Genomic DNA, 57671 nt, shown 5'->3' with positions numbered 1-57671 from the left:
GGTTAAGCTCGCTACTGAATGTAAGTCGTTGACCCATTATACAAAAGGTACGCAGTCACGGATTACTCCGCTCCCACTGTTTGTATGCATCAGGTTTCAGGTTCTATTTCACTCCCCTCCCGGGGTTCTTTTCGCCTTTCCCTCACGGTACTGGTTCACTATCGGTCGATGATGAGTATTTAGCCTTGGAGGATGGTCCCCCCATCTTCAGACAGGATTTCGCGTGTCCCGCCCTACTTTGCGTATACTTAGTACCACCTCTGAAATTTCGAATACGGGGCTTTCACCCTCTTTGGCCAAGCTTCCCAGCTTGTTCTTCTATCTCAGTGGCTATCATATACAGGCTCTTACGCGTTCGCTCGCCACTACTTGCGCAATCTCGGTTGATTTCTTTTCCTCTGGGTACTTAGATGGTTCAGTTCTCCAGGTTCGCTTCTCTGCACCTATGGATTCAGTGCAGGATACCATGCTTATACATGGTGGGTTTCCCCATTCGGACATCGCGGGATCACAGCTCTATTGCCAGCTCCCCCACGCTTTTCGCAGGCTTACACGTCCTTCTTCGCCTATCATCGCCAAGGCATCCACCTGATGCACTTATTCACTTGACTCTATCATTTCAAGAACCTCTTGACTTCGCCATCTCCACCGTTGACTAGTGAATATGACTAAGGCCTTTACTCTCATAAAGCTTACTGCTTTGGTTGTCTGAACAACGCCTTTTGTTTTCGTTGTTCAGCGATACAATCATCACCCAATTCTTTCAGCACTTTCTTCTTCATCTGTTTCCAGATTCCGATTCCTGTGCCTCAATCTTTGTTTGTTGATTTCGGCTTTCCAATTTGTTAAAGATCGATGCGTTACTTCGCAAATTAAAGCTAGCTTCTGCTTCGTCTGTACTCAGACTAAACTACCTTTAATTTCCAAAGTATCCTGATTTAACTTCCCTCTTCCTACAGAGTCGTGGTGGAGGCAAACGGGATCGAACCGATGACCCCCTGCTTGCAAAGCAGGTGCTCTACCAACTGAGCTATGCCCCCGCGTCCTTAAATATGTGGTGGGTCTGGGAGGACTTGAACCTCCGACCCCACGCTTATCAAGCGTGTGCTCTAACCAGCTGAGCTACAAACCCAGTTTATTCAGTCTCTTCTCGCATCTTTTCAGTTTACCGATAAGTGTGAATGCGAATCAGCCTCTTCTTTTCTCTAGAAAGGAGGTGATCCAGCCGCAGGTTCCCCTACGGCTACCTTGTTACGACTTCACCCCAGTCATGAAGCATACCGTGTTAAGCGACCTCCTTACGGTTAGTCTACCCAATTCTGGTATCCCCCACTCCCATGGTGTGACGGGCGGTGTGTACAAGACCCGGGAACGTATTCACCGCAGTATGCTGACCTGCGATTACTAGCGATTCCGACTTCATGCACTCGAGTTGCAGAGTGCAATCCGGACTACGATCGGCTTTCTGAGATTGGCTTCACCTCGCGGCTTCGCTACCCTCTGTACCGACCATTGTATGACGTGTGAAGCCCTGGTCATAAGGGCCATGAGGACTTGACGTCATCCCCACCTTCCTCCGGTTTGTCACCGGCAGTCTCATTAGAGTGCCCAACTTAATGATGGCAACTAATGACAAGGGTTGCGCTCGTTGCGGGACTTAACCCAACATCTCACGACACGAGCTGACGACAGCCATGCAGCACCTGTGTTACGGTTCCCGAAGGCACTCTCCTATCTCTAAGAGATTCCGTACATGTCAAGACCAGGTAAGGTTCTTCGCGTTGCATCGAATTAATCCACATCATCCACCGCTTGTGCGGGTCCCCGTCAATTCCTTTGAGTTTTAATCTTGCGACCGTACTCCCCAGGCGGACAATTTCACGCGTTAGCTTCGCTACTAAGGCATCTAGTACCCCAACAGCTAATTGTCATCGTTTAGGGCGTGGACTACCAGGGTATCTAATCCTGTTTGCTACCCACGCTTTCGAGCATGAACGTCAGTGTTATCCCAGGAGGCTGCCTTCGCCATCGGTATTCCTCCACATCTCTACGCATTTCACTGCTACACGTGGAATTCTACCTCCCTCTGACACACTCTAGTCACACAGTTTCAAATGCACGTCCCAAGTTGAGCTCGGGGATTTCACATCTGACTTATTTAACCGTCTGCGCTCGCTTTACGCCCAGTAATTCCGATTAACGCTCGCACCCTACGTATTACCGCGGCTGCTGGCACGTAGTTAGCCGGTGCTTATTCTTTAGGTACCGTCAGCACTAGATGGTATTAGCACCCAGCTTTTCTTCCCTAACAAAAGTCCTTTACAACCCGAAGGCCTTCTTCAGACACGCGGCATGGCTGGATCAGGGTTCCCCCCATTGTCCAAAATTCCCCACTGCTGCCTCCCGTAGGAGTTTGGGCCGTGTCTCAGTCCCAATGTGGCGGATCATCCTCTCAGACCCGCTATGGATCGTCGCCTTGGTAGGCCTTTACCCCACCAACTAGCTAATCCAACATCGGCCGCTCAAATAACGCGAGGTCATAAGATCCCCCGCTTTCCCCCTCAGGGCGTATGCGGTATTAGCCATCCTTTCGGACAGTTATCCCCCATTACTCGGTACGTTCCGATGCATTACTCACCCGTTCGCCACTCGCCACCAGAGAGCAAGCTCTCCGTGCTGCCGTTCGACTTGCATGTGTAAAGCATGCCGCCAGCGTTCAATCTGAGCCAGGATCAAACTCTTATGTTTAATCTTAGCTTGTTGCAATCTCGAAGTCCCCTCCGAAATCACTGGTCTGCTTCAAAGTTATTGACAAGTATATGTCTATATATCTCGTCTCTCTGAATCAGTGTGAGGCTCATCCGCACTCACACTTATCGGTAATCTGTTCTGTTAAAGAGCGTTGCTTTCGACTGCGTTCTACTTTAAACTGTTTAGTTCGTTTCGTGTCGCGTCATCAGCGAAGAAAGCGAACTATACGCCTCACTCAAAATCATGTCAACTACTTCCCCCTTTTATTTTTCATTATTTCATCATATGACTGTTTTTTAAGATTTTATTTTTAGCACTTTTTACCCCCTTTGCCTTTTATCTTCGCGCTTTTTCTTTCGCCACAGTCATTACCGGCTGCTTTTGACTCCATTTAGTATCGGTTTTTCGGCTTTTCTGTATCAGTCGCACTTTAAATAAAGAAATAAAGTTTTATTTGGTATTGTCGTTTCTGCAATGAGTGGTTTCTATATTGGGCTGCTTTGGGAAATGGGGATATTAGCTGCCCTAATTTGTATTTGTATCGTTATCTTTATGGTTATAAATAATTTTTAAGTGCAAATTCAATTTTATATTATTTCCCTTGATTCAATACTTTCTTTTGACTGTAATTATGGTTCTGAATAAGACTACGTGTACTGATAAATTAAATAATTAAAAAGCACGCTTTCACGCGTGCTTTTTAGGTTGCTGAGTCGTGAATGTTATTTATAGCCACCTTTTACTAATGTTCCACTTTCATCATGTTGCCAGGTAATGGCACCTGGACAGGCCTGTGAACCGCCGGATAGGGTGGAAATAGTACCTTTGATGGTGTCGTTGTTGGCGGTAGGTGGCAAAAATTTAATTTCATAGTAAGGCCAACCTTTTTTGTCGCAAGTCAGATGGAATGATGGATTATTCATTTTGTAATTTTCAATCCACGATATTTGTTTATTAGCCAGATTGCCGGCAGATGGGCTAACTTCCCATTGCCCAATGATATCTCGACGGCCGGTAGTCTTATTAGTAACGGTGCCCATCAATAGATTGCCATCTTTTTGTACTCTAAAAGTAAAGGTGTCGCCCAGCTCTCCTGGTATATATTTGCGACAGGTTGCACCACTTCTGGCTCCATCTGCACCACCTTTGCAATTAGGGTGTCTGGCAATGGTGTCTTTACGAAAGCTGCTGAATAAAACCATGAATTGACGTGAACCATCTCTGGCATTAGTAGTAGGCTGGATACCGGTATAGCCTATTCCTCCGCCTCCGGTAAAGCCAAATTGATTGGCAAAATAAAATTCATCTACGGGTGCCGCCTGATTGATGGTAATAGCAAAGGTGATATTTTGTATCACGCTGGAAGTTGGAATACTCCAATTTAATGTAGGTGTTGCTGCCAATGCCTGAGCAGCAGCAAAAGCTGTCATGATTGCCATGATTTGTTTTTTCATGTGTCTCTCCTGTTATTCATAATTAATTATTTATCCAAACAATGTTATTGGTGTTGAATATGCAATAGCTGCGCCTTATAACTTTAGCAATATAATTTATATTTATCAAATATCTAATTTTTTAATAACTGAGAATTCAAACATAGTCAGGCGATGGAATATGCTTGAATATGGCTTTGCTATGTATAAGTTAGATTCAAAATCTAGTTTACTTAAGCTTTAATAAGTTTGTAAATTGTTTAGTTTGGCCCAGTTAGGGCGGTCTTAAGATTTTAGTATTTAGTTATATTGCAAATAATAATGGTTTCTATTATCATGGCAAAAATATGGAAAACCAACGTAAAGTCAATTTTTTAATTGTTGTTCTCGTACTGGGAATGCATGCTGTTCTATTTTGGGCAATAATGGCTGTTCATGCACAACAAGAAATTGATATTAATCTGCAAACACTTAATTTTGTTGATTTGGGCATGAGTTCAAATCAGGCAGTCGATGATGCTCCCTCCAAGCCACAATCGCAGCAATCTGTTGTGCATAAGCAATCGGTGAAAGCACCGGCTAAAAAAATGATGCCCGAGAAATCACTGATCAAGCCTGTGGTTGCGCCCAAGACAGAAAGTCAATTTAAGGTTATTCCACCGAAAGCGGATGAATCAAGATTAACGCCAGCAGTAGAAAAAACTGCTCCAATAGCGCCTGTACCTGTAAATAATGTCTCGAGCCCAACGTCTGCAAATACTAGTGAAAAATCTGAAGCTACATCTGCAAATGGTAAAAGTAGCGGGGATCAGGCTGGCGGCAGTTTGGTAGTACCAAAAGAATATCAGGGTGGTTTTCTGGCAGCATTAAAACCGGTTTATCCTGCTGATTCAAAGAGTAATGGGGAAGAAGGCGTTGTAGGGTTAACTGTTTCGGTATCAGCAGATGGTCAAGCACAGGATGTAGTGATAAGTAAAAGCAGTGGTTATAGCCGTCTTGACCGCTCAGCTAAGCAGGCGGTATTGAGGTATCGTTTCAAGCCTGCTACCCGTGGCGGGATGCCGATTCCATACAAATATCATTTTGATGTGGTTTTTAGAATATCTAATTGATAGCAATAATGGTAATGTAATTTTGTATTTTGAAATGATTTAATTAAATCATTGTTAACTTTGAAGGTAATTATTCTTATGGACGGTAATATTGCTTCAATTTATGCCCAGAGTGGCTGGATTTTGCTGACGGTTTTAGCCATTCTTGTCTTGATGAGCATTATGACCTGGATTATTGCGTTAGTGCGCTGCTGGAGTTTATGGTGCGCTAAACGTGATAATCGCGCTGCATTAAGTTGTTTTGCCACTGCTGAGAATCTGGCTCAGTTGCAGCATGAGCTGGCAGATAACCAGTCGCCAGTAGCTTTATTGACACGTGATGCTTTGCATGCCAGTAAGCTTTATCATGATAAAGCTAATCATTCATTGGCCGCAGCGATGCCTTTCAATCAGTATCTCACAAGCCAGATTCGCAATAGTATGGAACAGGTTATGCGCCGCTATGAAAGCGGATTGACTGTACTGGCTTCAATCAGTTCGAGTGCGCCATTTATTGGTCTGTTTGGTACTGTGTGGGGTATTTATCATGCTTTAATTAATATTGGCCATAGTGGGCAGATGAGTATTGCTGCAGTTGCTGGCCCAATTGGTGAGGCATTGGTTTCCACAGCCATTGGTTTATTTGCTGCTATTCCGGCATTGTTGTTTTATAACGGTTTGGTACGCAGTAAGAAAAATTTAAGTCGCGATCTTGATGGCTTTGCTCATGATTTACATGCACAGTTATTGAATAATAGGGATTAAATGATGGCATTTGGTCATTTCAGTGATGATGAGGTTCATGAATCAGCAGATATTAATGTGACGCCGCTGGTTGATGTAATGCTGGTATTGTTGATTGTGTTTATGATTACGATGCCGGTATTAACTCACTCTATTCCATTAACTTTGCCTACTACTGCCAATCCTGCACAACAGGCGGAACCTAAATCGCCATTACGTTTATCTATCGGGGCTGACGGGCAATATAAATTAGGTGATCAGACTCTTTCGCTGGCACAATTGCAGAATGATTTACATCTGAAAGCACAGGCTGATCCAGATGTGGTACTGGCCATTGCTGCTGATAAACACGTTGCTTATGATTATGTTGCGCAGGTTTTGGCAGCGGCCCGGAATGCTGGCCTGGTGAAAGTGGGCTTTGTTACGCAAGATAAGTGAGAAGAGCTAATTGATGATTTAGACTGTTAAAGTTTACTTTGCCTCTATACTTTCTAGCGTGACTATATTAATGGGCTTTCTTAAGGAGAAAGTCCGTTTTTCAAATCAGTTTGATAAAAGATGATATTTTGTGTACCCCATTTATTATTCAGATGGGCGCTAAATTACATTAATATGCTGATTTGAGTTACTTGGATAGGATGACTTCAGATTAAGTTAAATATACAAATGTAATTTTGAGAGTTGCTCTTGTCTGCTTAAATCTATATTTAACAGTCAAACCATTTTTCACTTTTAAAATATAAATATATACTTACGCTAAAATATATTAATAATATGCAGAGTACTGTTTTTAGTTGAGCATGGAAGAAGTAAGTTAATATTATATAAATAATGACACCTATGCCTGCTATTAGTGTCGGAATAATCCAATAGTATATGATGTGGTTATAAACATCTTTCTCTATGGGCTGTTGTGGAAGTTGTTTTTCTTCCCTGTATTTTCTCAGTAAAAATATTGAAAGGATTATATCCAGTATTTCCTCAAGTATATTTGCTATGAATTGAAGCATTCATTTTTCCTTTGTTATTAACATTTTACCATTTAATTATACTGTGCAGGATTGATATGGTGCAACTGGATACTGTAGATGTTATTTATATGGTGATACTTGTTGGGACAAACCACGCTGTAATTACTTTTAAATTTTCAGAGGCACGTTTAGTTTCAATAGATTTTACTATAATAAAATAATAGAAATATTCTGCCGAGAAAATGATCTGGATATATGATTTTGAATATAAATTATTGTTTCAGATATACCTATATAAATAATAGGATGTTTTTGCGCTCAGTTTTGAACTTGATTTGATACTGAAGAATATATTTGTCTGATTGAAGTCTGGTTGTATAGATAAAACAGATAGATTAACTTCTGGCCAATCTACCTGTTTTATTTGGCCTGTTCTAGCGGATTACGCCACGTGTAGAGTGGGTAAAAAATTCTTTGAACACGTGTAATTCGGGGGCTGAATCTGCTTCTGCAATAATTCTGGCTTTGGCATCAGCATAACTTAATCCCTGCCGATAAAGTATTTTATACAGGCGTTTGATGTTGGCAATTTGTTCTGCTGTAAAGTTATGGCGGCGTAAGCCTTCGGTATTAAGCCCGGCAGGTTCGGCGCGATAACCGGCGGCCATTACATAAGGCGGAACATCTTTGTGTACGCCAGCAGCGAATGCGGTCATGGCATAGTCGCCAATATTACAAAATTGGTGTACCAGTGAGAAACCGCCCAGTATTACATAATCACCAACGACAACATGTCCGGCAAGGGATGCATTGTTGGCAAAGACTGTATGGTTGCCAACAACACAATCATGAGCCAGATGAACGTAAGCCATGATCCAGTTATTGTTACCTACACGGGTTTCACCAATACCGGTAACGGTACCGGTATTGAAGGTGGTAAATTCTCGGATGGTGTTGTTGTTACCAATAATCAGTCTGGTAGGTTCGCCACGGTATTTTTTGTCCTGTGGAATTGCCCCCAGTGAAGCAAACTGAAAAATCCGGTTGCCTGTTCCAATAGTGGTATGCCCATCTATAACAACATGCGATCCGATATCGGTATCGGCACCAATCTGCACATTGGCACCAATTACGGTATAAGCACCCACAGATACGCTACTATCGAGTTCGGCTTTGGGATCAATAATGGCTGTGGGGTGAATCTGCGTCATGTATATTTCCTACAGTCGTGGTTTAACGACCAGTTTAATCATATGTGATTAATATTTCAGTTGTGCACTTATGCACTTATGCACTTATGCACTTAATCTATTGTATTGTGTGGCTATGGGTAGCCTTTACTTGTCTACCTTGCGTTTGGCACACATGATTTCGGCCTCAGCTGCAATCTGATTTTCTACCCATGCAGTAGCTTTGAATTTGCCGATATCGCGTTTGTTTGCCAATAATTTTACTTCAAATCTAAGCTGATCACCTGGTATAACCTGACGTTTGAAACGGGCGTTATCAATACCCACGAAGAAATAAATTTCATCATCGTCACGGCCACCATGGCTAAGAATGGCCAGTGTGCCACAAGCCTGTGCCATGGCTTCGATAATCAGAACGCCGGGCATAACTGGAAAATCGGGAAAATGCCCCAGAAAAAAGGGTTCATTAGTGGTTACATTTTTGATTGCACTCAGCGTCATGGCTTCGCTATCGTAAGCGGTAACACGGTCAATCAGTAAAAATGGATAGCGGTGAGGCAATAATTTTTGTAAGGTACGAACGTCTAGAGGTAAAGACCAATCCATTGCTTTAATCCTGTTGGTTTGATGAATTGCCGTTCAACTCGGCTAATTTGTGTTCCAATGCTTTTATTTTCTGGTGCATTTCGTGTAAATGACGAATATGTGCCGCATTCTTTACCCAGTCACTGTGTTTTTGTAATGGGAATATAGAAGCGTAATGGCCACTTTCCTTGATACTGTGACTCACGGCAGTAGCAGCGCCGATGGTTGTTTTTGGCGGTATGTTTAAATGACCGCCAATCATCGCTGCGCCACCAATAACGGAATAAGCGCCCACTTCTGTGCTACCGGCAATGCCGGTGCAGGCCACAATAGCTACATGAGCACCGATTTTGCCGTTATGTCCAATCATCACCTGATTATCAATTTTGGCATCGTTTTCAATAACGGTGTTTTCAATAGCACCGCGGTCAATTGTGGTATTGGCTCCGATTTCAACATCATCGCCCAGAACTACGCAGCCGGTCTGAACAATTTTAAACCACTCGTTTTTCTGTTTGTCCCAGGCAAAACCAAACCCATCGGCACCAATAACACAACCGGAATGTAGCTCTACCCGGTTACCCAGCTGGCAGCCATGATAAATGGTTACGTTGGCATGAATAATACAATCATTGCCTAATGTACAGTTTTCTTCAATGACTGTACCAGCCAGAATACGCGTGTTTTCACCAATGACACAGTGCTCTCCAATAACTACATGGGCACCAATTTCACAACTGGCTGCAATTTGTGCTGTTGGAGCAATAACTGCACTGGGATGGATACTTGCTTTGGACTGCGGGCGTGGATGAAACAGACGCGCAACACGCGCAAAGTAAAGATAGGGATCGTCGGTGATAATTAGGGAACGGCCAGCTAAAACTTCAGCAGATTTTTCGGTAACAATTAATACACCAGCATGGCTGGCAATGGCTTCAGCACGCAGGCGAGGATTACTCAGGAAGCTGATATCATGCGCCTGCGCCTGTTGCAATGAGGTTATGCTGGTAATAATGACATCATCACCACGCAATTGTCCGCCCAGTTGTTCAACCAGAGCTGTGGCGGTTATCTGATTCACTGCCATGATTCTGCCTTACTGTTTTTGTGCATTTAATGCTTTGATAACGGCATCAGTGATGTCAAATTTGCTGTTGACAAATATGGCATCCTGAATGATAAGGTCATAACCCTCTTTCCGTGCCATATCGATAATGACTTTATTGGCATTTTGCTGGAGTGAGGCAAATTCTTCATTGCGGCGCAGGTTGTAATCTTCTGCCAGTTCAGCCGCCGCTTCTTTATACTGCTGATCCATTTGCAACATCTGTTTGATTTTTACTTCCCGTTCTGTCACAGGAATTTTGCCGGACTCAATTGCTTCTTTGAGTTTCAGGCCTTCAGTTTGCATGGCTTGCAGTTTTTTCTGCCGTGGTGCAAATTCTTTATCCAAATCTTTCTGGATGGACTGCGCCTGAATAGATTGCTGATAAACCCGGCTGGTATCAATAAAGCCAAGTTTTTGTATGCTTTCTGCCCATGCCAGAGTACAGGAAAGCAGGGTAGCAGCAAATGTTAAGACAATTTTTTTAAGCATGAATTTGTCCTTATCTGACTACGATTAGAACGTGGTTCCTAACTGGAACTGGAAGCGTTGCAACTGGTCTTCCGGTTTTTTGTGAATCGGATAGGCATAACTGAATTTCAGAGGTCCCATCGGCGATAACCAGGTAACAGCCAAACCTGCGGAGTAACGCACTTCGTTACCAAAGCTGGATTTGTGTGCTTTGGAGCCACCATAGGGATCCTTTTCATTTTGGTAGTTGTAGGTTTTGTTATCCCATACGCTACCGGCATCAGCAAACATACTTAGACGGACGGTATGCTGGTCTTTAATTCCCGGAAACGGAAATAACAGCTCCGCAGTTGCATTAGCAGTGTAATTACCACCATAACTGCTGGAATCACTGCTGTAAGAACCATCACTGTAGCGATTGAAATATTTGGGACCGAGTGTACCGGATTCATAACCACGGACTGAACCTAAACCACCACCACTAAAGGCATACATAAATGGTAAATCTTTGGTTTTACCATAGCCGTCTGCATAACCGAGCTGGCCATATAGCATGATGGTGAAGTTTTTACTTAATGGGAAATACCAGCGTTGATCGTGGTTGATTCTGTAATATAGTAAATCACCGCCAGGTAAACCGCTGTCTATATTAGCATTCATTATGTAGCCGCGAGTAGGCCATAATGCACTGTCAGTGGTATTGCGCCCCCAGCCTACGGTACCTTTGAATATCCAGTTATCTTTACCATATTTCTGCACAAACTCAGCATAACGTTGCGGTGCGTAATCACCATACAGGTTTACGGCCAGATGCTCGGCGCCAAGGCTGAAATTCACCCGATCGTATTCAGTAATTGGCACACCCATAGTCATGGCTGCACCGATGGTGGTGGTTTTGTAATCCATGGAGTTACTATCGGATTTACTGGGGTTGTAACCACGATAGTACATGTTGTAACCCAGACTTACACCATCGGGGGTAAAATACGGATCGGTAAATGACAAGGCGGCAACCTGATTAACCTTGGAACGGGATAATTGCAGGCTGGCAGATTTACCGGTACCAAACAGGTTATCCTGTGAAATACCTGCTGACAGCAGCAAACCATCATCTTGTGCCCAGCCTGCACCGACATTGATGGAACCGGTTGAACGTTCTTTGACGCTCATATCCAGATCTACCTGATCGGGTGTACCTGCCACGGGCTTAACATCTACCTCAGCATTATCAAAGTAGCCCAGTTGTTGAATGCGCTCTTTGGAACGGTTAATTTTAGATACATCATACGGAGCGCGCTCCATTTGCCGCAACTCACGCCGCAATACTTCATCGCGGGTTTTGTTGTTACCGGTGATATTGATCTGATTAACGTATACTTTCCGATCTGGTACTACGTTCAGGACGAAATCGACAACATGGGTGTTTTCATCAGGCACCGGACGAACATTAACCTGGCAGAAGGCATAGCCTGAACTGCCCATTTTTTCCTGAATTGCCTTGATGACATCAATCAACTGTGCGCGGTTATACCATTTGCCCTGTTTGATTTTAACCAGCTTCTGTAATGATTCTGCCGGTACTTCGCGAGTATCGCCGCCAATGGTTACTTTACCCCAGCGGTAACGGGCGCCCTCATCCACCGTGATATTAATCATCCGCTGCGCTTTGTCTTCGCTATTGTTCATTTTGACATCAGCAATGCGAAAATTCAGATAGCCATGATCTTGATAATAATTATTGATTTTATCCAGGTCCTGCTGTAACTGGGTATCGGAATAACGGTCATCTCTGGTTAGCCAGCTTGTCCAGCTTTTCTGGCTCAGTGACATCTGTTTGCGCAAGGTATGTGCTGAGAACTGTTTGTTACCACTAAAATTGATGGATTTGATGGTTGTGGTTGAACCTTCGTCAATGTTCAGTTCGAGCGCAACACGATTACGTTCCAGCCGGGTAACTTTAGGTGTAATTTTCACGGCATTCTTACCGCGCTGACGATATGCATCCTGCAAACCGAGTATGGCCTGCTCCAGTGTCGCCGGATTAAACACGCGTGATTGCCCTAAACCAAAGCTACTCAGATTTTTCTTGATGTCGTTGTTGTTGATTGACTTGCCACCGGTAACATCGAAATTGCTGATAATCGGCCGTTCAACTACGGTTAACAAAACCTGATTGCCCATAGTCTCAACCCGGACATCATCAAAGAAGCCTGTGGCATATAATCTTTTAATAATGTCTTCACCTTCGACATCGGTGAAAGTATCACCAATTTTAACTGGCAGGTAACTGAAAACGGTTGTCGGTGCGGTGCGCTGCAAACCCTCTACCCGAATGTCTTTTATGGTAAACGGTTCGACTGCCAACGCCAGTGAAGACAGGCCCAGAGCCATTAAACTGACAGTAATCTGCTTTAATTTCATCATTCATCCAAACAAGCGGGTAATATCATTGAAGAAAGCCACCAGCATCAACATTAACATGGCAGCGATACCAAAACGTAGTCCTATTTCTTGTATACGTAAACTCAGAGGCTTACCGCGAATCCATTCGATCGCATAATACAGTAAATGCCCCCCGTCTAACACGGGAATGGGTAATAAATTCAGTACACCAAGGCTCACGCTAACGAGTGCCAGAAATTCTGTATAGCTCTGCCAGCCCATGGCTGCGGTTTTGCCAGCTACATCAGCGATAGTTAAAGGACCGGAAAGATAATGCAGCGATGCCTGACCGGTGAGTAATTTGGCAAACATGGAAAGGGTTAGTGTAATGTAATCCCAAGTACGCTGCATAGCCAGTTGTACTGATTGAAAAAAGCCGGGCTGATAATGCTGGCGAATCTGGGTATCCCATGCTTTATCGCGCATGGCACCTACGCCAACCTGTCCGATAATAGTACCATTTTCCACTACTGAGGCGGGTCGCAAACTGGTTTGCAGGGTCTGCCCGTTGCGCTGATAAGTAATATCCAGTTTAGCACCGGCACTGGCACGGATGCTATCCACCCAGTCCTGCCAGCCTGTGAGTTTGCGGCCGTTAATGGTTAACAGGATATCACCGGGACGCAAGCCAGCTTTTGCTGCAACGCTATCGGGTACAACCATGCCTATCTGGTTGATAACTTTAAATGGCATGATACCCAGATAACCGGTTTTGGCAACATTATCTGCGGCATCTGTACCGGCGATATTTAGCTGCCGCTGTCCGGAATGTCCTGCAGCAGTAATGACGTCAACCTGAACTTTACCACCATCCAGATTCAGCATGATTTTTGCCTGGGCATCTGTCCAGTCGGTTACGGCCTGTCCATTCACCTTAACGATGCGGTCATCCGGTTGAAAGCCGGCTTCTGCCGCTACGCTTGCCGGTTCAACCATGCCAATCCATGGCCGAATCTGAGTAATACCGCCTACACTGAAACTGGCAGCATATAGCAATACGGCCAGCATCAGATTGGTTAGTGGACCAGCAACGACGATTGCAATACGTTTCAGCGGGTGTTGCCGGTCAAAAGCGTAAGGCAAATCGGCCTCACTGACCTCACCTTCACGGGTATCAACCATTTTGACATAGCCACCGAGTGGGATTGGTGCCAGACACCATTCGATATTGGCACGTTTGACGCAAAAAAATGGCTTACCAAAACCTATGCTAAAGCGCAGTACTTTAACACCACACCAGCGTGCTACAACCAGATGGCCTAATTCATGCAAACTTACCAGCAGTAAAATCGCTACGATAAAAGCAACTATGGTTAATAACATGGTTTATCCTGTTCTTATCTGGCAGCTCGGCTAGCTACCCATGTTGTTGCTGCACTACGCACTTGCCCATCCAATTGCAGGAGCTCCTCAATAGATGAGGCGGGCTGCCCACTAAAGTGCTGTAGACAGTTGTCTACTACTGATGCCAGTTCGGTAAAGCGAATAAGCCCGTCCAAAAAGGCAGCCACTGCAATTTCATTGGCGGCGTTCAGTATACAGGAGCTGGCAGCGTGGCTGCTGTGCAATACATCATAGGCCAGTTTCAGACATGGGAAGCGTACAAAATCTGGTGCTAGAAAGTTTAAGCCACTTAAACGGGTGAAATCTAGCTGTTTCACCCCTGAATCAATTCTGTCTGGCAATCCCAGGCAATGTGCAATCGGAATACGCATATCCGGCTCACCCATTTGTGCCAGCACTGAGCCATCTATGTAGCGTACCATACTGTGTATCACACTTTGCGGATGGAGGACTACTTCCAGCCGTTCGGCAGCGGCATTAAATAGCCAGCGTGCCTCAATCAACTCCAGCCCCTTGTTCATCATGCTGGCTGAATCAACGGAAATTTTGCGCCCCATTTGCCAATTGGGATGCTGTATTGCGGCTTCTGGAGTAATGGCAGCAAAATCTGCCAGTGGGGTATGCAGGAAAGGACCGCCTGATGCAGTTAAAATCAGCGAAGCCACTCCAGCCTGCTCCAAATCACCCTGATAATCTGCCGGCAAAGCCTGAAAAATGGCATTGTGCTCACTGTCAACCGGTAACAGGCGCGCACCATTTTGCTGTACAGTTTGCATAAATAATGCACCGGCAACTACCAGAGTTTCTTTGTTTGCCAGATAAATGGTTTTACCTGCTTTGGCCGCGGCCAGAGTTGGTTTTAACCCGGCAGCACCGACGATGGCAGCCATGACTGCATCAGTTTCACTGGCCTGAGCGACATCACACAGGGCCTGCTCACCAAATAATACCTCAGTAGTCACAGCGGCAGCCTGTAATTGTACTTGCAGGGCACTTACCTGTGTTGCTGAGGCAACTACAGCATAAACTGGCTGAAAACGAATACATAATTCTGCCAGACGATCAATTTGCTGGTGTGCAGTTAACGCGAAAACAGCAAATCGTTCGGGATGTCGGGCAATAACATCCAGAGTATTCAGGCCAATACTTCCGGTAGCCCCCAGGATGGTTATGGACGTTGGATTACAACCACTCATCAGGAAATCACTTTACACTAAAACAGGCCAGTAAGGCTGCATAAACGCTTAGTACGGCAATCAGGGAATCTACTCGGTCAAACACCCCGCCATGGCCGGGTAAAAGCTGGCTGCTGTCTTTTACACCTCCGGCACGCTTGAGCCAGCTTTCCAGTAAATCGCCGCAGATACTCACAGCAGTCAGAATCACCGCCAGACAAAGATTTTGCCACCAAGGCAAGGTAATGGGCAGCCAGCTTTGCTGTTGCAGGACAACTGTATAGATAGCAACGCAGATAACTGCGCCAATGGCACCTTCCCAGCTTTTATTCGGGCTGATTGTCGGTGCCAGTTTGCGTTTACCCACAGCCCTGCCGACAAAATAGGCTGCAATATCGGCAATCCACACCAGTGCCATGATGGATAGCAGAGCAGTAGCTGCTGTGGTATCTGGCCGCAGGGATATTAAAGCTTGCCAGAAAGGTACCATTAACAGCCAGCCTATCAGGATACCAAACAGGTTTGCTCTAATTTTCCATTTAAATTTTAGCCAGACTGGTACGATAATCAGCCAAAACAGCAGTACTGTTATCTGTATCCATAGTGGCAATGCAGTCTGTTGACAATAAAAATAAAGACAACAACCCCCTGCTGCACTCAATAGCAGATAGAGGGCGTTCTGGATACTAGAAAAATGAACAATACGGGCATATTCCCATAATGCCAGTAATGCGATCAAACCGCTGAAAGCAACCCATAAACTGTTGTTGGCCCCAAACAACATACCTATCATTAGGGGCAATAAAACCAGAGCAGTGAGAATACGTTGTTTGAGCATAAAATCAGGGACGCTGTTGGGTAAGAGGCAACTGCTCCGAAGTTCTGCCAAACCGTCGCTCCCGCACCTGATAGGAGCGAATAGCAGTGTCTAGCTGGGATTCGTCAAAGTCAGGCCACAAAACCGGTGTGAAATACAACTCGGTATAAGCCAGTTGCCATAAAAGAAAATTACTGATGCGGGTTTCACCACCAGTACGGATAAACAGATCCGGCTCCGGAGCATCACCAAGTGACAGATACGGTAGAATACTGGTCTCAGTCAGCTCGGTGGCACCAGCCGCAATAGCTTGATTGACTGCCTGCAAAATATCCCAGCGGCCACCATAATCGGCTGCGATTGTGAGCGTAAGGCCAGTATTAGCGGCTGTTAATGCTTCGGCTTCTTCAATACCACGCACGATTTCTGCTGCAAAACGGCTACGATCGCCAATGACACGCAGACGCAGGTTATTTTTATGCAGTCTTTGTACCCGTTTTTGCAATGATTGCAAAAACAGGTTCATCAGAAAATTAACTTCATCAACCGGGCGACGCCAGTTTTCGGTAGAAAAAGCAAAGACAGTCAGATACTCTACGCCCATACGAGCGCAGTTGGCTGTCATTTCTTCTAGCATTTCCAGACCTTTTTTATGCCCCATGATACGCGGCATAAAACGCTTTTTAGCCCAGCGTCCGTTACCATCCATGATAACGGCTATGTGACGCGGAATTTCAGTGTGATCAGGTACGCTTTGGGTACTACTGGTAGTCAAAACACATCCTTTACGTCGATTAAAAGGTTTAGATTGCCATCAGGTCGGCCTCTTTGGTGGCCAACATTTTATCAATTTCAGCAATGTATTTATCGGTAAGTTTCTGAATGCCTTCTTCGCCACGGTGTGCTTCATCCTCACTGATTTCCTTGTCCTTAAGCAGACGTTTGAGGTCATTATTGGCATCACGGCGGACATTACGGACTACTACCCGGCCATCTTCCACTTCGCCACGGACTACTTTTATCAAATCTTTACGCCGCTCTTCAGTGAGCATTGGCATTGGCACCCGAATTAAATCACCCATGGCTGCTGGATTCAAACCCAGATTGGAGTTGCGGATTGCCTTTTCGATAACGGCTGCCATTTTGCTTTCATAGGGTTTAACCCCAATGGTACGTGCATCCAGCAAGGTTACGCTGGCAACCTGACTAACTGAAACCATGCTTCCGTAGTATTCTACTTCTACCTGATCAAGTAATCCGGTATGCGCGCGTCCTGTGCGGACTTTAGACAGATTATCGCGCAATACTTCAAGGGATTTCTGCATTTTGGTTTCAGCGGTGTGTTGAATTTCGTTAATCATGAACATTCCTGTCTGAACTGGCTGCATTTATTTCAATCTTTTCGAAATTTTTGCTACCAGAAAATGGCAAACGCGCATACTAACGCAGTTATACGCGTCACCACAAGTTTAGTTAAGTACTCTGGTGGGTTTTATACGTGAACCAATGTACCTTCGTCTTCACCCATAATGACATTTTTCAGTGCACCTGGCTTGAATATACCAAATACTACGATATTCAGTTTCTGCTCGCGGCATAAGGCAAATGCTGTAGCATCCATCACCTTGAGGTTCTGGCTAATCGCTTCATCAAAGGTAATCTCCTGATAACGTCTAGCATCAGGATTGGTTTTGGGGTCGGCAGTATACACACCATCTACATTGGTTGCTTTTAACATAATATCACAATTCATTTCCACACCACGTAAGCTGGCTGCTGTATCTGTGGTGAAAAACGGATTACCGGTTCCTGCTGCGAAAATTACTACCTTGCCTTCTTCCAGATACTGAATGGCTTTGGGACGAGCATAGGTTTCTGCAACCTGCTGCATACTCAGGGCAGACTGAACTCGAGCTTTAACCTGCTGGGTTTCAAATGCCTCTTTCAAGGCCAGTGCATTCATCACTGTTGCCATCATGCCCATGTAATCGGCTGTTGCACGTTCCATGCCTTTGGCTGACTGTGCCATGCCACGAAAGATGTTACCACCACCAATAACAATGGCTACTTCTACGCCCATGTCGACCACTTCTTTGACCTGTGCGGTGATTTGCATAATAGTATCGCGATTGATACCGAAAGCATCTGGCCCCATCAGGGACTCACCGGATAGTTTCAATAATACACGCTTGTATTTAGCTGGTTTAGTCATGATCATTCTTTCTGTCAGTTTGCCATTAGATAATTAACAGCTATCACTATAATTTTCAATGGATAAGGATGGGAACTTTTATTTCAGTTATCTCAACCGGAGTAAACAGATAACTCAAAAAAAAGCACCCTGATTCAGTATCCTGAATCCAGAGTGCCCATGGCATTAACTGCCTTATACTTTAGAAGCAGCAGCGACTTCAGCAGCGTAATCTACTTCTTTTTTCTCAATACCTTCGCCAACGTGGAAAGCAACAAAACGGTTTACTTCAGCATTCTGTTCTTTCAGGAATTTTTCCACAGTCTGATCAGGATTGATAACAAACTGCTGTCCCAGCAGGGTTACTTCAGCCAGAAACTTCTGCACGCGGCCTTCAACCATTTTTTCAATGATGTTTGCCGGTTTGCCGGAAGCAGCTGCCTGTTCTTCATAGATGTGGCGTTCTTTAGCTACAATTTCAGGGTCTACTTCAGCAGCAGAAACACATTGTGGCTTGGAGGCAGCGATATGCATTGCTACCTGACGGATAGCCTGAGTGTCGCCGCCTTTATGCTCAACCAGTACACCGATTTTGGTACCGTGCATATAGGTAACCAGACTGTTGTCGGTTTCAATGCGTTCGAAGCGACGTACAGTAATGTTTTCACCCAGTTTGGCAATAACAGCTTTACGTGCTTCTTCAATAGTTACACCGTCATCAGTTTTGGCTTCAGCCAGAGCTTCCAGAGAAGCAGGGTTATGTACGGCAACAGCTTTGGCCACAGCCTGAGCAAATGCCATAAAGCTGGTATCTTTGGCTACGAAGTCTGTTTCACAGTTAATTTCGGCAACGGCACCTACTTTGCCATCTACATAATCAGCAACTACGCCTTCTGCAGCAGTACGGCCGGCCAGTTTGCCAGCTTTGGCACCAGATTTGATGCGCAGAATTTCTTCTGCTTTTTCCATGTTACCTTCGGCTTCTACCAGTGCTTTTTTGCATTCCATCATGCCCAAACCGGTAGCAGCACGCAAATCACCTACCATTTTTGCAGTAATTGCAGCCATGTTTTACTCCTTAAACTTGATTACGCTCAGCCGGATGGATATCAGACTGAAAATTGTTTCAAAAAAAGGGGCACTAACGTCCCCCTTCTTTTACAAAGATGCGAGATAACTGATTACTCAGCAGTAGCTGCAGCCTGTCTTTCTTCCGCAGCCTGAGCAGCCTGTACCACTTCCTGTAAAGACTGAGCCTTACCTTCTAAAATGGCATCGGCAATACCACGGCAATACAGACGGATTGCCTTGGCTGAGTCGTCATTACCCGGAATCACGTATTTAACGCCGTCAGGGCTGTTGTTGGTATCAACGATAGCGATAACCGGAATACCCAGCTTGGCAGCTTCTACCAGCGTACCTTTCTGATAGCCGGTATCGATAACAAAAATCGCATCCGGCAAGCCTTTCATGTCTTTGATACCGCCTAAAGAACGTTCCAGCTTGGCCACTTCGCGCTGCATTTCCAGCACTTCTTTTTTACTGTAACCGGCTTCAGTGGCATTTTCCAGCGCAGCGGTTTTTTCTTCCAGACGTTTGATAGACTGTTTTACGGTTTTGTAGTTGGTAAGCATACCGCCCAGCCAGCGATGATCCACGTAAGGAGCACCAGCGCGGGTTGCTTCTTCCTTAATGATATCACGTGCCTGGCGTTTGGTACCTACAAACAGAACAGTACCTTTGTTGGCAGCCAGACGGCGCACAACATCCTGTGCTTCTACAAACAGCGGCAGGGTTTTTTCCAGATTGATGATATGGATTTTGTTACGCGCACCGAAAATATACTCAGCCATTTTCGGGTTCCAGTAGCGGGTCTGGTGACCAAAGTGTACGCCTGCTTCCAGCATCTGGCGCATGGTAATTTGTGACATAATTCAATCCTTAAAGGGTTAAAGCCTGACACCGCCACGCATAGAACTCTGCAACAGAGCACCCTTTCGCGTACGATGCGAGCGTTACTAAAATTTTTTTACCGAGGTAAAACCATGGAATAATACAGGAAAAAATACATCTTCACAAGTATAGCAATCCATACCCCTTATTCCATCGTCTAAAACCATTGTATATAAATTTGTTAGTTTAAATCCATGACTACTCACTCAGATAAACAACAATTACGGCGACTGTTGCGCCAGCTCAGGAAAGCATTAAGCCAAGAAACACGTCGATTAGCGACCAAGAAAATCAACTGTCTTTTATACCCATTTATCCGGCGCCAGAAACGCATAGCCGTATACTGGGCTGTTGGTAGTGAATTATCTTTATGGTCGTTAATTGTAACGGCGCAGAAACGCGGCGCTCAGGTTTATTTGCCTTATATTGAACCTAAAAAACGCCAGCTATGGTTTACGCCCTGCCCTCGTCTCCCTCGCCGTCACGCTACTGTTCGTTATCTGAGTCTGCATCACCAGAATACCGGCAAGCACAAAATACCGCAGTTTAATGGATGCAAAATCCGGGCACGCTATTTACATACTATGCTGATACCTCTACTTGGTATAGATCATCAGGGTAATCGACTGGGACAGGGTGGCGGCTATTATGATGCAACTCTGGCAAGATTTCGCCATCGTCAGCCATTATTAGTAGGTGCTGGTTTTAGCTGCCAGCAAGTGGGTTCAATTCAATCAGAAGACCATGATATTAATATACCTATATTTGTCAGTGAAAATGGCTACCAATATCTGAACAGCCAGCATAATTAATGTTTACTGATTCAAAACCATGCCAAAAAATATATTTGTATTGAAAGACGATATAAATTTTTATGCATTTTAATTAATACGTAGCATGCCATTTTGAAATAATCGGCTTAGTAGTTATATTTTCATTATCAATAAGCTTAAAGCCCAATGCTTTATTGTAGAGAAATGGATATAAACTCTGAGCTATAAAATATTAAATTTCATATAATTATAACGCAATATACCATCCAATTTACTGGAAATAGATTAACTCATGCTATACATTAATCTACTCTAAGACGAGTGATGATAAATTGAAACATGGCAATATTTGGTGCCTGTGCCTCAAACGAGGATAACAATAAGGATTGGAAATTCTTCATTAGATACAGAGGATTTATCCATGCAAAAAATAAAGCACTTTTTTGGATTATTTGTTTTATTTTTGTTATAGCGACAATATTCCTTTTTGAGCAAACTGTTTTTGCCAAGAGGGGACTTTGGATTACATATTCTTCTAATGATCAAATTCAACCCATTAGATACTGGACATTATATTATTGATGACCAGGTCTGCTATGTTTCAACCTAACACTTATCTGAGCCGACAAATTGGCTGCCGATGTAAATAGCTTAATGTTTAAGAAAGATGGCATTATCTCAGGTTTAGCTAAGAATATGGTGAAAGGCAAAAACCACTTTTTATGAAAAGCACAAATTACCTTATGTTGCTCCTAATAGTGCTCAATTTGTGGCAAAGAAAAATCATTTCAAAGATAAAAATCATATTTATAAATATTATTCGAATTAAACTGATTGTACTGGATGATTTAGATCCTGAAATGTTTGAAATCGTTACTAGCCATTACCGTACCCGCCACTACGCTAAAGACAAAAATAATGTCTGTTACGATGGAAAAAGGAGCTTAATCCGAAAGATTTGAGATGGTGGGTAATTTGGTAATAATGAGGGTGATGAGGATTATTGTTATGGTGCAACACTCGTTGCGCTCGATATAAAAGTATCTCCGTTAATAGCCATCAAAATTAAACTTGATTAATGGCAATTTAACAAATTCAAAATCATTTTATTGAATTGGTACAAATTCTATTCTGTTGCTGGCTCAACAGAATAAATTATTTTATTGACTAAAAAATACCTTTACTGTTTTACGAGCCATTATCCAGCCAATAGCTCATAAAAGAAGAAGAAGTAATATATCCCATAAGCTATCGCTTTCTTGTTCTGTTAATGAATAAATTCTATTTTTAAACCATTGCCAACAATATGAATTGAGAAAGAAAGCAATTATCGCCAGCAACAATGTCAAAATAAAAGCAATGGTGGAATTTAAAATTAATGCTTTTACTTGTACTTTATTTTCGATAACAGTAAATTGTTTGCGTAAAGCAAAATAGCCAATGATAATTGACAATTAATAAAAAATCTAATAAAAATCAATAATTACAGCATTACGTTCTAAAGATTCTGTAGCAACACCATGAAAGAAACTTAAAATTAGGAAGAATACATACTAAAGATTTTTTTGTAGACCTGATAAATCGCATACCAGTGTAAGCGCTATTGCTGGAGTGATAAAAATTACAACCAGATTTGCTAACTGAGTAAAAGTATTAGATATAATTATACAAATAATTATTGATGTAAGAGAATTTATCGGAATATACGGCTTAACTTTGCCTAGTTGAAAACCGTAGCGTCAATAAATAATTCACGCCCAACCAAAAAATTGGTATCAAGCAACCAATAAAACAGCACAAAAAAGGACGGTAATTTTAAAAAGGTGGGGCTCTTGTATTTTTTCTTACGGTAACAATTTGGTGAGTTAATTATTTATATTCACAATTAACATTAACGTTCATCTCGTGTTTATTTCACTGTAAGCAGAGTTTTTATTGGACTAATGGGCAATCATGCCGTTTGATATTATGAATCTGCTGACTGGATATTTTATATATTAATTGAAAACCTAACTTAGAAACCTATTTTTAGGGAAAATTTTCCCTTAATATACAGAGTTTAGCTTCAGCTATTAAGCATATGGCATATTAAACCGCTTTTATCGGATACTGGCACATTCTTCATTCAGATAATAGTAAATTACTATTTTTTATTAAAAATTCAATGATATAGATTAGAAAATGTTTATGTTATTGTTGAAATATTAGGATTACGAGGCTAAATACAAATAAATTTTGTATCAAATCTAGCGGGTTATACTATCTGTTAACACCAAATATTATCATTTAAGTATGTAAATATTATTGGTGTGGCTACTGCTAATACCAAATAGCCTTATATCAAAATAGATTCTTTCAGTTAACTAAAAGAATCTATTTTATTTGTAAAATCAGAAAATAAATTATATCTGGGTAAATATCTGCTCTATCGGCAGACGCGATTTCGGGCGACTGGCATTACTGTCATTAGCAGCACGATAACCGAGGCTTACCACCAGAATGCTTTTTAAACCCTGTTGTTTTAATTCTAAAATATCATCCATTTTTTCATCATCAAAACCTTCTATCGCCGTTGAATCAATGCCAATGGCGGCAGCAGCAAATAATAGCTGTCCCAGTACGATATATAACTGTTTGCTTTCCCATTCGAGCTGAGCTTGTGACGTAGTGCTGTTTTTATTTACAAAGAAATGGCGACCTTTATCCATCATTTCCTTGATTTCACCTTCTCCAAAACGGCCATCTTTTTCTTCCTGAGCTAGCACGGTTTGTAAATGCTGTTCATCTAGCGGTGTTTTGGCACAAAATATCAGAGTATGAGATGAGTCTGCTACCCGTGGATGATTTATTTCCATTATTGCTGGCATGATTCTGGCACGTGCCGCATCATTATCCACTACAAAGAAATGCCATGGTTGAGCATTTACTGAAGAAGGGCTATTTCTGATAACTTCGAATAATTGCGTTAATTGCTCAGCCGGGATTTTTCTGGTTTTATCATAATGCTTGGTGGTATAACGCTGTCTGGAAATATCGGCAATGTTCATAATTGGATTCCTGTTATTGTCTACAATATTGATATGATAGTTCAACCTGTTGAATTTATATAAGAATAATATTCGTGGAAGTTTCGTAGATATGGCTACCTGTGAAAACAAATATTACTACTGCATATTGCTTGTATAAATTCAAAAGTCGCACTGTCATATCTGATAATTATAGTATTGCATTTCTGTAACTTTTTTTACCAGTACTTATTGTGTAAAAAATATTGGCTTTAATCCATTCCTGTTATGGATGTCTGATATCAATCGTTTTTGTTGACGATAAAAGCTAAGGTATATCATACGAGGATACGGAAATTCACGAGTAATGTATTTATTGCTGTTTAATTTTTTGCTGGCATTGATAACAATAAGCTTTTCCACCAAATATGTTTTTATGATTCCAGCAATAGTAAGCGGCACTGGCGGTAATATTTTTATGACAGGCAATACAAAAATAATGGCTGGCTGTTTGACTCTGGTTTTCAGTCTGCGATTGTGGCTGAATCTCAGGAGCAAGGTGAGCAAATTTACTGGCTAAATGATTCAAGCCAAAATAGCCTAACCAGTCATATTGTGCCGGTTGATGCAGCTGCACTAGCTGGCGGGCAAATTTTTGCAGACTGGTGCACGATGCAGTGCAAATAAAACTGAATATACCCAAACCCTTGCTTAACTGGTGCACTTTTGTTTTCAGCTGTTCATTTTTAATAATTTCATCCAGCCCTGGTACAGAAATTTTAGGACGCCGGATATAGGCATCATTGGAAACGAGTATCAGACTGTACATGGATGGTCGTAGCGGCCAGCCGAAACGGCTGGGCAACTGAATCAGATTGGTTTGTAACAGTTTGCTCAATAAGGTGATATGGCGCTGATTCTGTTCCAGTGGCGAAGGCATGCCTTGTCCTTTGCCTTTATACATGCGTGAAAATTCACCCAGTTCATTGATAATCAGACTACCAGCTACTCTTTTGCTTTCACATACAAATATTTGCAGGTGGCGATTAATCAGTAAATGGTCTATTTGTGCCACTTTACCCTGATATTGCAACCTCAAATCGTTGATAATTACCCAATCAGGGTGATTGCCAAAATGAAATTGCAACTGATAAGCTGATTCTGCTTCGCCTTTTATGCCCGCGCGAATTAATCGTATCTGCTGCTCAATATTTTGCCGTGTCTGTTGCGCTAAATCAGGCCATTGCAATAGCTGCTCTAGTGCCTCCAAATCTTTTTTTTTGCTATCAGCCTGTTTAATAATCATTTTTTCAGTGAATTTTAATAATTTGTCTTGAAAGATTTGTCAATAATGTCCAGTCTGTAACTGTATGATTACTATTGGTAAAAATAAATGCATACATGATAAACATGGTACATTTTTATAATAAAGTCTGCGTTCTGCGAAATCTGACATAAATACTGTGTTGAACAGGTTAATTTAACCACAAAGTTTTTGTCTGCTTAAACACAATATCTGACCAGCAGTCTGGCTGATTGCCCATTATCTGGGACACATAAAATCGCCAGGTAACAGACGTAAAAAAACCGCTGTTATCAGCGGTTTTCAAAATCTGGTGCCCAGGGACGGACTCGAACCGTCACACCTTGCGGCGGGGGATTTTGAGTCCCCTGCGTCTACCAATTTCGCCACCTGGGCTAGCGAAGAAAACGGCATTATAACGGATTTTCTGTTGTTGTAAAGAATTTTTTTATGGCAAAAATTTTTTTCTAATTATTTCTGAATAAAATATTGATTTTATATTTGGATTTTTTTATATTTTACTTATTAATTAGAACTAAAAATCTGTATAGTATTGTTATCTGAACATTATAAATGTACAACTTTTGTATTATTAATAAATTTATGCTTAAAATCCAATCTTTTCTGGCTTTAATGATATCTGCACTGATGCTAAGCGCATGCCAACCACAGCAGGCAGCGTCTACGGAACAGGCAGCAAGTACAAACGCTGTTGAGCCAAAGCAATATAGTTTTGAAGGCAGCGATGTACGTGATGCAGGTCTTGGTGGCAAAGATTTTTCTTTGCTGGGTGCAAATGGGAAAACAATACATCTGCGAGATTTTCAGGGTAAGGTGGTAGCGCTGGTATTTGGCTATACTCATTGCCCCGATGTATGTCCAACCAATCTGCTTGCCTATGCAGACGCCATAAACCAGTTGGGGGAAAAGGGTAAACAAGTACAGGTATTATTTATTACTGTAGACCCTCAGCGCGATACGCCACAGGTTATGACTGCTTATGCATCTGCTTTTAATCCGGATTTTATTGGTTTAACTGTAGACAAACAGCACATGGAAGCGCTTAATAATGTTATCGGCCAATATAAAATCGCTGTCCACAAAGTAGCTGGGCGTAGCGCAAATGAATATTTAGTTGACCACAGCACAGGTACTTATTTACTAGATAAACAGGGACATACCGTGGTTTATGAACCACACAGCCAGACAGCCACTCAATTGACCCATGACATAAAACAATTGTTAGACTAAAATTATTTAATTAATATTTTTATATTTTATACAAATTTATTTTTAGCCAATAATAAATTTATAGCTTAAAAAAGTTTTACTTTTCCTCTATACTGAAAAAAATGACTGCACAATTAACCATAGCGTTATCCAAAGGTCGAATTTATGAAGAAACTCTGCCACTACTGGCAGCGGCGGGAATTCATGCGATTGAAGACCCGGAACAATCACGCAAACTGATTATTAATACGAATCATGAAAATATCCGTTTAATTATTGTCCGCGCAACAGATGTACCCACATATGTGCAATATGGCGCGGCAGATTTTGGAATTTCCGGAAAAGATGTTTTAATTGAACATGATGGCGATGGGCTATATCAGCCTCTGGATTTAAATATTGCCCGATGCCGGATGATGGTGGCGGTACGCAAGGGCTTTGATTACGCGGCAGCTTCGCAGCCTGGTTGCCGTTTACGGGTAGCCAGTAAATACCCGAATATTGCTGCCGAGCATTTTGCCGGTAAGGGTGTGCATATTGATTTGATTAAACTGTATGGTTCGATGGAGCTGGCTCCATTGGTAGGATTAGCCGATGCAATCGTCGATCTGGTTTCTACCGGTAATACATTACAGGCAAATAATCTGCATGCAGTGGAACATATTGTGGATATTTCCAGTCAGCTGGTGGTAAACAAGGCGGCTTTAAAGCTGAAATATGCAGCCATACAACCCATTATTGATGTTTTTGCCTACGCAAAAAATCAACAAATTTAAACTTATTTTTAAGCTTATTTATATTGAATAGGAATTCTTTAAATGACTACAGAAAATTCAGCCAAACTGGCAGTACTCATTGATGCGGATAATACTTCAGCCAGTACTGTGGAATCTTTACTGGAAGAAATTGCGAAATATGGCATTGCCAGTGTTAAACGTATTTATGGCGACTGGAGTAGTGGTTTGTCCAAATGGAAAGACGCACTATTACCACATGCGATTACCCCGGTGCAGCAGTTCGCTTACACCAAGGGGAAAAATGCCACTGATATGGCTATGGTCATTGATGCGATGGATTTATTGTACAGTAATACTTTTGATGGTTTCTGTATTGTCTCCAGCGACAGTGATTTTACCCGTCTGGCTTCGCGTATCCGCGAAAATGGCCTGACCGTGTATGGTTTCGGGCAGAAGAAAACGCCAGAATCATTCCGCAAAGCTTGTGACAAGTTTATTTATACCGAAAATCTGCTCAGCCATACTACGATAGAAATCGGTGAAGACAAAACCCAGACACCAATTTTCCGCAATAAACGCAAAACCCCGGCCGAGCTGAAACAGGATACTGCACTGATAAATCTGTTCCGTAATGCGGTGAAGGAACATGCTGATGATGAGGGTTGGACATCACTGGGTGTGGTTGGTCAATATATCAACAAGGTAAATTCTGATTTTGATGCGCGCAATTATGGCTATACCAAACTTTCCTATCTGATTAATGCCATCGATATTTTTGAAACTCAGATGCACGGCAACCATTTATGGCTACGTCTGAAAAAACGCAATAATAATCTTGCTCCGAAAACAGAAAGCAAGTCTTATGCACCGATTGGTGAACAAGCGGCTTTCCAGCAGAATAATGATGCACCGCTGGTGATTACCATTCCGGCCGTCTCTACAGCAATGCCGGCAGAAAAGGTCAGTGTAACCATTGAACCAGAAGAGAAAAAGAAAGATAAAGAGCCGCTGCTGGTACAAATTGAAACTCAGGAACCAGAATTTACCAATTACGATAAAACGCGTGAAGACCAGACCAAGCGCGGTCGTGGCCGTCCTCGCAAAACCGTATTTGAAGCTGCAGTAACTCCGGCCACAAGCGGCCGTGGTCGTGGCCGCCCGTCTAAATCTGCTTTCAATAGCCGTTCAGCCAAGCCTGGCCGTTCCAGTAATGAAACTTCCAGCCGTCATCACTGGAACCGTCTGGTACCGATGGTGCAGAAAGCCATTGAGCGCACCTGTGATATCGAAGGCTGGGCAACAGTCAGCTCAGTTGCCCGTGAGCTGGTAACCAGCGATGGTGGCTTCAATGCCAGAGATTATGGCTTTGATAGTGCCAATAACGCCATTGCAGCCATCAGCAGTGAATGGGTAGACAGCCGCAAAGCCGGCCGTGGCTTGCGGGTACGGGTAATTAAACCCTATGATGTTGAAGTAGATGGCAATACCATTCCGGCACATGAACTTGCTGCCAAATCAGTAACACCTGTTATTGATGAAGATGATGATAATTTTGGTAACAATCTTTAATTAATAATATCAGGATCGGGCAGCTTAGGCTGCCCGAAATACAAAGGTATGAAATATATTTCTACGCAGGATGCTGATTTTAAGACTCAGTTAACTGCACTACAGGCGTTTGAAACTGCACAGGATCCACAAGTGGATGCAGCCGTGGCTGCTATCTGTGCAGATGTACAGCAGCGTGGTGATGCTGCTGTAATCGAATACACCAATCGCTTTGACCATACGCAGGCACAATCTATGGCTGAGCTGACTTTAAGTCAGGCAGACCTGGCCGCAGCCTTTACTCGTCTGCCGGCAGATGCCCAGACGGCATTACAAACCGCAGCCAAACGGATTGAAAGCTATCATCAGCACCAGAAACAGCAGTCTTGGCAGTATGAGGATGAAAACGGTACGCTACTGGGTCAGCAGATTACTGCTCTGGATCGGGTAGGTATTTATGTTCCCGGTGGCAAGGCTGCCTATCCGAGCTCGGTAATGATGAATGCCATACCAGCACATGTGGCCGGTGTGGCTGAAATTGTGATGGTTGTACCTATGCCTTATGGAGAACGTAATGATATTGTTTTGGCTGCGGCCTATGTAGCCGGTGTAACACAGGTATTTACCATTGGCGGTGCACAGGCCGTAGCAGCACTGGCTTACGGTACACAGAGTATTGCTCAGGTTGACAAGATTACCGGCCCGGGCAACGCCTATGTTGCCGCTGCCAAACGGCGCGTATTTGGTGTGGTGGGTATTGATATGGTTGCCGGACCAAGTGAAATTCTGGTTATTGCTGACGGCACTACCCCTGCCAAATGGGTGGCGATGGATTTGTTCAGTCAGGCAGAACATGATGAAATTGCTCAGGCGATTCTGATTACTACCAATGCTGACTATGCGCACGAAGTAGAAGCACAGATGCAGGCACTGTTGGCACAAATGCCGCGCAAAGAAATCATTGAAGCGTCACTGACCAATCGCGGTGCCATTATTCAGGCGCAGAATCTGGATGAAGCCTGTGAGATTGCCAATTATCTGGCGCCAGAACATTTGGAATTATCGGTAGCCAACCCGCAAAACTGGGCATCGAAAATTCGCCATGCAGGTGCCATTTTTATGGGACAGTATACCAGTGAAAGTCTGGGGGATTACTGTGCTGGTCCTAATCACGTCTTGCCAACTAGCCGCACCGCCCGCTTTGCTTCTCCGCTGGGCGTATATGATTTTCAAAAGCGCAGTAGCCTGATTCAAGTTTCTGCTCAGGGAGCCAGAAAGTTAGGCCAGATTGCCAGCATTTTGGCACATGGTGAGGGATTGACGGCACATGCCCGTGCTGCGGAATTACGTATGGAATAAATTATTACTAAAGATTATTAAAAAGAAGCCTAAATCTTAAGATTTAGGCTTCTTTTTATATTAAGCGTACTGGATTAATTTCCAAATGACAGCTTTATTTTGATAGGGAGGAAATGTGTTATTTATAGCAATAGGAGCCGTTGTGGACGGCTGTCCTTTGACTTTCCAAATACCACTTTCAGGACATTTTTCGCCTGTTTTACGTTCAGTTCCTAAAGGTACTTTAGACATATAATTTCTCCTAATATAAACATCGAATTGATGCACTAACAAGATATAAGCAAAATTTACAATTTCAAGACAAGATATAGAATTTTTTCTTTTTTATAAAATAAATTGTAATTTCGATCCATCTAGAAATTAAACTTAATAAATATTTAATTATCATATCCATTTTATACCAATGTGCTTGGTATGCAGATAAGTACCTTCGCTGATAATCGCACTGCGCTGCATTTTGGTCAGATGAAAATTAATTTACACCAGCTGGGACATGAATTTAAGCTAAAAGCACAGCACCCTACCTCAGGCTTAGCGATTTGTGTTTCATTGTTGAAGAAACACTGGATGAAGTAATAGCCATTATGCATCAGCATAATATTCCACTGAAACTAGAACCAAACACCAGAACCGGTGCCTGTGGAAAAATCACTTCGATTTATATTTATAATCCGGATAATAAACTGATTGATCTGGTAAATTATCCACATAAATGATAAGTGCCAATTAATTTCTGCCAAGTTATCCACATATGGATAAAGTCGATGCCAGTAACAGTAATTCGGTATTTAGTTGTGCTGCTGTTTTAGTTGTGGTGAGAAAGTTTCTCTTGTATTCAGATAAACAATAACGGTGGGCAGAGTGCCCACCGTTATATCTGAAAAAGATTTAAATCCGTTCAGCCAGTTCCTGTGCTTTACCTACATATAATGCTGGTGTCAGTACCAGTAACTGCGCTTTTGCTGTATCTGGAATAGCCAGTTGATTAATAAAAACCTGTAAACTTTCGGGGGTAATGCCGTGTTTACCACGGGTAAGCTCTTTGAGCTGTTCATATGGGTTGGCTACGCCGTAGCGGCGCATAACTGTCTGAATCGGCTCAGCCAGTAATTCCCATGTGGCATCCAAGTCTGCGGCAAATGCGGCTGGATTGATTTCCAGCTTATTCAGACCACGCAAATGGGCACTTAGCCCCAGTATAGTATAGCCGAAACCCACGCCCATGTTTCGTAATACAGTACTGTCGGTTAAATCACGCTGCCAGCGCGAAACTGGCAATTTTTCGGCCAGAAAACCCAGAATGGCATTGGCCATGCCCAGATTACCTTCTGAATTTTCAAAATCAATTGGATTAACTTTGTGCGGCATGGTGGATGAACCCACTTCGCCGGCTTTCACTTTCTGCTTAAAGTAACCAATAGAGATATAGCCCCAGATATCGCGGTTAAAATCAATCAGAATGGTGTTAATGCGGCTGATGTTCTGGAAAAATTCCGCCATATAATCATGTGGTTCAATCTGAATGGTATAGGGATTGAAAGTCAGTCCCAGATTGTACTCAACAAAACGGCGGCAATGGCCTTCCCAGTCTATATCGGGATAAGCCACCAGATGGGCATTGTAATTACCCACAGCACCATTGATTTTGCCCAGAAACTGCTGTTGCTGTACAGCCTGAATCTGGCGCTGTAATCGTGCCACCACATTGGCAATTTCTTTGCCAAGGGTACTGGGGGTAGCTGGCTGCCCATGAGTACGGCACATCATCGGTAAAGCCGCATGGGTATGTGCCAGATTACGCAATACGGTTACCAGTTCATTAAGCTTGGGCAGTAATACTTCATCCCGCGCCTGTTTCAGCATCAGGGCATGTGACAGATTGTTGATATCTTCACTGGTACAGGAGAAATGAATGAACTCACTGACAGCCAGTACTTCTGGCACATTGGCAAAGCGCTGTTTCAACCAGTATTCAATGGCTTTAACATCATGATTGGTCGTGGCCTCAATGGCTTTAACTGCCTGAGCATCTTCGAGAGAAAAATCAGCAATGACGCGGTCAATCTCGGCAATGGTAGTCGCACTGAATGGCGGCACTTCACTGATTCCGGCTTCGGCTGCCAGTGCTTTGAGCCAGCTCAGTTCTACCTGTACACGCGCATGCATCAGGCCATATTCGGAGAAAATCGGCCGCAGGTCAGCCACAGCCGGCGCATAGCGTCCATCCAACGGAGACAGGGCAGATAACGGATTTATCATGTTTCTTCTACTTCCAGAGTTATAAAAAGACAAAAATTCAGATAACCATTACACATAGGGTGAAGCGGTTAATCCGTAAAAAGCTGTAACGCTTGCTTACCCGGGTTGGGATAATCCAGTATCTGGCGCAAATTCTGCAAACGTTGCACAATGGTTTGAGTAACGGCATTTGCCTGCTGCAATGCTGCATCATCACAATCGGGACGATTCTGCCCGAACAGCATGGCATCCAGCAGCTTACGTACATGCATGCTGTCGTGGCCATAAAAATCGACACCAATATCAGCCATGCCGGCTTCATCAAAGAGGGTGGCCACCATACAGCTTTCTACCGTGGCCAGACCAAGGGCGCCGTCTTCGCCGCCCAGACGCCGAAACAGTGAATCAGCCGGAAAACCACCACAGGCCAGAAAATAGGCGCGGTTAAAAACTGTATTGGTGGCCGTAATCATTTCAAAGGTACGCCAGACCAGAGCAAACTGCGCATGCTGACGATAATGTTCTGGAATATTGTGTCCAGTTACCGGCAAACGCAGCAAGCCTGCCTGTGGACGAAAACGAAATACTGCGCTGGCTGCCTGTAGCGCATGGGGCTGGTAGGCATCATCAGCATCCAGAAAAGCAATATGGCTGCTGGCTGAAAGCAATGCTGCCCAGTTGCGTGCCAGTGCTGGCCCGCGGTTAGTTGTCAGAAACTCTGCCCGAATCTGTTGTGGATAACGCTGCTGCCATTGCTGAATCAGGCCGGCGGTATTATCGGTAGAAGCATCATCAACCAGCCACAGGCAACCCAGTTCCGGCTGTACCAGCACACTTTTAATTGCCCGCGTCAGTGTGCTTTCTGCGTTGTAGCAGGGAATGATGACATCAATGCAGTCCATGCACGTACCTTACAAAATTAAGGCTGCCTAGATACAGCAGGCAGCCTTGTGACCCTTTATTTAAACACCTTGTTTCAGGCTGGCTTCGATAAAGCCATCAAGGTCGCCATCCATAACCGCCTTGATATTGCCGACTTCGTAGCCGGTACGCAAATCCTTGATGCGCGATGAGTCGAATACATAAGAACGAATCTGGTGTCCCCAGCCCACGTCATCCTTGCTGGCTTCAAGATTCTGTTTTTCTTCATTGCGGCGGCGCATCTCCAGCTCAAATAACTTTGCCTTAAGCATATTCATCGCTTCTTCGCGGTTGCGATGCTGCGAACGGTCATTCTGGCACTGCACCACAATACCGGTAGGTTCGTGCGTAATGCGCACGGCTGAATCGGTTTTGTTAATGTGCTGTCCGCCGGCACCAGATGCACGGTATGTATCTACGCGTAAATCTGCCGGATTGATTTCAACTTCAAAACTATCGTCCACCTCGGGATACACAAATACTGAAGCAAACGAAGTATGCCGTTTGTTATTGGAATCAAAAGGTGAATAGCGTACCAGACGATGGATACCGGTTTCGGTACGCAGCAATCCATAGGCGTATTCACCATCCAGCTTGATGGTAGCCCGGTTGACGCCGGCAATTTCACCCTCGTCTTCTTCGAGGATTTCTACTTTAAAGCCTTTGCGTTCGCCATAGCGCACATACATGCGCAGTAACATGCCTGCCCAGTCTTCCGCTTCTGTGCCACCGGCACCGGCAACAATATCAATAAAGCAGTTGTTGACATCGGCCGGCTGATTAAACATGCGTTTAAATTCTAGCTGTGCCACTTCTTCCTGCAAGGCAGTAATATCTGCCTGTACCGCAGCAAAGGCATCGGCATCATTTTCCTCTACGGCCATTTGCAGCAGCATGCGATTATCTTCGATACCACTATGCAGGTGATCCAGCGTCAGCACAATGCCTTCAAGTACTTTACGCTCTTTGCCCACTTCCTGCGCTTTTTTTGGGTCGTTCCACAACTCTGGGTCTTCTGACAAACCAATTACTTCTTCCAGACGGTCTTTTTTGCCAGCGTAGTCAAAGATACCTCCGTAAATCGTGACTGCGGGATGCCATATCATCCAGAATATTGTTTAACTGATTAATCCGCTCTGCTTCCATGATGTTCCCTTAGCCAGGTATTTGAAAATAGGCGCGTATTATAACAGAAGCTGTTATAGCAATCAGGCCGCTTTAAAAGCGGCCTGATTGATGGGATATCATGATTTGATGCTAAATTACCTGTTTACGGTACGCGGAGCTAAAGCTGTCAGCCGGTACAATAAATAGCGCAGCACAATTCCATAAGTAGGCAGAAAGAAAAGTGCGGCAACGCTGATTTTAAAAGCATAATCTGTCAGGGAAATCTGTAGCCAGTTGGCTGCCATAAATGCATCCGGGGAATGATAAAACGCCACGGCAAAAAACAGTAATGTATCGACAGCGCTGCCCAGAACAGCAGAGGCACTCGGTGCCGGCCACCAGCGCTGACATTGCCGCAGCCGATTGAATACCAGAATATCCATTAGTTGGCCGACAACATAAGCAGCAAAACTGGCCAGCGCAATCCGTGCCACAAATAAATCAAAATGGCTTAATGCCGCCCAGCCCATCCAGTGCCCATCCTGAAACAGCACGGAAATGGCATAGGAAAACAGCAATGAAGGCAGCATTACCCAGAAAATAATCCGTCTAGCCAAACCAGAACCAAAAATCCGTACAGTTAAATCCGTAGTAAGAAAAATAAACGGAAAGGTGAAAGCTCCCCAGGTATTGTGCAAACCAAATAGAGTAAAGGGAAACTGTACCAGATAATTACTGGCCACAATCACCAGCATGTGCCAAAAAGTAAGCCAGCGCAATGCCTTATGGCGCTGCGCAGCAGAAAATTCATACATATTTGTTCCTATCAATCAGCCAGCCACCATCACATCAGGTAGCGTAAGCCACGCCAATGCACTGAATCTGGCAAAAGGTATAGCAATGCAATGTGCAGCTATTATTTCACCTGAAACTGGAGTAAACGCTGTGCGGCCATATCGCTATAGCGCGTATCCGCTTCACCGTAATTGGCATACGGATGGATGGCTATACCACCACGCGGCGTAAATTCACCATATACTTCAATATATTTTGGCTGCATCAGGGCAATCAGGTCTTTCATGATAATGTTGACACAATCTTCATGAAAATCACCATGATTGCGAAAGCTGAACAAATACAGTTTTAAAGATTTACTTTCCACCATGCGCAAACGCGGTAGATAATTGATATAAATGGTGGCAAAGTCCGGCTGGCCGGTTTTCGGGCACAGGCTGGTGAATTCGGGACAGATAAATTTAACGAAATAGTCGTTATCGGGATGTTGATTGTTAAAGGCTTCTAGCAGCTCAGGCGCATAATCACTACGGTATTCCGTATGCTGATTACCCAGCAAGCTCACTGTGCCCAGATCATTTTGTGCACGCATATAGTTGATTTCCTAGTTTTTTAATGTGGGAGGTTTACGAACCACAGGATGGGCGATTATACCGGAAATTTACTTGGGATTAAAATCACGGTTGCAAGATTTTAGTTACTATGCAAAGACAACAAAATGGTTTTTATTAATATATTATTCTAAGAATATGTGCCAATCAGGCATAAAAAATGATTATCTGCTATATAAATTAATATCAGAGCAATAATATAGCTATGCGAAAGTTTAATCCTTGCTTTTTAAGCACATTCATTATAGCCTGATAGGTAAATCATTTAAATTTAGAATAATAGTGTTAAACAGGAATTATTATGAATCAGGTTGCATCTCGCCCAATAGATGACGTTAGAATTAGAGAAATTAAAGAACTGTTGCCACCTATTGCCCATTTATATGAATTACCCATCACTGAACAAGCTTCTGAAGTAGTACATAATACACGCGATGAAATTGCTGCTCTGGTACATGGCAGAGACAAGCGTTTACTGGTGATTATCGGCCCATGTTCTATCCATGACCCAGCAGCCGCACTGGAATATGCACAACGGCTGAATGTGTTACGCGAAAAATATGCTAAAGAATTACTGATTGTGATGCGGGTTTATTTTGAAAAACCACGCACCACAGTAGGCTGGAAAGGATTTATCAACGACCCGCGTATCGATGGTTCCTACGATATTAACTATGGCCTGCGTCTGGCTCGCAAACTGTTGCTGGAACTGAACAACATGGGCATGCCGGCAGCTACCGAATTTCTGGACATGATTACTCCGCAGTATTTTGCCGACCTGATTTCCTGGGGCGCAATCGGTGCACGCACTACGGAGAGTCAGGTACACCGCGAGCTGGCTTCCGGTTTAAGCTGTCCGGTAGGCTTTAAAAACGGCACTGATGGCAATCTGAAAATTGCCATTGATGCCATTGGCGCTTCCAGCCATCCGCATCATTTCCTTTCAGTAACCAAAGCAGGTCATTCGGCCATTGTGCGCACCAGTGGCAATCCGGATTGTCACATCATCCTGCGCGGCGGGAAAACACCCAATTACAGCCATGAATATGTGCAGGCAGCAGTAAATGAACTGAACAAACATCAGGTAACACCCAACCTGATGATTGATTGCAGCCATGCCAACAGCTGCAAGGATTACCGCCGGCAAATGGAAGTGGCACAGGATATTGCCGCCCAGATTCAGGCCGGGGAACAGCACATTATGGGAGTGATGGTAGAGAGCAATCTGATGGCCGGAAGACAGGACAATCCGGAGAATTATGGCCAGAGTATCACCGATGCCTGCATTGGCTGGGAAGAAACAGAAACCATGCTTGCCTTACTGGCACAGGCTGCACAGGTACGTCAGCAAAAATAATTTAGTATCGATACCGGGGAGCATGCAGAAGCCGGTTTTTTGCTGATCTAGTCTTACTCAAAAATACCCCCGCTACTCGCGGGGATATTTTTATCGTACGGATTTAAAACTGAGCAAATGCTGGCGGGTGGCCAGCCACGCACCCAGCATACCCAATCCACAAACCACCAGTAAAATAGTCAGCACTTCCCAGAGATTGAAAAAACGCCAGACAACATGCACCCCATATGGCTGCAAAATGGCAGTGAGTAAGGGCTGGGTCTGGTAGTTGAGCCAGTAACACAATCCGATACTGATGGCCGTAGCCAAGAGGCTTTGCCAGATAGCCAGATACAGGAACGGCCGACGGATAAATGATGCCGGTGCCCCTAACAGCTTGGTGATTTCGATTTCTTCACGGTGGCTGAGAATCTGCAAACGAATAGTGTTATAGGCCACCAGAGCAAATGCCAGCCCCAGTGTAATGGCCAGAAACCACAACAGGTGATGGACAAACTGATTAATCTGATACAGGGTTTGCATCCATTCAGCGTCCATTTTCACACTTTCTACCATTGGTAGCTGTGCGAGCTGAGTCTGCAATGCGGCCAGCTCCTCTGGTGTATCCACTTGTGGAGTAACGGTAAATGCATCTGGCAAAGGATTGCTGTCAAGCATTGAAACCAGGTCCTGATTACCCATACTGCGCTGTAACTCTTCCAGCCCCTGCTGTTTACTTACAAACACCACTTTTTCCAGCTGCTTATTGCCACGCAAGGCTTTTTCAACTGTCTGATTGTCGCTAGCCTTAGAATCAACTTGCATATACAGGGTTATGGTTGGTACTTCATTCATCTGCCCCAGTACCTTCTGCCCACTCTGCACCCCGAGATACAAAGCCAGTGGTAAAGTCATGGCAATCGCCAGCATAAGTAAAATCAGCAAGGTTGCAACCGGCTGGCGCAGCAACTGGCGCAATGCTTTACAACCTGCCTCTTTATGCAGTGAAATAAACTGATTCATGCGTATAACCTGCCTTCCTGCAAGCGGATGATACGGTGGCCATAATCAGCCATTAATGTTTCATCATGTGCGGCCACCATCACCGTGGTGCCGGCTTCATGAAACGTTTTGAACAGCTCCATGATATCCAGTGCATAGGCTCTGTCCAGATTGGCCGAAGGCTCATCAGCAATCAGTAGGCTGGGCTGGTGTACAACAGCACGGGCAATACACAACCGCTGCTGCTCACCACCGGACAGGGTAATCGGATCAGCCAGCTCACGCCCGTCTAGTCCAACTTTTTCAATGGCCACCCGTGCCCTGCGCTCCGCCTGTTTGCGCTCATAACCGATAATACGCAGCGGTAACATCACATTTTGTAGCACATTGCGGTCAAACAGCAATTTATGGTCCTGAAACACAATACCGATATGCTGGCGCAAATAGCCGAGCTGGTTGTCATTCAGGCGTCCTAAATCCTGATTATTCAGCCACACCTTGCCCTTGGTTGGTTTAACAATACCACTAATCAGTTTAAGAATAGTTGATTTGCCCGCACCAGAATGGCCGGCAATAAAAATCATCTCACCTTTGTTAATAGAAAAACTGAGGTTTTTCAGTGCGGCAAAACCGCCCGGATATATTTTTGAAACCTGCTCAAAACGAATCATCTGTATATGTCCGTTTGTTATATGAATATTAACCAATTATACCGCAGCATACAGCCAAAGAAAGCCTGCACCTGTTCAGTATCGCCAGTTCGCGGTATGCTACTCTATTCTAATCAGTATCTGTACGCATACGAGGAAATTGCAATGCAACCGATTACCATGTATACCACGGGTGTATGCCCTTATTGCCAGATGGCCAAAGCATTACTCAAACAGAGAGGTGTAACCGATATTAATGAAATCCGCATTGATACCGACCCACAAATCCGTGAACAGATGATGCAGCGCACTGGCCGTCGCACTGTACCGCAGATTTATATTGGTGAAGTACACGTTGGCGGCTTTGACGATTTGAATGCTTTGAATCAAGCAGGTAAACTAGACGATCTGCTGGCAGGCTAAGCACGTACTATCCTCTTTTCTCCTTCATCCTGCGCGGCAGCATGAATCTGCAACATTAACTTTTATCCCTTTGTTGAAAGAAAAAGCATGAGCAAAAAAGAAGAAACACCAGAACAAACTACACAACAACCGGTATTCAGCATTGAAAAAATTTACCTGAAAGATTTATCACTGGAAGTGCCGCATGCACCACAAATTTTTCTAGAAAGCGGCGAACCACAAATCGAAATGCGTGTAACTTCTGCTGCTGAAAAACTAGAAGACGAGTTTTATAATGTTACCATTACCGTCACCGTTACCGCCAAAATGACCGACGAACGTGTTCTGTTTCTGAACGAAGTGGCACAAAGTGGTATTTTCCGCATTGCCAATATTGCTGAAGACGATGTGGAAATGTTGCTGGCTGTGGCCGCACCGAACATTCTGTTCCCATACGCCCGCGAAACCGTATCCAATACCATTACCCGCTCTGGCTTCCCGCCGGTAATGCTCGCTCCGATCAACTTCGAGGCCATGTATCAGGCTCAACAGGCCAATGCAGGCAATGCCTGATTGCTGACAAAAAAAGCTGCTTTATCCACAGTGGTTGCTGCATCGGGATAAAGCAGTTTTTTTGCGGTGGCCACTACTGCTATGGCATTAGCGCTGATAACGGTACTGGAATGCGCAGGCAGTGAGCAAGCCCATTACGCATAAAGGCAGAATGTAATACATGGCGCCAATCGGGCTAAAACTGCTTAGCCATTGCACCAGTGGTAGTGTTAAAGCGCCAACAATCGCATAAGCCACATTATAAGAAAATGAAATTCCTGTAAAGCGGATAGCAGGCGGAAACATCCGAATCATGGCTGCTGAAATAATACCGGCCACACCAGTAGCCAGCCCCAGCAGCATATACAGGGCAAAAATTATACCCTCTCCATATTTCCCTAGTGCCGGATAGAATACCGCAGCCATCAAACCAGTAAACGCAATTCCGCCAATCAGCATCCGGCCCGTACCCACACGGTCGGAAAATACGCCATACATAATGCAACCAAGCATTTGCATCACAATGGCCATGCTTTGCATTTCAAATGCCTGAGTACTGGAAAAACCAAAGGTACCAGTGAGTAATTGCGGCATGGCCAGCAGAATCACCACTACACAACCGGTTAGAAACCAAGTGAGTAGCATACCAATGGTTACAGAAATTTTATGCTGTTTAATCAGTAATTTAACTGGCATTTCTGTTGCCAACTCTTTGCGTTGCTGCATTGCCTTGAATACTGGTGTTTCACGCAGATAACTGCGCAAATACAAAGTCAGCAGGCCAAACAGCCCTCCTAAAATAAAGGGTATACGCCATGCCCCCTCTAGAATCTCTGCGCTACTAAATAGTTTTGCCATTACCAGCGCAATCAGCGAACCGAGTAAAATACCCAGCGACAGACCAGCAGTGAGAAAGCCATTGGCCATACCCACATGTTTTTCAGGCACATGCTCAGATACAAAAGTCCAAGCTGCCGGAATTTCGCCACCAATCGCCACCCCCTGTATCATGCGCAATAGCAACAGCAATACCGGCGCAACATAGCCGATAGTAGCAAAAGTAGGCATTAGCCCCAGAAAAAGCGTCGGCAGTGCCATCATCATAATAGACAGCGCAAACAAACGTTTACGCCCGAATAAATCACCAAAATGTGCCATCACAATGCCGCCCAGCGGGCGGAACAGATAGCCGGCAGCAAAAATACCATAAGTATTGAGCATTGCCCAGAACGGGTTTAATCCGGCCGGGAAGAACAGTTCAGACAATACCTTGGCATAAAAAACATAAATTACAAAATCATAAAACTCCAGCGCGCCACCGAAGGATGACAGCATCAAGGTACGTACATCTTCCCGTGTTAACAGCTTTCTATTGGCTGCAACCTTTGCATTCTGGTTCTTCATGTAATTTTCTCAATCAAACAGATTAAAATCAAAAGCGGTTTATAACAGCACCACCCAACTTTTTCAAATCTATCATAACCACTGCACCAGTATTCAGACACTCAGCCAGCATACCACCTTGCTTTTGGTTATAAATAAACAAAAAAACAGTATTTCCGTCCTCACGCCCGCATTGCTACATTAAAACATCCATTTATAAACAAAACTTCTGGCATGAACAAATTCCGCCACTATGGCCTGTTGGTGACAATATTGATAGGCTTAACAGCATGCGATAGCAATAACAACAGCAAAACAACCCTGCTTAATGCTTCTTACGATGCCACTCGTGAACTGTACCAGCACTACAATACTGATTTTCAGCAATACTGGTATCAGCAAACTGGCCAGAAAATTCATATCCGCCAGTCTAATGGCGGCTCCGGCAAGCAGGCTATCGCCGTACAGAATGGCCTGAAAGCTGATGTCGTGACGCTGGCACTGGCCGGCGACATCAACGCCCTGAACCATGGCAAAAAAGCGTTACTGCAACCAGACTGGCAGCAGCGTTTACCTTATAACAGCACGCCCTATACATCTACCATTGTCTTTCTGGTGCGCAAGGGTAATCCCAAACATATCCATGACTGGAGCGACCTGATACAGAATAATGTCCAGATCATCACCCCTAACCCGAAAACATCCGGCGGGGCACGCTGGAATTTTCTGGCCGCATGGGCATGGGCCAAACACCAGCCAGATGGTAACGATGCCAGTGCACAGGCATTTTTACGCGCTCTGCTCCAGCATGTGCCCATGATGGATACCGGCGCACGTGCCGCAACCATTACCTTCACCCACCGTCAACTGGGCGATGTATTACTGGCATGGGAAAATGAAGCCAGACTGGCACTCAAACAGGCACCAGACGAATTTGAAATCATCACCCCGTCCCTCTCTATCCTGTGTGAACCTCCGGTAGCAGTAGTTGACAGCAATGTGACTACTCCGGACAAGCGCAGGCTGGCCAACGCCTATCTGCAACATTTGTACAGTGACAGCGCACAGCGGCTGATTGCGCAAAGCTATTTCCGGCCGGTTAATCCGAAAATCATGGCAGAATACCGCCATCAGTTTCCTCGTCTGCAACTGATTAGCATTGATAAAGAATTTGGCGGCTGGACAGCAGCACAACAACGTTTTTTCAGCGATGGCGGCATATTTGACCAGATTTATGCCAGCCCGAAGCCATAAATCAGAAACATAAATATTAAAATAGTCTGAACCCGTCATCAGGTATTCAGACTATTTAATTCGAACACAGTAACGTATCCGTCAGACTCATTCCTCACACTGGCACTTTGTCTGCATCCCAGAAATCCACCGCTGCATCCACTACCGGTTTGACAATACCGACACGAATGGCAAAATCGCCAAAATCTTCAGCTGCATTACGTTCCTGTGCCCAGCGGGCAATCCACTGCTGTAAGATAACCAGCACCTCATCAACCGTAATATTCTCGCGGAACAAGCGCGGAATACGCGTGCCGGCACGATTACCACCAACATACAGATTGTAGCGGCCAATGGCCTTACCAATCAGCCCAATCTCGGCCAGCAATGCACGGCCGCAATTATTTGGGCAGCCTGTAACGCGCAGGATAATATGTTCCTGTGCCAGACCATATTGCGCCATCAGCGCATCAACCTGATCGATAAAGCCAGACAAAAAGCGTTCAGATTCTGCCATTGCCAGCGGGCAGGTTGGAAAAGCAACACAGGCCATGCTGTTTTTGCGCTGCTCTGTAATCCCATCATCAATCAGCCTGAATTGACGTGCAATCCGTTCAACCTCATCCTTATCTTCAGGCTGCACACCGGCCACAATCACATTCTGATTGGCAGTCAGCCGGAAATCACCTTTATGAATTCTGGCCAGCTCACGCATACCCGTTTTCAGCGGCCGATCCGGATAGTCGAGCAAACGACCATTTTCAATAAACAAAGTCAGATGCCAGCGCCCGTCTTCACCGTGTACCCAGCCGATACGGTCGCCGCGCTCAGTTAATTCATAGGGGCGGCTGGCAGCGAATTTAAAGCCCTGCCGCCGCTCAACTTCCTCCTTAAATACATCCACCCCCACACGCTGCAACGTATAACGCGTGCGCGCGTTCTTGCGATCACTGCGGTTACCCCAGTCCCGCTGTGTTGTTACCACCGCTTCCGCACAGCGCAATACCTGCTCTACCGGAATAAAACCAAAATCTCTGGCTGTATTGGGAAACGTACGCTGATTACCATGTTCGATAGACAAACCACCACCCACCAGCACATTAAAACCAACCAGCCGGCCAGCTTCACCAATGGCCACAAAATTCAAATCATTGGCATGCAAATCCACATCATTCAGTGGCGGAATAACCAGCGCCGTTTTGAATTTGCGCGGCAAATAAGTTTTGCCATTAATCGGTTCCACTGCATCACCACTGACACCCTCAGACAGAGGCGCGGCCAGTTCCGAACTGAGTACCTTCTCCCCGTCCAGCCAGATATCAGCATAAGCATGTGTGCGCGGCAATAAGTGTTCGGAAATTCTGCGTGCCCATTCGTAGGCTTCCCGATGCAGACTGCTTTCAACCGGATTACTGGTACACAAAACATTACGGTTAATATCACCAGCCGTAGCAATCGAATCCAGCCCCAGTTGATGCAACCACTGATGCATCGGCTTGATATCATGTTTCAACACCCCGTGAAACTGGAAAGTCTGGCGCGTAGTCAGGCGAATACTGCCATACAGCGTATGTGCTGTAGCAAACTCATCTATTCCAAGCCACTGTTTTGGCGTAATAATTCCGCCAGGCAGACGACAGCGCATCATCACATTTTTCAACGGTTCCAGTCTGGCTGCCTGCCGCTGTGCACGCACATCGCGGTCATCCTGCTCATACATGCCATGAAAACGAATCAACTGGAAATCATCACCATTAAACCCACCGGTAATTCCATCATGTAAATCAGCAGCAATCTCGCCATACAGATAATTACTGTCACCTTTGAGCCGCTCATTGTCTGACAATGGCGCATCCGGCATTCTGGTACGTGGGTCATTATTCATGTTCTGTATTCCTTAATATGGCATCTTGTTATAATTCATTCAAAACATTGTATAATTAATCAGCAAGCAGCCAAAAGAATACCGAGTTGTAATCAAAGAGATTTTAGTTATATCACCCCGCCGTCAGAACACACCGGCGGCATTCACCCAAAGCAGGAAACACACATGCAACGTGGCATTTATCAGCATTACAAGGGCAAACTGTATCAGGTTATCGGAACAGCACGCCATAGCGAAACCGAAGAAGAACTGGTTATCTACCAGTGTCTGTATGGTGATTATTCAACATGGGTACGACCCAAAAGCATGTTTAACGAAGCCATAACCACCAATGGCCAGACCCAGCCAAGATTTGCCCTCCTACAACCGCTGTAACCTAACCAGTAATCCCCGCCCGCTTTATTATCACCATAGCAATTAAGCTATATCCAAAGCCGAAAAAAAGCACTAACTATCCACCAAAAGCGATAGTTAGTGCTGCTGTCAGACAATCATCTTCTGACAAAAGCTTATTTACCGATACAAAACCGGCTGAAAATCACCCCCAGTAAATCATCGGCACTGAATTCACCGGTAATTTCATTTAATGCATTTTGTGCCAGACGCAAATGTTCTGCAAATAGCTCAATCTGATTATCCTGACACAAACTGGCATTCACCAGCTCCTGCTGAGCCTGTTCAAGTGCCTGAATATGGCGTGTTCGTGCCAGAAACAGCCCTTCACTTTCTCCCTGCCAGCCCACTTGCTGCAACAGCGCCTGACGCAGCAAATCCAGACCACTACCCGTTCTGGCAGACAGAGCAATCACCTGCTCTGCATCCGTAAACGCCTGTAGCTGGCCGGTTTCACGTGAAACACTCGCAGCATCTTCACCTGTTAAATCAATTTTATTATGCACTTCAATCTTGTGTAAACCAGCTGGTAACTGTGCCAGAATCGCCGCAGTGGTGGCATTTATTCCTTCACGCTGGTCAACCAGTATCAACGCTACATCTGCCTGCTGTACTGCCTGCTGGCTGCGTTCAATACCGATACGTTCAACCACATCCTCCGTTTCACGCAAACCAGCCGTATCAATAATATGTACCGGTACCCCATCCAGCGTAATCTGCTCTCTTACCGTATCCCGCGTGGTACCAGCAATATCAGTGACAATCGCCACATCATCACCAGCCAGCGCATTGAGGAGGCTTGATTTACCCACATTTGGTGCCCCTACCAGCACCACATTCATGCCTTCACGCAGCAGCGCACCCTGTTGTGCATGTTGCAGCACTTTATCCAACTGGCTGCGCAACTGTAGCAGCTTGCCACTGGCATCCGCTGCCTGTAGAAAATCAATATCTTCCTCCGGAAAATCCAGCGTTGCTTCCACCAGCATGCGCAAAGTAATCAGCTCATCCACCAGCCGGTGAATTTCCTGCGAAAATGCCCCTTTCAGGCTGCGCACCGCCATGCGTGCTGCTGACTGACTGGAAGCATCAATCAAATCGGCCACACTTTCAGCCTGTGCCAGATCCAGCTTGTTATTTAGAAAAGCACGCTTGGTAAACTCACCCGGTTCAGCCAGCCGGGCGCCCAGTTGCAGGCAGCGTTGCAATAACATCTGCAACACCACCGGCCCGCCATGCCCCTGTAACTCAACCACATCTTCACCAGTAAAGCTGGCCGGTGCAGCAAAATACAGCAGCAAACCATTATCAATAACCGCACCCTGTTCATCAACAAAATCGGTGTACATCACCCTGCGTGGTACAGGCGTTTTGCCACCACTTAATTTTTGTGCCAGAGACAGTAGATTTTTACCGGATAAACGCACTACCCCCACTCCACCACGCCCGGGCGCAGTTGCAATCGCAGCAATAGTCGGATTATTCTCCATCATCAAAACCCCAGCTTATCAAAACAATTCAGGCAGCCTGAGACAGCTGCCTGAACAAAACCTGTATACAACTGCAAATCAATCATCAACCTGCAATAATTCCACATCAAAAATCAGCGTAGCATTAGGCGGAATCACCCCGCCAGCACCATCGCTACCATAAGCCATATGTGGCGGAATAGTCAGTTTACGTTTACCGCCCACTTTCATGCCGTCAAAACCTTCGTCCCAGCCAGCAATCACCATACCAGCACCCAGAGTAAATGTTAGCGGCTGCTGACGGGTAATACTGGAATCAAACACCATACCGTCTTCCAGCATACCAGTATAATGTACCGTGATTTCCTTACCTTTAATAGCTTCCCGGCCAGTACCTTGCTGCAAATCTTCAATCACTAGACCCATATTCATTCATCCTTGACTAATAAATTAGCGTACACTGTAACACAGACATTTAACCCATGCATGTTATTGTCCACAGCAATATTTTCATTTATCAGGAGACAACATGAATACTAGCGAAATTGTTTTTCTGGACCGTGCCACCCTACCCGAGTTCCCGTTCAACTTCGATTTTCCTCATCACATCACCAGCTACAACCATAGTAGTCCGGATGAAGTCGCTGCCCGAATCGCTCACGCCAACATCGTTGTATCCAACAAAGTACGTATTAATGCAAATGCCATCAGCAACAGTCCGCAACTGCAATTAATTGCCGTCCCTGCTACCGGTCTAGATCACATAGATCAGCAGGCCGCACAACAACACAACATAGCCATCCGCAATGTCCGTGGCTATGGCAACGATACTGTTGCCGAACATGCAATGATGCTGATTTTAGCATTAATGCGCCAGTTACCCGCCTACCAGCGCGATGTAGCGGCCGGATTATGGCAAAATAGCCCTTTTTTCTGCCACTTCGGCGCACCTATTCACGATCTGAATGGCAAAACACTGGGTATTTTCGGCAAAGGTGGTATCGGACAGGCACTGGCAACCCGGGCTCAGGCTTTCGGGATGCATATTCTCTGGGGTGAACACAAAAACGCCAGCAACTGCCGTCATGGCTACACACCATTTACCCAGCTCATACAGGAATCCGACGTCATATCCCTGCATTGCCCGCTGAATGAACAAACCCGTAATCTGATTGGTGAGGCAGAATTAAAAATGATGAAACCACAGGCCATACTGATTAATGTCGGGCGCGGTGGTCTGGTAGCAGAACAGGCTTTAGTAGCCGCATTGAAATATGGCCAGTTAGGCGGAGCAGGCGTAGATGTACTGAGCGAAGAACCACCCGTACATGGTAATCCATTACTGCGTGCTCAACTACCTAACCTGATTATTACCCCGCATATGGCATGGGGCAGCGAAGAAGCCATACAGCGTATCTGCACTATGCTGGAGGATAACATCAATACTTTTATGCGCAAAAAATAATAGCAATTAGCGCAATGGTCTGGCCACTACTTCTGTCAGCAAAGCAGAATAGCTGGCCACCAGATCGGGATTATTCGGCAGGAAACGGGCAATCTGCTGACGCTGGTCGTGCCTATATTGAGCTGCGTTATAAGCGTGATTGCTCATCGCTGCAAGCAACTGTTTGGCTCCCGCCTGCACATCATTGCCAGCGTAATAATAGCCCAGATCGGAAATCAGCTCGGCATTGTGAATCAGAGGATAGCCCTGCCAGCACACTTCCAGATAGAAGTAGTTAAGCGGATTTTCCCACTGATGTGAAATTACTGCGTCAGTATTGGTAGCCAGAAATGTCGGCGTATCATAACGACCCAGAAATACTGACTTGTGACCTTTCACGATATCCAGCTGATTCATCAGCGCAATGAATTCCATGCATTTCTGCGCCATTGGCAAAGTATTGCAAACCTGCAGGATATTAATGGCTTCAGGTGCACTGCGATATGCCACTTCAGCAATCAGAATCGGATACAGACAGAACTTCACTACATTGATATTCGGCTCCATTACTGACAAACGCCAGCCATTGCGCGGATCCGGCTCCTGCCATAAGCCCTGAAATGGCATGGCTGCGGTCTTCTGAAGCAGAAATACCGGGCTCCATACAAACGGCACCACACGTGCCTCATGCCGACGAAACACCTCAAAATACGCCCGACTGCAATTAGCAACCTGTGGAATCATCCAGATATCATCATAACGCTGGTTAATAAACAGATTAGCGCCACCCATATTGCGGGAAAACAAAATCGCTTCCATCATCTGAATATACTCAACACCACAGCAATAAGAAATCAGATGTACGCCTCTATCCTTGATATAGGCCGTCTGCGCAGCACTAATCTGTCCACCTAGCTCAATCAGTACATCAACCTGATCTTTGGCCTCAAAGAAACTTTTGGTTGGCCATATCTGCAAATCCCATGGAAAACTTGAGGTAATCGGTATATCAGTGGTGTTTACCAACACCACAGAGTCTACATTAGGGCAATTTTTCAGTGCTTCAGCAAGAAAAACAGCATTCTGTTTAATGCCATTATTCCACAGCGTTTCTTTAGGATGATTCAGACCAATGGTAATCCCAATACGCAAACGTGCTGGCGTATGGCTGGAAATTAAATCCGGATTATTAGATAAATTCATGATTTCAACAGAAATATATTATTGCAGACTGGCTTTATATATACCTGATACCAAGCAGTAAACTAAATCAGTGTAACCTAGGCTTTAAACAGGGATTCAAGTGCCTCAGTATAACAGCGGACATTACTTTCCGCTTCAGGATCCAGTGTTGCCAGAAAGACATTTGCCCGCTCACGGTAACTGGCCAGATTTTCATCATGCATCTTATATGCATCCACCAGTTTCTGCCCACCTTCTTCACAGTCAAAATCATGATAGCGATATCCGCAATCACCAATCAGGTGTGAATTGTGAATCAGCGGATAGCCACCATATAAAGCTTCATAATAAATATAATTCTGCGCATTTTCCCACTGATGACAAACAATTGCCTCACAATAACGGGATACCACCTGCCAGATCGGATAACGACCCTCAAACGAAGTCAAGCCATGCCGCACAATGTCCAGACTCTGGGCAAACAGATTGAAAGCATTTTGCTTTTTCAGATTCATGGTATTACAGGCGTAAATATGCTCGATAAAATCAGGATTGAGCCGATGTGCGTTTTCACATACCAGCATAGGCATATAACTAGTTTTCACCATACACATATTGGGTTCAAACATACCAATACGCCAGCGTCTGCGGCCAGGCTGATAGGCAAACTGTTCGCTTTCAGGCAGGTTTTCACAGGCGCGATCGAGAATAACCGGGCTCCATAAATGCGGCATAAGCCGTACCGGAGCACGAAATGTACTGGCGAAGTATGGCATACAGCTTTTTTCGTATTCAGGTAAGGTCCATACCTCATCATATGGTGCACCCGTAATCAGCAAGGCAGATGGCTTATCGAACAGCATACGTTCAATATCAATCACATAATCATTACCCACCCGCATGCTAACTACTTTACCACCTTTGGCCTTGAAATTTATCATCCATTCTCTGGCCAGCTGGGCGCTCATTTCAATCATGACATCCAGCTCATTCATGGCACTGGCCATATCAATCACCGGTACTGGCGAATCCTGCAGAAAGTTCATTGCATCCTGCATATCCCCATCGCCGGAACCAGCCACCAGCACCACATTACCCACAATCGGTGATTTCTGTAACAACATCGCCAGAAACAGGCAATTCTGAAAAATGCCGTTTTCCCACAGCGACTGTGCTCCTTTGCGCACATAAATCGAAACACCTACCCGAAGTGAAGACACCGACGACATGGGTTAACCTCTTAATAATTCTGGACGATCAGCACACAGATTAGATAACAGTTGTGCATGGGCAGCGATATTGGTTTCAGCCAGAGGCGCCGTAGCCTTAAACAATGCCTGCGCGGCCTGACGCTGACTACCCAGATTTTCCTCATGATACTGCCAGGCCTGAATCAATTGTTTGCCTGCTTCACGTGCATCAAAATCCGGATAATAATAGCCAGCACCAAATTCTTTTAACCATGGCGAATTGTGAATCAGCGGATAATCACCATACAGTGTATCCAGATACAGATAGTTCTGGTCATTACACCATTGATGCGAAACCACAGCATTGGCATGCTGCGCCATAAAACCGGCTATATCATGGCGACCATAAAAGCAGGCTTTGTGCTCCTTAACCAGATTCAGTGAATTGGCCAGATACAGCATCGTCATATGGTCTTTCATATGCAACGTATTGAGCACATGCATCATACCTACTGACTGCGGCTGCTGGCGATAAGCCTCATCACAGCCCAGCATCGGAATGGATGACGTTTTCACAACAGAAATATTGGGTTCGAAAATAGCTACATTCAAAGGTGTCTGAATACCATCATGCAAATTGCTGCGCCAGCCAAAATGGAAACCAAGCTCACCGATTTCCTGTTTGCGTCTGGATACAAATATCGGATCCCACAGATAGGGTGTAACATGTACCGGACGGCGGTACATTGTACGCAGTATGGGGATATAAGCCTTATCTTTTGGTAACAGCCACACCTCATCAGAACGGTCTACTGGCGGAAAATTGGTCGGTTTTTCAAATACATTATATTCCACCAATCCTACATAAGGCTGGCCAACACAATAATACACCACCTTTTTACCACGAGCCCGCTGTAAAGCCAGCCATTGTGGACTCAATGCACCTGCCAGCTCAATAATGACATCGAAAGCATCACCAGCTTCCTGCTCTGACATTAAGCGCAAATCAAACAAATTTAAATCAATCTGTTCGGCCATACCCGGCTGCCCGCCCACATTAATCAGATCAACCGATTTAACAAACGGGATAGCCTTCAGACTCTGAGCCAAAAATATAATATTCTGACCCATGCCATTCTCCCAGATATTCTGGTTGGCATGAGTGATAACAGAAATACCGATGCGCATACAAATCCGTATTATGAGTAAAAATGCTATTACTAATAAACAAATAAGACTTCTGGCTTCACAGTGGAAGACCAGAAGTCTGCTCAGTCAGAATTTTTTACCACTTAAAGCCAAGTGCTGAGTTAACAGCTACCTCCTTACCAGTAGTGGAAACACCTGCGCCCCATGTAACCTTACCGTTTTTACTTGCCGCCTTATAGTTTACACCAACGGCACCATAGCTGCGATATGCACCCACACCGAGACCCACAGTCTGTTCACCAGAGTTCAGGGATGGCAGATAAGCACCGGATAAAGCCATGGCCATTGCCGTACCTGAATAGGCACGACGCTCAACATGGTGAATATTATCACTTAGCTGGTTAACATATTCATTTACCTTGCCAATCTGATTATCCACAGCTTTAAGCTGAGCCACATTCACAGCATCCGTGTCCAGACTACCCGCAGCAACACCGGTTATCTGACGGTATTGTCTACTATCTTCATCACCCACAGATACCGCACCATAATCCTTACTCCGCGTGGCTACGATAGCGTTTCTCTGCTCCTCGGTTGCCGTTTCCGGTATATAACCTACTATTCCGGCTTCCCTGCTCGCTACTGAGCCCGCTCCCAGAGCAACACCTCCAGCCACCGTTACCTGTGCACCGTTGCCCAACGCTATACCTTTGTCTGCCACTTTATTTGCTGAAGCTGAAGCACCTATCGCAATGGCCGAATTACTAGCGGCAACCGCTCCACCACCTACTGCTATCGAATCATCACCCGATGCAATTGCTGCTATTCCGTTCGGGGAGTTGACTTTCGCATACTTCGTACCATAATCCTGTATCTTTTGCAGTGCATCAGGCACATTAGTTACTTTCTCTATACTACCATCCGGCTTATGAATATCATATCCATTCAAATTAACGCCTGTAGACGGATCGTACGAAGCACCCAGACCTGATGCTATAGAGGCAATCTGGTTGCCAAGTGCAGTTGACAAACTAGTCAGAGCGTCTTGGGAGGAAATCTGGTTGCTAATTGCGAAAGCGTCTTGTGAAATACCGCCGCCTGTAGATAATTTACTTACTGTCGTAGACAGACTATCCAGTCCGTTTTTCACAGTCAACAACTGACCATAATTGATTGCATCGGTATCATTCTGGGCATCAGCCACATTGGTAATCCGCTGTGCTTTACCAGCATAGCTGGCATCATAAGCTCCCAGAGAGCTCTTCCACTGCAATACATTTTTCTGCAGGCTAGAAATATCTACCTGCAGGTTAGAAATACTGCTACTAATCCCACCTGTTTGCAGCATATTGTTTATCGAAGACAAACTGTTTGAAGTAGCGGTAGACAAACTGGCCAGATCACTTTTCACAGTAAACAACTGTCCGCCTGTTACTGCATCATGCGAATGCTCACTAATATCGCCATTGGCCACATTAACAATCTTGCCTGGTTCAGAAGCACGAGTGAGGCTGCCTGGTTTGCTGGCATCAAATGCGCCTTCACCTCCATTATACTCACTATTCCATCTCAGGTTGTTCAGGCTATCCTCTTTCAGTTTAGCCACACTGTCGTGCATTTCCACATAACCGGTAGACAGACTGTCTATGCGGGTGTTGGTGTTGCTCACCAGCTTGTCCAGTCTATCATTTGTTGTACTCAGGCTATCTGACAGACCTGAGTAGCCGCTAGACAGAGAGTTAGAGATGTTACCGATTTCAGTAGTCACTGCCGTTGAAACTACTGTCGACAAACTGCTCAGACCGGATGAAGTAGAGCTGGACAGACTTGAAAGCTGGCTGAAATTAACCGCATCGGTATCGTTCTGGCCGGCAGCCACATTGGTAATCCGCTGTGCCACAACTTCACCATTAATATTATGGCTGGCATCATAAGCTTTCAGTGAATCGTTCCACTGCATTGCATTCTGCTGTAATACCGTCAGATTCTGAGTAGTACTATCCAGACTGGTCGACAGACTGCTCAGACTAGATGAGGTTGCCGTTGACAGGCTGTGCATCTGCATACCGTTGATGGCATCAGTTGAAGTTTCACTGATTGTGCCATTGGCAATACCGGTTAGTTGCTGAGATTTGCCTCCACGGGTTGCATCAAAGACACCTTCAGTACCATTGGTACTGTTCCATTGCAATGCATTCTTCTGCAATGCAGTCACATCGCGATCAATTACGCCTAGCTTGTCAGAGATAGCACTCAGACTACCAGCAATAGCGCTGGACAGGCTGCCCGACTGGTTTTCGGTAAGGTTCTCCAGACTGGTCGACAGGCTGCTCAAACCTGTTGCGGTGGAGCTGGACAAGCTAAAGAGCTGGCTGCCGTTAATGGCATCAGTAGAATCTTTAGCCACAGCACCAGCGCGGACATGGGTAATAAGCTGAGCCTTACCGCCATGGCTGGCATCATACATGCCCGTACCATCAGGATTAGCCTTCCATTGCAGTGCATTGTCCTGCAAGTTGGATATATCGTTGCTGATACTACCCAATTTTGCTGCTGTAGTTTCAGACAGACTTGTCAGTTTGGTATTGGTTTGTTGCAATGAATTGGTTAAGTTAGCTATGCTTTCATTGGATATGGTACTCAGAGAGTTGGTTAAACTGCTCGCCTCGGCGGCTACTTTGTCACCCAGATTACTGATGGCTGTATTGGTGTTATACAACTGATTACCTGTTACTGCATCTTTTGACCCTTTGTCCACCCTACCATCAGCAACATTAGTAATTTTCTGATTTCCATCACCACCGTGTCTGGCACTGAATGCTTTAGCACTCTCATCCCATTGCAATGCATTCTGCTGTAGCGCAGGAATCTTGTTGTTCATTTCGTTCAGGCGCGCATCTGTCTTAGCAGACAAATCATCCAGACTTGGAACAGAAGCGTTTTGCAATACATTAGAGAGATTGCCCAGCTCGGATGTAGTTGCCTGTGCAAAATCAGAGATTCTGTCAACGAATGCAGTAGAGAGCGAAGTTATCTGGCTATTCGTACTGTATAGCTGTGCACCAATTACGGCATCTGAGGAATTTTGCGCTGTACTTCCTTCTGCCACATTAGTAATGCGCCCTTTATTGCCATTAACATCGCTGGCATCATAGGCTTTGCCCTTCCATTGCAATGCATTTTGTTTTAATGCCGTTATATTCTCGTTGGCGGTTTTGAGGCCTGAATCAATGGCAGTTGTGTGTTTGTTAATCTCTTCTATAGATAAACCATTTAGACCATTACTCACTTTCTGTATTTCTGAAACAGTAGAAAGCGAGAACGAATAAATCTGGCCAACATTTATCGCATCAGTTGAACCTGACACCACACGGCCATCGGCCACATTGGTAATTCTCTGTTTTCCATCACTACCATGATTGGCACTGTATGCCTTAACTGTGTTATCCCACTGTAAAGCATCACTCTGCAAAGCACCAATACCTGTACCAACGCCATTTACAAGATTAGCCCCACTTTTCAGGGTATCCTCAGAGTATTGGGTCAACTGTGAAGCAAAATTAGACAGACCAGCATCAGTTGAAGTTGTTAATGCGTTCACAGAATTATTTGTAGAATATAACTGTGCGCCAGTAACAGCATCGCTTGAAGCACTTCCCAACGTAGCGTTTGCAACACCAGTAATTTTCTGATCTATTTTATCCCGCTGAGCATTGAAACTGTCGCCTGCAAGCTGCAACACTTGTTTCGGTAATTCAGTAATACCGTTCTTCATCTCACCAGCAGTACTCAGAGCAGATGTTGTAAGCGCATCTACACTGGTACTTATTGATGTACTCAGTTCATAGTACTGGCCACCGGTTACTGCATCAGTTGATGCCAAACTGGAAATATCACCAGCCTCGACATTAATAATTTTCTGATTTCCATCATCACCGTGTTCGGCACTGAATGCTTTATCACCCTCATCCCATTGCAAAGCATCCGTTTTCAAGGCAGAAACTTTTTTTTCGGCCACATCCAGGCTAGTCGATATTTGCTTCGGATCGTAGTTAACTGTAGTAGACAGCGAATTGGACAAATCAGTAAAACTGCTAGCAAAAGAACTGGACAGACTGCTAATATTGCTATTAGTGGTATATAGCTGCCCGCCATTCACCATATCGGTAGAATCAGCAGAAAGATTTGCGGAAGCCGCCACATTGATTATTTTATTCGTGCTTTCGCCGCCTGCCCTGCTAGCATTATAAACACCATCCTGATACAGCAAAGCATCCTGTTGGAACGGAGTAATGCTTTCAGATATTACTCTCTCTTGGTTAGATATAGCAGTATTTAAGTCTGTTAATTGAGGATTGGCCTTTGCTGAAACAGCATCAATCTTTGCACCAAGCTTATTTGCATCAACGTGTATTGAAGTGGAAACACTACCAATAGCAGTAAGAGTATTATCAATGTTGACCGACACATTATTCACACGGTTTGCAACAGATGAAGCCAGTTTCTTTAACTGGGCAACATTGGCTGCATCAGTAGCCTCTGTACCAGCCGCAACATCCGTTATCTGGCGTGTAATACCCTCCTCTACGTTTCCTACAGCTACCGCACCGGCGGTATTGGCAAGCGAACCTGCACCCAGAGCAACCGCACCAGCAGCTGTGGCCTGAGCCTCAGTGCCCACAGCAATCGCATTAGTGGCACTGACAGAGGTATGATTACCCAATGCCAGCCCATAGGATGCACTGACACTGGCATTATTACCAATTATGGTTGCGTAGTTGGCGGTAGAGGTTGTTCCAGCAATACCCACTGTATTGCGGTTACCAATAATGTGTGCATTATCAATAGCGTTGTTGATGGTATTTTTGTTACCAAATATAGCGGTATTGTTAGCTGTAATAAATTCGCCGGAACCAGCATTACTATTACCCAGAGACAGAGTATAGTTGCCGCTGATACGGGTATTGTCTATAGCCCGATCTTTCACTTCACTGTTATCTTGATTGTATGTGGTGGCTGTTGCAGAATTGCCTATAGCAATTGATTGCACACCTGAAACCTCATTATCGGAACCAATGCTGATGCTTTGCTTACCAGTGGCTTTATTGTTATTACCGATGGCTACAGCAGAATCTACTGACCCCTGCCCAGCCTGAGATTGCACCCCAACCGCTACAGTACCGTCAGCAGCAGCTTTTGCCTGCAAGCCAAGAGCTACGCTTCCTACCCCGTCAGAGGTGGCTACAGAACCTAAAGCGACAGCGGATACACCTGTAGCCTGTGAAACAACACCGATGGCATTGGAAGCACGTCCGCTAGCCAGCGCAGCTATACCAAAAGCCTGCGCACCGCCGGCTGTACTGGTAGCATTGGTACCAAAAGCAAGACTATGATTACCTGTTGCATATGACCGGCAGCCAAGAGCAAACGAATTAATACCATAGGCCTTTGCTGGCTTATTGGAATCCCCGCCTGTGAGCGCACCTTGATAGCCTGAATTACCAGTAGTAATCTCTCTCGCCTCCCACTCTTCTGGTGCCTCTGTTTTACCATATGGGTGATATTCTTTCTTTCCAGAAACAAATTTGTAATTTGTTGCAAAACGCCAATATTCATCTATCGGATCCAAGCCAGAGCTGGAACTAAGTCCGGAACGGTATTTAATATTATCTGCACCGCAAACATTATTATCTCCAGTCATACTAATTGCATTAATACTTGCATACCTAGTACCGCCATTTGATGTATTACTACCAATCAATCGATCCGCATGTATACCTGCCCGACCGGCAGCATAAACATTCGGAATGGCCAACGCCATATTCACAACCGAGGCAAGCAGCCCCATCTTAAAGGCATTAATGCCAAATTTACCTAATAGCGATGACTTTACAGTCTGGCCAGAAACAGTATTTGCTTTGGTTTTATTCTTAGCCAATTCGGAAGCAGCCACCCAAGTGTGAGTGGATTCATTCCATATCGCACGATATATTTTATTCAATTGGTTTACTCCTAAATTTTGTAAATCATGCGTTTATCAAAAATTATTTCAATAACTTAAAAATACGTTACGATTCTAAGTTAAACTATTAAGTAATATAACATAAATATTTGTATAAATGTGGTTAAACAACCACTGCTGCTTGACTGCCCTATTTATCACTTAATCCAATTTACAATAATTTTTGTTATATCAAACAAAAAGTTATATAAAACTCAGACTTGAAATTACTTATCTATACAAACAATACATTATTTGTTTATCTATTATTAGATGTATTATAAAAGCGACAATATGCTGAATAATTTAACTTCTGTATACTGTGTGGTTACCACTGGCAGTCAGTGTATTTAGCGAATAAGTAATCGTTAACATCACTTACACTGATTCTCAAGCAAACTATTTTTATTTATCTGTCCCAGCCATAAAATTAATATATGTTAAGTCTGCGGATATGACAAGAATCTAACATTGAAATTGCACTTTGTTTAATAAATCAGATTACCTGTA

At 44.5% G+C, this 57671-nt stretch carries 48 protein-coding genes, 3 tRNA genes, 2 rRNA genes and 1 riboswitch (1 of these 54 running past the window's edge); of the genes, 15 read left to right on the top strand and 38 right to left on the bottom strand.

Annotated features, from left to right (window positions below):
• The 5 genes from BGI33_RS05905 to BGI33_RS05885 form a co-directional block, all read right to left on the bottom strand.
• Nucleotides 1–611: ribosomal RNA gene (locus tag BGI33_RS05905) — 23S ribosomal RNA — on the bottom strand; it reaches 2279 nt to the left of the window's first position.
• A 353-nt stretch (nucleotides 612–964) separates the two neighbouring features.
• Nucleotides 965–1040: transfer RNA gene (locus BGI33_RS05900), tRNA-Ala, on the bottom strand.
• Nucleotides 1041–1055: 15 nt separating this feature from the next.
• Nucleotides 1056–1132 (bottom strand) — tRNA-Ile (locus tag BGI33_RS05895).
• Nucleotides 1133–1209: 77 nt separating this feature from the next.
• Nucleotides 1210–2748, bottom strand: a 16S ribosomal RNA gene (locus tag BGI33_RS05890).
• The 16S and 23S rRNA genes sit together here with 2 tRNA genes alongside, the layout of an rRNA operon.
• Nucleotides 2749–3473: 725 nt before the next feature.
• A complete protein-coding gene (locus BGI33_RS05885) occupies nucleotides 3474–4205 on the bottom strand; it encodes a DUF3472 domain-containing protein (RefSeq protein WP_100090372.1) in 732 nt (243 codons plus the stop codon).
• A 326-nt stretch (nucleotides 4206–4531) separates the two neighbouring features.
• Between BGI33_RS05885 and BGI33_RS05880 the strand changes: the two genes are divergently transcribed.
• The 3 genes from BGI33_RS05880 to BGI33_RS05870 all read left to right on the top strand — a co-directional run bounded on the left by BGI33_RS05880 (nucleotide 4532) and on the right by BGI33_RS05870 (nucleotide 6457).
• Nucleotides 4532–5296: an energy transducer TonB gene (locus tag BGI33_RS05880; protein ID WP_100090371.1), complete on the top strand. Its 765-nt coding sequence runs from the start codon at nucleotides 4532–4534 to the stop codon at nucleotides 5294–5296.
• A 78-nt stretch (nucleotides 5297–5374) separates the two neighbouring features.
• Entirely contained in the window at nucleotides 5375–6040 is a 666-nt protein-coding gene (locus BGI33_RS05875) for a MotA/TolQ/ExbB proton channel family protein (protein ID WP_100090370.1), read from the top strand.
• 3 nt (nucleotides 6041–6043) lie between these two features.
• Entirely contained in the window at nucleotides 6044–6457 is a 414-nt protein-coding gene (locus tag BGI33_RS05870; RefSeq protein WP_100090373.1) for an ExbD/TolR family protein, read from the top strand.
• A 269-nt stretch (nucleotides 6458–6726) separates the two neighbouring features.
• On the opposite strand, the gene BGI33_RS05865 is transcribed toward BGI33_RS05870, so the two are convergent.
• The 14 genes from BGI33_RS05865 to rpsB all read right to left on the bottom strand — a co-directional run bounded on the left by BGI33_RS05865 (nucleotide 6727) and on the right by rpsB (nucleotide 20241).
• Nucleotides 6727–7029: a hypothetical protein gene (locus BGI33_RS05865; RefSeq protein WP_093093342.1), complete on the bottom strand. Its 303-nt coding sequence runs from the start codon at nucleotides 7027–7029 to the stop codon at nucleotides 6727–6729.
• Nucleotides 7030–7424: 395 nt separating this feature from the next.
• Entirely contained in the window at nucleotides 7425–8201 is a 777-nt protein-coding gene (gene lpxA, locus BGI33_RS05860) for an acyl-ACP--UDP-N-acetylglucosamine O-acyltransferase (protein ID WP_100090369.1), read from the bottom strand.
• Nucleotides 8202–8327: 126 nt separating this feature from the next.
• Complete coding sequence (gene fabZ, locus BGI33_RS05855) at nucleotides 8328–8786, bottom strand: 3-hydroxyacyl-ACP dehydratase FabZ (RefSeq protein ID WP_100090368.1); 459 nt, start codon at nucleotides 8784–8786, stop codon at nucleotides 8328–8330.
• Between the two features lie 4 nt (nucleotides 8787–8790).
• Nucleotides 8791–9852: a UDP-3-O-(3-hydroxymyristoyl)glucosamine N-acyltransferase gene (gene lpxD, locus BGI33_RS05850; protein WP_100090367.1), complete on the bottom strand. Its 1062-nt coding sequence runs from the start codon at nucleotides 9850–9852 to the stop codon at nucleotides 8791–8793.
• A 9-nt stretch (nucleotides 9853–9861) separates the two neighbouring features.
• Entirely contained in the window at nucleotides 9862–10362 is a 501-nt protein-coding gene (locus BGI33_RS05845; protein ID WP_100090366.1) for an OmpH family outer membrane protein, read from the bottom strand.
• Nucleotides 10363–10386: 24 nt separating this feature from the next.
• Complete coding sequence (gene bamA, locus BGI33_RS05840; protein ID WP_100090365.1) at nucleotides 10387–12762, bottom strand: outer membrane protein assembly factor BamA; 2376 nt, start codon at nucleotides 12760–12762, stop codon at nucleotides 10387–10389.
• A gap of 3 nt (nucleotides 12763–12765) precedes the next feature.
• The gene (rseP, locus tag BGI33_RS05835) at nucleotides 12766–14106 is read right to left on the bottom strand and encodes an RIP metalloprotease RseP (RefSeq protein ID WP_100090364.1); all 1341 of its coding nucleotides are present in this window, start codon (nucleotides 14104–14106) and stop codon (nucleotides 12766–12768) included.
• A 14-nt stretch (nucleotides 14107–14120) separates the two neighbouring features.
• Complete coding sequence (gene ispC / locus BGI33_RS05830; RefSeq protein WP_100090363.1) at nucleotides 14121–15323, bottom strand: 1-deoxy-D-xylulose-5-phosphate reductoisomerase; 1203 nt, start codon at nucleotides 15321–15323, stop codon at nucleotides 14121–14123.
• Nucleotides 15324–15330: 7 nt separating this feature from the next.
• On the bottom strand, nucleotides 15331–16140 hold the full coding sequence (locus BGI33_RS05825) for a phosphatidate cytidylyltransferase (RefSeq protein WP_100090362.1): 810 nt from the start codon (nucleotides 16138–16140) through the stop codon (nucleotides 15331–15333).
• A 4-nt stretch (nucleotides 16141–16144) separates the two neighbouring features.
• Complete coding sequence (locus tag BGI33_RS05820) at nucleotides 16145–16894, bottom strand: isoprenyl transferase (protein WP_100090361.1); 750 nt, start codon at nucleotides 16892–16894, stop codon at nucleotides 16145–16147.
• Nucleotides 16895–16922: 28 nt separating this feature from the next.
• On the bottom strand, nucleotides 16923–17480 hold the full coding sequence (gene frr / locus BGI33_RS05815) for a ribosome recycling factor (protein ID WP_100090360.1): 558 nt from the start codon (nucleotides 17478–17480) through the stop codon (nucleotides 16923–16925).
• Nucleotides 17481–17611: 131 nt separating this feature from the next.
• The gene (gene pyrH, locus BGI33_RS05810; protein ID WP_100090359.1) at nucleotides 17612–18331 is read right to left on the bottom strand and encodes a UMP kinase; all 720 of its coding nucleotides are present in this window, start codon (nucleotides 18329–18331) and stop codon (nucleotides 17612–17614) included.
• A gap of 174 nt (nucleotides 18332–18505) precedes the next feature.
• Nucleotides 18506–19378: a translation elongation factor Ts gene (gene tsf, locus BGI33_RS05805; protein WP_100090358.1), complete on the bottom strand. Its 873-nt coding sequence runs from the start codon at nucleotides 19376–19378 to the stop codon at nucleotides 18506–18508.
• A 113-nt stretch (nucleotides 19379–19491) separates the two neighbouring features.
• On the bottom strand, nucleotides 19492–20241 hold the full coding sequence (gene rpsB, locus BGI33_RS05800) for a 30S ribosomal protein S2 (RefSeq protein ID WP_100090357.1): 750 nt from the start codon (nucleotides 20239–20241) through the stop codon (nucleotides 19492–19494).
• Nucleotides 20242–20457: 216 nt separating this feature from the next.
• Between rpsB and BGI33_RS05795 the strand changes: the two genes are divergently transcribed.
• On the top strand, nucleotides 20458–21075 hold the full coding sequence (locus BGI33_RS05795; RefSeq protein WP_100090356.1) for a 5-formyltetrahydrofolate cyclo-ligase: 618 nt from the start codon (nucleotides 20458–20460) through the stop codon (nucleotides 21073–21075).
• Between the two features lie 2363 nt (nucleotides 21076–23438).
• On the opposite strand, the gene nfsB is transcribed toward BGI33_RS05795, so the two are convergent.
• The 3 genes from nfsB to BGI33_RS05770 form a co-directional block, all read right to left on the bottom strand.
• On the bottom strand, nucleotides 23439–24083 hold the full coding sequence (nfsB, locus tag BGI33_RS05780; protein WP_100090353.1) for an oxygen-insensitive NAD(P)H nitroreductase: 645 nt from the start codon (nucleotides 24081–24083) through the stop codon (nucleotides 23439–23441).
• 331 nt (nucleotides 24084–24414) lie between these two features.
• Nucleotides 24415–25347: a nuclease-related domain-containing protein gene (locus BGI33_RS05775; RefSeq protein ID WP_100090352.1), complete on the bottom strand. Its 933-nt coding sequence runs from the start codon at nucleotides 25345–25347 to the stop codon at nucleotides 24415–24417.
• A gap of 308 nt (nucleotides 25348–25655) precedes the next feature.
• Nucleotides 25656–25740: transfer RNA gene (locus BGI33_RS05770), tRNA-Leu, on the bottom strand.
• A gap of 252 nt (nucleotides 25741–25992) precedes the next feature.
• On the opposite strand from BGI33_RS05770, the gene BGI33_RS05765 reads away from it, so the two are divergent.
• From BGI33_RS05765 to hisD, 4 genes are all read left to right on the top strand, one after another.
• The gene (locus tag BGI33_RS05765) at nucleotides 25993–26595 is read left to right on the top strand and encodes an SCO family protein (RefSeq protein ID WP_180296991.1); all 603 of its coding nucleotides are present in this window, start codon (nucleotides 25993–25995) and stop codon (nucleotides 26593–26595) included.
• Nucleotides 26596–26696: 101 nt separating this feature from the next.
• The gene (hisG, locus tag BGI33_RS05760) at nucleotides 26697–27350 is read left to right on the top strand and encodes an ATP phosphoribosyltransferase (protein ID WP_100090350.1); all 654 of its coding nucleotides are present in this window, start codon (nucleotides 26697–26699) and stop codon (nucleotides 27348–27350) included.
• A 42-nt stretch (nucleotides 27351–27392) separates the two neighbouring features.
• The gene (locus tag BGI33_RS14175; RefSeq protein ID WP_100090349.1) at nucleotides 27393–28880 is read left to right on the top strand and encodes an NYN domain-containing protein; all 1488 of its coding nucleotides are present in this window, start codon (nucleotides 27393–27395) and stop codon (nucleotides 28878–28880) included.
• 48 nt (nucleotides 28881–28928) lie between these two features.
• Nucleotides 28929–30218, top strand: a complete 1290-nt coding sequence (gene hisD, locus BGI33_RS05750; RefSeq protein WP_100090348.1) for a histidinol dehydrogenase — start codon at nucleotides 28929–28931, stop codon at nucleotides 30216–30218.
• Nucleotides 30219–30278: 60 nt separating this feature from the next.
• Here the strand turns inward: hisD and BGI33_RS13060 are convergent, their stop codons facing one another.
• Entirely contained in the window at nucleotides 30279–30449 is a 171-nt protein-coding gene (locus BGI33_RS13060) for a hypothetical protein (RefSeq protein WP_180298964.1), read from the bottom strand.
• Between the two features lie 308 nt (nucleotides 30450–30757).
• On the opposite strand from BGI33_RS13060, the gene BGI33_RS13415 reads away from it, so the two are divergent.
• Nucleotides 30758–30934 carry a hypothetical protein gene (locus BGI33_RS13415; protein WP_218965143.1) on the top strand — a complete coding sequence of 59 codons (177 nt, stop codon included), beginning with the start codon at nucleotides 30758–30760 and terminating at the stop codon, nucleotides 30932–30934.
• A gap of 172 nt (nucleotides 30935–31106) precedes the next feature.
• On the opposite strand, the gene purB is transcribed toward BGI33_RS13415, so the two are convergent.
• The 5 genes from purB to queF form a co-directional block, all read right to left on the bottom strand.
• Nucleotides 31107–32477: an adenylosuccinate lyase gene (purB, locus tag BGI33_RS05740; RefSeq protein ID WP_100090347.1), complete on the bottom strand. Its 1371-nt coding sequence runs from the start codon at nucleotides 32475–32477 to the stop codon at nucleotides 31107–31109.
• A 68-nt stretch (nucleotides 32478–32545) separates the two neighbouring features.
• Nucleotides 32546–33358, bottom strand: a complete 813-nt coding sequence (locus BGI33_RS05735; RefSeq protein ID WP_100090346.1) for a glycosyltransferase family A protein — start codon at nucleotides 33356–33358, stop codon at nucleotides 32546–32548.
• A 60-nt stretch (nucleotides 33359–33418) separates the two neighbouring features.
• Nucleotides 33419–34523 (bottom strand): peptide chain release factor 2 gene (prfB, locus tag BGI33_RS05730; RefSeq protein WP_100090345.1). Its coding sequence is split into 2 segments (ribosomal slippage): nucleotides 33419–34441 and nucleotides 34443–34523, totalling 1104 coding nucleotides; the frame shifts between segments, so codons are not numbered across the junction.
• A gap of 116 nt (nucleotides 34524–34639) precedes the next feature.
• A complete protein-coding gene (locus BGI33_RS05725) occupies nucleotides 34640–35299 on the bottom strand; it encodes a 7-cyano-7-deazaguanine/7-aminomethyl-7-deazaguanine transporter (RefSeq protein ID WP_100090344.1) in 660 nt (219 codons plus the stop codon).
• 101 nt (nucleotides 35300–35400) lie between these two features.
• Nucleotides 35401–35871: a preQ(1) synthase gene (gene queF / locus BGI33_RS05720; protein WP_100090343.1), complete on the bottom strand. Its 471-nt coding sequence runs from the start codon at nucleotides 35869–35871 to the stop codon at nucleotides 35401–35403.
• A gap of 6 nt (nucleotides 35872–35877) precedes the next feature.
• Nucleotides 35878–35922, bottom strand: a riboswitch (PreQ1 riboswitch).
• Nucleotides 35923–36191: 269 nt separating this feature from the next.
• Here queF and aroG point away from each other — a divergent pair.
• Nucleotides 36192–37247, top strand: a complete 1056-nt coding sequence (gene aroG, locus BGI33_RS05715) for a 3-deoxy-7-phosphoheptulonate synthase AroG (protein ID WP_100090342.1) — start codon at nucleotides 36192–36194, stop codon at nucleotides 37245–37247.
• A 90-nt stretch (nucleotides 37248–37337) separates the two neighbouring features.
• On the opposite strand, the gene ftsX is transcribed toward aroG, so the two are convergent.
• Both ftsX and ftsE read right to left on the bottom strand, forming a co-directional pair.
• Nucleotides 37338–38249, bottom strand: coding sequence for a permease-like cell division protein FtsX (ftsX, locus tag BGI33_RS05710; protein WP_100090341.1), 912 nt, complete (start codon nucleotides 38247–38249; stop codon nucleotides 37338–37340).
• The gene (ftsE, locus tag BGI33_RS05705; protein ID WP_100090340.1) at nucleotides 38246–38899 is read right to left on the bottom strand and encodes a cell division ATP-binding protein FtsE; all 654 of its coding nucleotides are present in this window, start codon (nucleotides 38897–38899) and stop codon (nucleotides 38246–38248) included. The genes ftsX and ftsE overlap by 4 nt, the downstream gene beginning before the upstream one ends.
• Before the next feature lie 144 nt (nucleotides 38900–39043).
• Between ftsE and grxC the strand changes: the two genes are divergently transcribed.
• On the top strand, nucleotides 39044–39301 hold the full coding sequence (gene grxC / locus BGI33_RS05700) for a glutaredoxin 3 (RefSeq protein ID WP_100090339.1): 258 nt from the start codon (nucleotides 39044–39046) through the stop codon (nucleotides 39299–39301).
• A gap of 87 nt (nucleotides 39302–39388) precedes the next feature.
• Nucleotides 39389–39853 (top strand): protein-export chaperone SecB, encoded by a 465-nt coding sequence (gene secB / locus BGI33_RS05695; protein ID WP_100090338.1) that lies wholly within the window; start codon nucleotides 39389–39391, stop codon nucleotides 39851–39853.
• 87 nt (nucleotides 39854–39940) lie between these two features.
• Here secB and BGI33_RS05690 read toward each other — a convergent pair whose 3' ends face one another.
• The gene (locus BGI33_RS05690; protein ID WP_100090337.1) at nucleotides 39941–41236 is read right to left on the bottom strand and encodes an MFS transporter; all 1296 of its coding nucleotides are present in this window, start codon (nucleotides 41234–41236) and stop codon (nucleotides 39941–39943) included.
• Between the two features lie 213 nt (nucleotides 41237–41449).
• On the opposite strand from BGI33_RS05690, the gene BGI33_RS05685 reads away from it, so the two are divergent.
• On the top strand, nucleotides 41450–42469 hold the full coding sequence (locus BGI33_RS05685; RefSeq protein ID WP_100090336.1) for a sulfate ABC transporter substrate-binding protein: 1020 nt from the start codon (nucleotides 41450–41452) through the stop codon (nucleotides 42467–42469).
• A gap of 94 nt (nucleotides 42470–42563) precedes the next feature.
• Here BGI33_RS05685 and cysI read toward each other — a convergent pair whose 3' ends face one another.
• The gene (gene cysI, locus BGI33_RS05680) at nucleotides 42564–44333 is read right to left on the bottom strand and encodes an assimilatory sulfite reductase (NADPH) hemoprotein subunit (RefSeq protein WP_100090335.1); all 1770 of its coding nucleotides are present in this window, start codon (nucleotides 44331–44333) and stop codon (nucleotides 42564–42566) included.
• 165 nt (nucleotides 44334–44498) lie between these two features.
• Between cysI and BGI33_RS05675 the strand changes: the two genes are divergently transcribed.
• The gene (locus tag BGI33_RS05675) at nucleotides 44499–44708 is read left to right on the top strand and encodes a DUF1653 domain-containing protein (protein WP_100090334.1); all 210 of its coding nucleotides are present in this window, start codon (nucleotides 44499–44501) and stop codon (nucleotides 44706–44708) included.
• Between the two features lie 134 nt (nucleotides 44709–44842).
• Here BGI33_RS05675 and mnmE read toward each other — a convergent pair whose 3' ends face one another.
• Nucleotides 44843–46219: a tRNA uridine-5-carboxymethylaminomethyl(34) synthesis GTPase MnmE gene (gene mnmE, locus BGI33_RS05670; protein WP_100090333.1), complete on the bottom strand. Its 1377-nt coding sequence runs from the start codon at nucleotides 46217–46219 to the stop codon at nucleotides 44843–44845.
• A gap of 75 nt (nucleotides 46220–46294) precedes the next feature.
• A complete protein-coding gene (locus tag BGI33_RS05665) occupies nucleotides 46295–46621 on the bottom strand; it encodes an FKBP-type peptidyl-prolyl cis-trans isomerase (RefSeq protein WP_100090332.1) in 327 nt (108 codons plus the stop codon).
• A gap of 103 nt (nucleotides 46622–46724) precedes the next feature.
• Here BGI33_RS05665 and BGI33_RS05660 point away from each other — a divergent pair, with 103 nt between their 5' ends.
• On the top strand, nucleotides 46725–47660 hold the full coding sequence (locus BGI33_RS05660; protein WP_100090331.1) for a D-2-hydroxyacid dehydrogenase: 936 nt from the start codon (nucleotides 46725–46727) through the stop codon (nucleotides 47658–47660).
• A gap of 6 nt (nucleotides 47661–47666) precedes the next feature.
• Here BGI33_RS05660 and BGI33_RS05655 read toward each other — a convergent pair whose 3' ends face one another.
• The 4 genes from BGI33_RS05655 to BGI33_RS05640 form a co-directional block, all read right to left on the bottom strand.
• Nucleotides 47667–48842 carry a DUF2827 domain-containing protein gene (locus BGI33_RS05655; RefSeq protein WP_100090330.1) on the bottom strand — a complete coding sequence of 392 codons (1176 nt, stop codon included), beginning with the start codon at nucleotides 48840–48842 and terminating at the stop codon, nucleotides 47667–47669.
• Nucleotides 48843–48919: 77 nt separating this feature from the next.
• Entirely contained in the window at nucleotides 48920–50050 is a 1131-nt protein-coding gene (locus tag BGI33_RS05650) for a DUF2827 domain-containing protein (protein ID WP_100090329.1), read from the bottom strand.
• Between the two features lie 3 nt (nucleotides 50051–50053).
• Nucleotides 50054–51199, bottom strand: a complete 1146-nt coding sequence (locus BGI33_RS05645) for a DUF2827 domain-containing protein (protein WP_100090328.1) — start codon at nucleotides 51197–51199, stop codon at nucleotides 50054–50056.
• Nucleotides 51200–51296: 97 nt separating this feature from the next.
• Nucleotides 51297–57161, bottom strand: coding sequence for an ESPR-type extended signal peptide-containing protein (locus tag BGI33_RS05640; RefSeq protein WP_100090327.1), 5865 nt, complete (start codon nucleotides 57159–57161; stop codon nucleotides 51297–51299).
• Nucleotides 57162–57671 lie beyond the last annotated feature (510 nt).

The organism is Snodgrassella alvi (assembly GCF_002777425.1).
Classification (GTDB): Bacteria; Pseudomonadota; Gammaproteobacteria; order Burkholderiales; family Neisseriaceae; genus Snodgrassella; species Snodgrassella alvi_B.
Note: the sequence above shows the minus strand (reverse complement) of the source record. Positions and strands in the feature narration are given on the sequence as shown.

Coding starts and splice junctions, on each gene's coding strand:
- BGI33_RS05885 (WP_100090372.1), bottom strand. CDS start 4,205: ATGAAAAAACAAATCATGGCAATCATGACAGCTTTTGCTGCTGCTCAG.
- BGI33_RS05880 (WP_100090371.1), top strand. CDS start 4,532: ATGGAAAACCAACGTAAAGTCAATTTTTTAATTGTTGTTCTCGTACTG.
- BGI33_RS05875 (WP_100090370.1), top strand. CDS start 5,375: ATGGACGGTAATATTGCTTCAATTTATGCCCAGAGTGGCTGGATTTTG.
- BGI33_RS05870 (WP_100090373.1), top strand. CDS start 6,044: ATGGCATTTGGTCATTTCAGTGATGATGAGGTTCATGAATCAGCAGAT.
- BGI33_RS05865 (WP_093093342.1), bottom strand. CDS start 7,029: ATGCTTCAATTCATAGCAAATATACTTGAGGAAATACTGGATATAATC.
- lpxA (WP_100090369.1), bottom strand. CDS start 8,201: ATGACGCAGATTCACCCCACAGCCATTATTGATCCCAAAGCCGAACTC.
- fabZ (WP_100090368.1), bottom strand. CDS start 8,786: ATGGATTGGTCTTTACCTCTAGACGTTCGTACCTTACAAAAATTATTG.
- lpxD (WP_100090367.1), bottom strand. CDS start 9,852: ATGGCAGTGAATCAGATAACCGCCACAGCTCTGGTTGAACAACTGGGC.
- BGI33_RS05845 (WP_100090366.1), bottom strand. CDS start 10,362: ATGCTTAAAAAAATTGTCTTAACATTTGCTGCTACCCTGCTTTCCTGT.
- bamA (WP_100090365.1), bottom strand. CDS start 12,762: ATGAAATTAAAGCAGATTACTGTCAGTTTAATGGCTCTGGGCCTGTCT.
- rseP (WP_100090364.1), bottom strand. CDS start 14,106: ATGTTATTAACCATAGTTGCTTTTATCGTAGCGATTTTACTGCTGGTA.
- ispC (WP_100090363.1), bottom strand. CDS start 15,323: ATGAGTGGTTGTAATCCAACGTCCATAACCATCCTGGGGGCTACCGGA.
- BGI33_RS05825 (WP_100090362.1), bottom strand. CDS start 16,140: ATGCTCAAACAACGTATTCTCACTGCTCTGGTTTTATTGCCCCTAATG.
- frr (WP_100090360.1), bottom strand. CDS start 17,480: ATGATTAACGAAATTCAACACACCGCTGAAACCAAAATGCAGAAATCC.
- pyrH (WP_100090359.1), bottom strand. CDS start 18,331: ATGACTAAACCAGCTAAATACAAGCGTGTATTATTGAAACTATCCGGT.
- tsf (WP_100090358.1), bottom strand. CDS start 19,378: ATGGCTGCAATTACTGCAAAAATGGTAGGTGATTTGCGTGCTGCTACC.
- rpsB (WP_100090357.1), bottom strand. CDS start 20,241: ATGTCACAAATTACCATGCGCCAGATGCTGGAAGCAGGCGTACACTTT.
- BGI33_RS05795 (WP_100090356.1), top strand. CDS start 20,458: ATGACTACTCACTCAGATAAACAACAATTACGGCGACTGTTGCGCCAG.
- nfsB (WP_100090353.1), bottom strand. CDS start 24,083: ATGAACATTGCCGATATTTCCAGACAGCGTTATACCACCAAGCATTAT.
- BGI33_RS05775 (WP_100090352.1), bottom strand. CDS start 25,347: ATGATTATTAAACAGGCTGATAGCAAAAAAAAAGATTTGGAGGCACTA.
- BGI33_RS05765 (WP_180296991.1), top strand. CDS start 25,993: ATGCTAAGCGCATGCCAACCACAGCAGGCAGCGTCTACGGAACAGGCA.
- hisG (WP_100090350.1), top strand. CDS start 26,697: ATGACTGCACAATTAACCATAGCGTTATCCAAAGGTCGAATTTATGAA.
- BGI33_RS14175 (WP_100090349.1), top strand. CDS start 27,393: ATGACTACAGAAAATTCAGCCAAACTGGCAGTACTCATTGATGCGGAT.
- hisD (WP_100090348.1), top strand. CDS start 28,929: ATGAAATATATTTCTACGCAGGATGCTGATTTTAAGACTCAGTTAACT.
- BGI33_RS13060 (WP_180298964.1), bottom strand. CDS start 30,449: ATGTCTAAAGTACCTTTAGGAACTGAACGTAAAACAGGCGAAAAATGT.
- purB (WP_100090347.1), bottom strand. CDS start 32,477: ATGATAAATCCGTTATCTGCCCTGTCTCCGTTGGATGGACGCTATGCG.
- BGI33_RS05735 (WP_100090346.1), bottom strand. CDS start 33,358: ATGGACTGCATTGATGTCATCATTCCCTGCTACAACGCAGAAAGCACA.
- BGI33_RS05725 (WP_100090344.1), bottom strand. CDS start 35,299: ATGTATGAATTTTCTGCTGCGCAGCGCCATAAGGCATTGCGCTGGCTT.
- queF (WP_100090343.1), bottom strand. CDS start 35,871: ATGCGTGCACAAAATGATCTGGGCACAGTGAGCTTGCTGGGTAATCAG.
- aroG (WP_100090342.1), top strand. CDS start 36,192: ATGAATCAGGTTGCATCTCGCCCAATAGATGACGTTAGAATTAGAGAA.
- ftsX (WP_100090341.1), bottom strand. CDS start 38,249: ATGAATCAGTTTATTTCACTGCATAAAGAGGCAGGTTGTAAAGCATTG.
- ftsE (WP_100090340.1), bottom strand. CDS start 38,899: ATGATTCGTTTTGAGCAGGTTTCAAAAATATATCCGGGCGGTTTTGCC.
- grxC (WP_100090339.1), top strand. CDS start 39,044: ATGCAACCGATTACCATGTATACCACGGGTGTATGCCCTTATTGCCAG.
- secB (WP_100090338.1), top strand. CDS start 39,389: ATGAGCAAAAAAGAAGAAACACCAGAACAAACTACACAACAACCGGTA.
- BGI33_RS05690 (WP_100090337.1), bottom strand. CDS start 41,236: ATGAAGAACCAGAATGCAAAGGTTGCAGCCAATAGAAAGCTGTTAACA.
- BGI33_RS05685 (WP_100090336.1), top strand. CDS start 41,450: ATGAACAAATTCCGCCACTATGGCCTGTTGGTGACAATATTGATAGGC.
- cysI (WP_100090335.1), bottom strand. CDS start 44,333: ATGAATAATGACCCACGTACCAGAATGCCGGATGCGCCATTGTCAGAC.
- BGI33_RS05675 (WP_100090334.1), top strand. CDS start 44,499: ATGCAACGTGGCATTTATCAGCATTACAAGGGCAAACTGTATCAGGTT.
- mnmE (WP_100090333.1), bottom strand. CDS start 46,219: ATGATGGAGAATAATCCGACTATTGCTGCGATTGCAACTGCGCCCGGG.
- BGI33_RS05665 (WP_100090332.1), bottom strand. CDS start 46,621: ATGGGTCTAGTGATTGAAGATTTGCAGCAAGGTACTGGCCGGGAAGCT.
- BGI33_RS05660 (WP_100090331.1), top strand. CDS start 46,725: ATGAATACTAGCGAAATTGTTTTTCTGGACCGTGCCACCCTACCCGAG.
- BGI33_RS05655 (WP_100090330.1), bottom strand. CDS start 48,842: ATGAATTTATCTAATAATCCGGATTTAATTTCCAGCCATACGCCAGCA.
- BGI33_RS05650 (WP_100090329.1), bottom strand. CDS start 50,050: ATGTCGTCGGTGTCTTCACTTCGGGTAGGTGTTTCGATTTATGTGCGC.
- BGI33_RS05645 (WP_100090328.1), bottom strand. CDS start 51,199: ATGCGCATCGGTATTTCTGTTATCACTCATGCCAACCAGAATATCTGG.